Source organism: Pseudomonas maioricensis (genome assembly GCF_022790535.1).
In the GTDB taxonomy this organism is placed as follows: Bacteria; Pseudomonadota; Gammaproteobacteria; order Pseudomonadales; family Pseudomonadaceae; genus Aquipseudomonas; species Aquipseudomonas maioricensis.
On the sequence record NZ_LOHG01000004.1, the window covers coordinates 393,890 to 449,920 of the forward strand.

A 56,031-nucleotide genomic window follows, 5' to 3' on the forward strand; every position below is an offset into this window, starting at 1 on the left:
AGAAAATGCATTTCAATCCAGTAATGAGCGCCGTGTGTCCACGACACACCTCTCTCGCGAAACAAACACTGGATTTGTAGGAGCAAACTTGTTCGCGAGGCGGCATCAAGGACGCCACGCTTCGCCAATAATCAGCGCCTACAGGACACGCAAACCCCTCAGGATTTTGGAGCAGCGTTATACAACGGCATCACCTTGGGAATCGCCGCCTGCAACGATGCAATACGACTCTCCGAAGCCGGGTGAGTGCTCATGAACTCCGGCTGCGAGCCACCGGAATTCTGAGTCATTTTCTGCCACAGGGTAATGGCGGCATTCGGGTTGTAACCGGCTCGTGCCGCCAACTCCAGACCGAGTAGATCTGCCTCGTTTTCGTTACTGCGACTGTTAGGCAAGGTCAGACTGTAATTAACCACGGTATCAGCCAGCGCCATGCTGTCCTGCCCTAATCCGAGGATGGCGCCCGCCCCTTGCTTGGCCATGGCAACGCCGTACGCTTTGGACATCGACTCACGTCCGTGCTCACGCAAGGCATGGGCAATTTCATGACCCATCACCGCAGCGATCTCATCATCTGTCAGCTTCAACTTATCGATCAGGCCAGTGTAGAAAATGATCTTGCCGCCCGGGCCACAGTTGGCGTTCAGCTCATCACTCTTGATCAGGTTCACTTCCCACTGCCACTGCGCAGAATCCGGACGCAGCTTGGGTGCCTGACCGATCAGGCGGTCGGCAATCGCATGCACACGTTTGGCATTGGCGCTGGTTGTATCCAGCACGCCCTTGGTCGACGCCTCGCCTACGGTTTCCTTATAGGACTGGGCATACATCTGATTGACCTCATCGGTCGAGAGCATGCTGAACATGTACTGCTTGCGCTCGACACCGACCGAATCGCCGCTGGTGGTATTCACGGCCTGACAGCCGCCGAGCAGGATGGCTGCGGTCAAGGCACATAGAGCAAACTTCTGACGCATGATAAATCTCCCTCTGAACATGGCGCTCATCCTAGGCGGTGAACGACTTATGCGCCAGATGCTGGCTGATAGGCGCTTTGTCCGCTTAAAGCGGTGATGGTTCCCCGAATGGACGCATATCTATAAACGACACTTCAGCACGATTAGCGCCCCTTGTCCGGCGTAGCGTTCATGATTCTGAAAGTAAACGCCGATAGCCTTAGATAGCGCAACGCCACGTCTGGAGCTCTCATGAAGTTCAAATCGATTCAGTTTTCCATCGCAGCGCTGGCGGGCGCCATCGTGCTGTCTGTTGTTGCCGCCCTGGTCCTCTACTCGCTCTTCGCCAGCGAGCGTACGCAAACACTGGTCGACGAAAGAACCCAGTCATTATTTGAACAAGTCATGGAGCAGCGCCTTAGCGCACTGGTTCAGACTCAGGCCAGCGAGATCAAGCGCGAGCTCGAAGTACCTTTGCTGATCACCGCAGGCCTGGCCCGCGTCAATGCGCTGCTGGCGCTGACAGACAGCAAGGGCGAGCCGCAGTTGAAAGCCACCCGTGAACAACTGCTCAACCTGCTTCGCCACAACGTGGAGCAGAACCCCAAAGTGCTCGGTGCTTATATAGGCTGGGAGCCCAACGCACTGAATAATGATGACGCGGCCTACACAGGCTCATCCGACACCGGCAGCGATCCGGCGACCGGCCGCTTCATGCCCTGGTGGTATCGCAATACCGATGGAACGCTGACCCTGGAAAAGCTGGCCAGTCTTGAGGACACCAAATTGCTCTCCACTGGCGTACGTGCCAGCGAGTACTACATCTGCTCCCGCGAAAACAAAAAGCCTTGTGTGATTGACCCGGCCCCCTACAAGGTCGGCGACAAAATGGTGATGCTGTCTTCGTTTATTGAACCGATCATGGTCAACGGCGCATTTCAGGGCATCGTCGGCGCGGACCTGTCAGTCAATTTCATTCAGGACATGCTCATTTCCGCCGACAAGAAACTGTACGACGGTGCAGGCGAGATGGCCTTGATATCCAGCGGCGGGACCCTAGTGGCCTACACCCGGGACGCGACAAAGCTGGGTGAAAAAGCGACGACTATTCTCGATGCCAACGAAGTCGACAACTTGAAGAAAATCGCCGCTGGCGAGGTGCTTTACGACATAGACCGCGATCACGGTCACATCGAGGTTTACATGCCGTTCGGCATCGGTGCCACCGATGCGCGCTGGACCCTGATGATCCAGGTACCGCTCAGTGCAGTCATGGGGGACGTGGACAAACTTCGTGGCGAACTGGATACCCAGCGCAAAGAGGACATCTTCGGTATGACAGTGGTCGGGCTGCTCATTGCAGCGCTGGGCCTGGTGGTCATCTGGCTGGTCGCACGTGGCATCGCCAAACCACTCAAACAGATGGTGCTGATGCTCGACGATATTGCCCAGGGCGAAGGCGACCTCACCCGTCGCCTGAAGAGCGACCGGGTCGATGAAGTTGGCCAGATCGCCATACGCTTCAACACTTTCTTGAGCAAGCTGCAGGCCATGATCACTCAGGTCGTCGCCTCGGTGCAGAAGGTCAGCGACTCTTCGGAACATACCGCCGACATTGCTATCCGCACCAATCAGGGCGTGCACAAGCAAATGTCTGAAATCGAACTGGTTGCCACGGCCGTCCACCAGATGACAGCCACCGCGCAGGACGTGGCACGCAATGCCACCCAGGCAGCGCAAGCGGCGAGCCATGCCGACGGGGCTGCCAATCAAGGGATGCAGATCGTACAGAACACCTCTAACTCCATCAGCGCCCTCGCATCGGAGATCGGCCGGGCGGTGACCGTCGTTCAGGCGCTCGCTGCCGACAGCGAAAACATCAATGCGATCCTGACGACTATTCGGGGTATTGCCGAGCAAACCAACCTGCTGGCGCTGAACGCAGCGATCGAAGCGGCGCGTGCTGGTGAACAGGGCCGAGGCTTTGCCGTGGTCGCCGACGAAGTGCGCAATCTGGCACAGAAGACTCAGCAGGCCACTCAGGAAATCCAGAACATGATCCAGCAACTGCAAAATGGCACTCGCCAGGTGGTGCAGGTGATGGAAGACAGCCAGGGCAAGACTGAGGAAAGTGTCGGCCATGCCGCCGAGGCCGCACAGGCACTTGAGACCATTACCAAAGCGGTTTCGGTCATCAACGACATGAACACCCAGATCGCCAGCGCCGCCGAGGAACAGAGTTCGGTCGCCGAGGACATTAACCGTAACGTCACCAACATCGGCGAAGTGGCCAACGAAGTCGCGAGCGGTGCCGACGAATCCAGCCAGGCCAGCGCAGAGCTGACCAAACTGGCCGAGCAGCAGCGGCGGTTGATCAATCAGTTCAAGGTGTAAAGGGAGCGCATTGTCGCGCGGAAAATGGCTTTAATCTTCCAGATTGAACCCAATCCTGTAGGAGCTCACCGAGGTTACGAGGCCAGCGATAGCGGTGTATCAGACAAATCGCTATCGCTGGCCTCGTAACCTCGGTGAGCTCCTACAAGTCCTGTGTATGTTCCGGCAGCACTTATCACAACGGCGTCAGGCACTCAGGCGCATTGAGCTTCGGATCGTTGACCAGATTTGCCAGTGGGCGCTCGCGCAGAGAGGTTTGCGGGGCGGCGAGCAACGCTTGCAAGGTCGGCAATGGGGTATCGGCTGCGAGCCAGTCCTTCTGCCCTTGAGCGTCGAGAATCAAGGGACGGCGCTGACTGGCAGCCAGTTGAGTGACCACCGCAACACTCAGGTACGTGTGCCCCTGCACCGGATACGCTTCCCAGATCGCCGCAAAAAACAGCGCAGAGCCCTCTCCCGGTGTCAGCCAGAAAGGCCGTTTGCGGGTAGTACCGCGCCATTCATAAAAACCGTTGGCAGGCAGCAGACAGCGGCGCAGGCGAAACGCCTCGCGAAACATCGGTTGCTCGGCCAGGGTCTCGGCACGGGCGTGAGCGGGGGTACGAGACAGATCAGTCAGCCACGGCGGGGTGAGCCCCCAACGCGCACGTGCCAGTTCAAGATCGCCCTCAGTCCCGGCAACGGCACGTAACATGAGTACCGAATCCGCTGGCGAGATATTCCATTGCGCTTGTTGGTCAGCCGGAAAACCCGGCAAGGCCGCAAAAGCGGGCGTCCAACGAAACAGCGCATAACGTCCACACATGGGGCTATAAAACTCGTTTGGACGCGCTGAACCGTGGAGACAAGGCCATTAAGCCGCTCAACACACCAGCACGTCAGGGAAATTGTCCGGCTCATCACCGGGCTCGCCTCCAGAGAAAGGCAGCGCCGCATTGTACTCAGTGATCAACTGTCGCGCCTGCTCCACCTGATCGTTGTCCACCAGCAGCCCCAGCAGGCCGAGGGCTGGCAACTCGCCAAGGGCGCCCAGCAAGTGCTGGCCGGTGAGGTGCGCTTCAATACCTTCGCTGGCGAGCATGCCCTGTAGCAGCTCGCCTTCCATCAGGTTTTCCGGCTCGTAGACTTTCTGCATTATTCGTTCTCGCTGCGAACGTCCAGACGCCAGTCTTCACCATCGGTTTGCAAGTCGAAGACAATGGGCCGACAACAGACCGGGCAATCCTCTATGTACTGCTGGTCACCGCCCGACAAGTCCAGTACCGCCTCGACCGGCTCACCGCAGTAAGGGCAGTCGTAACTCTGAATTTCCTGCATCGCGGTCTCCGGGATCAGTTGTGCGTATAATCGCGGTCTTTCAAGGCTCTGCTAGAGTCTGGACGTGTTTTCCAGTCTTGGCCTCCCCTATTACTTTGTCACCCCCTACAAGAGAGCATGATGGGCGAATTTGATGCCATCCGACCTTACAACGACGCTGAAGTCTCAGCGGTGCTTGAGCGTTTGCTCAGCGACAAAGAGTTTCTCTCGATCCTGACCCGCTTCCGCTTCCCGAAACTGGCAGGCGCTTTAGGCTGGGCACTGCAACCGATCATTGCCCGCAAGCTACGCCGTCAGTTCGTGGGTATCAATTCGGTCGCCACCTTGCAGGACAAGGTCGAATACTACGTCGACCACACCATTGAGCGCGCTACCGACGGTGTGACCTACACGGGTGTCGAGCAGTTCAAATCCGGCAGCGCCTATCTGTTTCTGGCCAACCACCGCGATATCGTAATGGACCCGGCGTTCGTCAATTACGCCGTGTACCACGCAGGCCTGCCGACACCGCGTATCGCGATTGGCGATAACCTCCTGCAAAAACCTTTTGTCAGCGATCTGATGCGCCTGAACAAGAGCTTCATCGTGCACCGTTCCATCGCAGGGCGCCGGGAAAAAATGGCGGCGTACCAGTTGCTGTCTGCCTACATCAACCACTCGATTCGCAACGACTGCCAATCGATCTGGATTGCCCAGGCAGAAGGTCGCGCCAAGGACGGTGATGACCGTACCGAGTCGGCAATCCTCAAGATGTTCCATATGAGCCGCAAGGACGAACCGTTCGCCGAGGTGATCCAGTCACTGAACCTGACGCCGGTGTCCATCAGCTATGAATACGACCCTTGCGATCATGCCAAGGCGCGCGAGCTGTACATTCGTGCCACCACCGGCACTTACAGCAAGGTGCCGGGCGAGGATGACGTCAGCATCGCCTTGGGCATTACCGGCTACAAGGGCCGCGTCCATGTGAACTTTGCGCCCCCCATCACCGAGCTTTTCGAAGACACCAAAGCGCTGGCTATTGAAATGGACCGGCAGATTCTCGGTGGCTACCGCTTGTTCCCCGTCCATTACCTGGCTTACGCACAGTGGGCCGATGCAGATTCGTCGCTCAATGTGCCGTTGGCCAAGGATGTGTTTGCCGCGCCCGAACTGGCCAAGGCTCAGGAAGAATGGCAACGCCGTCTCGACGAGTGCCCGGCAGAGCATCAGCCTTACCTGATCCAGCAGTATGCGACGCCTGTACGCAATCAATACCGGGTAAAGGCTGGCATCCCGCTCTGATCCTGCTGACGGTAAAAAAGGCGCTGATATCTAGCGCCTTTTTTATGCCTGAAAATTGTCAGACAATTTTCTTCGTCGTCACGGTTCCGTAACCTGACCCAGGCACTCTATGGCTCCCTCGAGGCAGAACCTCGACCCAATGGAGCTCGTCATGCTGCACGCCAAAAACCAGGACCGCCTTTATCTGATCGCTCCGAGCGACGAGCAGGAAGCGTTGATCGACGCCTGGTCGTTCAACGTTCAGGACCGCAGCTGGCTGGTGTATTGCGCGCTTGGCGGCCATCAGCATCCCGACCTGCCGGACATGGATCTGCAGACGGGCTTCAGTTTTCTGGACTTTTATCAGCAGGCGGCTTGAGACGCATACAGCATTCGCAACAAAAGCAGGCCTCAGAATTGAAACACATTCCCTGTGGGAGCTGAGCTTGCTCGCGATGAGGCTTGACGCGGTTCACTTTAGATCGCGTCCAGCCGCATCGCGAGCAAGCTCAGCTCCCACAAGAGACTGTGTTCGCAGCGCAACAGAGACCTGCCCACAAAAAAGCCCGGCATCTCGCTAGAGAGCCGGGCTTTTTTACAACAGCGCGGGTGTTACTGAGCCAGTGTGTTGCCGATGGTCTGGTCCTGGAACAGACGCGTCAGAGCGTCGCTCAACACATCGCTGACCAGGCGGGTGTTGGTTTCCTGGTTCGGGGCCATGCCGAAGCGCTGGTCCAGCGAAGCAGCATAGCGACCTGCGTAGTTGCGACCGTTGTTCTGCACCTCGGCACGGAACGTGGCGCTGATGGTTGCCTCGGTCACGTACAGGCCTTCTTTCGGCGACTGATATTTCAGGTCAGCCAGGGTCACCGTCAGCTGTGGACCGCCGCCGCCCTGTGAAGGCGTGAAACCCAGCAGACGCACTGCGGCTTCGGCCTGTGCCTGCAACTTCGGCACAACGTCTGCGCCAGCAACGCTGACTGCGCTGGTTTCCGGGTACATACCACCGCGAGTCCCCAGCGTCGGGCTTGGGCGACCATCGACCACGCGCACGACCACTGGCTGACCACGGCCTACCGGCGCCAGCTGAGCGTTCAGCTTGGGTTGCGGGCTAAGTTGTTGCGGGCTGTGGGCACAACCGACCAGAGTCAGACTCGTTACAGCAAGCAAACCAAACAAAATGCGACGCAGCATGCTCATCTCTCCAATGGGCCAGGCACTAAATGTGCCGCAGTATAGCGGCCTCCCGGCGCCGCCAACCAGTGAAAATCGGACCGCGTCGGTCATGCAATGGTTCAGCAACACGCACGTCACGACGGTGTCATGTGTGCCGTGCAGACTTGCGCCTAAACCAACCGGGAGCCACACCATGGACTTTATCTGGTCACTCTTCAGTTCTCGCCCCAAGTACCGTCACTACGCACGCATTGATCAGATCGGAATCTGCCGCGCTTTCAAGCAATGCAGCCAGCCTCCTGTGGGTCAGGGCTGGGTGGAAGTCGCTGAGCAGAATCTGTCCTGGCTGAACCAGCCACTGCCACTCACCGCCCGCCTCGTGCGCCGCTCCGGGCAACCTGCAGCCCGCCAGCTGCGCATGGCCTGACCGAAAAGCGAATAAAAGTCACTTAAGCCGATCAATTCCTGTCGTTTCATCGCTATAATCTCCCCCCGATTATAAGGACGTCTCCTGATCGGGCCTCGCAGCATGGCTAATCTCCGGATTAGCGCCTCCGTAATGCCCACAGAGAGCCGCCCACACAGGTCATATGCACGCAGATTGCGTGTTGGTCAGTGCCCTATGGCTCGAATATTTCGAACCTTTCGCTCGCCAACACCTCAGGATGCATGCAGTTGATCTGCCGGTGCTGTGATCGTGCAGCCCTTTTTGAGGTTGAGGTTCGCGTCTCCAAAAGAGCGCGAAAAAAACGGGTTTCACTACTTCACAAGAGTGTGGCGAGCAAATGAACAGGTACGCGTTTGTAAATGCACCATTAGCATCAGACCCAGCCCTTTTGAACAGGATCGATTGCTGCTGCGCAGCCTCCATGACTGGAGTCTGAAGCCTGTCCGCTACGGATTTGGTTGCATAACCGGATGCCTTGACGATAGTCGAATGGCTGACCGGGCTGAAAAATGCGTTCATGCTGCCCTGATGAACTCGTGATTAAAGTCCGTTTGGTGGCCTCCGTTGATGATGCGAAGAATTGCGAAGAATCGGACATGCAGATCCTGGCCAGGGTTATCGGGGCACAACTTTGAACAAAGCCCCGCTACCAGGCATCTGACCTCAGGATCGTATGCCGTCAATTTGGTGCTGCAGATTTTGGAGACGCGTTAATGGCGCATAACGAAGCAGTCGATGTGGTATTGGTTGGAGCGGGCATCATGAGTGCCACTCTTGCCGTACTGCTCAAGGAGCTCGACCCCGGCCTCAAGCTGGAAGTCGTTGAGCTGATGGACTCTGGCGCTGCGGAGAGTTCCAACCCATGGAACAACGCCGGTACCGGCCATGCCGGGCTGTGCGAGCTCAATTACACCCCACCGGCAAAAGATGGCGCCATCGACATCAAAAAGGCCGTGCAGATCAATACCCAGTTCGAAGTCTCCAAACAGTTCTGGGCTTATCTGACGCAAAAAGACACCTTTGGCTCCTCGAAGAATTTCATTAGCCCGGTGCCGCACCTGAGCTTCGTCCAGGGCGAGAAAGGCATTGCCTTCCTCAAGACCCGTTTCGAAGCCATGCACAAACACCATGCTTTCTCGTCCATGGAATACACCGAAGACAAGGCCACCCTTGCCGAGTGGATGCCGCTGATGATGCCCGGCCGCCCGGCCGACGAGCAGATCGCCGCTACTCGCGTGATGAATGGTACCGACGTCAACTTCGGCAACCTGACCAATCAACTGCTCAAGCACCTGAGCAGCAGCCCTGACGCGCAGGTCAAGTACTGCAAGCGCGTCACCGGTCTGAGCCGTAAAGGCGCAGGCTGGAGCGTCAGCATCAAAGACGTGAACAGCGGCACCACCCGTGAAATCGATGCGAAATTCGTATTCCTGGGCGCGGGTGGCGCGGCGTTGCCGCTGCTGCAGATGTCGGGCATCGAGGAAAGCAAAGGCTTCGGCGGTTTCCCGGTCAGCGGTCAGTGGCTGCGTTGCGACAATCCCGAAGTGGTCAAGCACCATCAGGCCAAGGTCTACAGCCAGGCAGCGGTCGGCTCGCCGCCGATGTCAGTGCCCCACCTAGACACCCGCGTGGTCGACGGCAAGAAATCCCTGCTGTTCGGACCTTATGCAGGCTTCACCACCAAGTTCCTCAAGCACGGCTCGTTCCTTGACCTGCCGCTTTCGGTACGCATGGCCAATATCAAACCGATGCTGGCCGTGGCTCGCGACAACATGGACCTGACCAAATACCTGGTCAGCGAAGTCATGCAGTCCATGGAGCAGCGCCTTGAGTCACTGCGCCGTTTTTATCCACAGGCGAAAGCAGAAGACTGGCGCCTGGAAATCGCTGGCCAGCGGGTGCAGATCATCAAAAAGGACGCCAATAAAGGCGGTGTCCTGCAGTTCGGCACCGAGCTGGTCTCGGCTAAAGACGGGTCTCTTGCAGCGTTGCTGGGTGCATCGCCAGGTGCTTCGGTAACCGTTTCGATCATGCTGGACCTGATCGAGCGCTGCTTCCCGGAAAAAGCTCGCGGCGAGTGGGCAAGCAAGCTCAACGAAATCTTCCCGGCTCGCGAAAAAGCACTGGAAACAGACGTGGAGCTCTACGAGCGTGTCAGCGCCCAGAACAACGAGCGTCTGGAACTGGTAGAGAAACACAGCGAAGCGCACAGCATCGCCTGATTCTGCTGGTCAAAAAAAACGCCCCTCGGGGCGTTTTTTTTTTATGACTGCAACGCCTCAACCCCGAGCTTTCTCGATCAGCTCAATGTACTCATCGGCGTTACGCTGGTCCTTGATCGTCGCAATGAAGTCATTGCCGTGCTCGTCCTTACCGTCCAGGTCGTAACCGGCTTCGAGGAAGAACACCAGAAACCGTTCGAAATCATTGACCCGCAGACCACGGTAAGCCTTGATCAGCTTGTGCAACGATGGCGACGTAGCATCAACCGGTTCGAAGATCAGGAACGATTTAACCTGCTCATCGCCGATCTCATCACCAATCAACTGCTTCTTATCTTTACGCATTGCGTGCTCCAACTGAATCGCTGACGTTTTGTCCGGCGGGCAGTTTACCCCCGGCCCGACAAAAGGCTCAACGAGTACGAACGGCCCCAGTGTGCAAATCCGCCCATACATGGCCGTTGGCATAGCTCAGGAACTGGCAGTACAGCTTCTCGTTGCGCAGCAGGTCCATCAGTGTTCGGTATTGCGCGACCGGGTAATACAGATTCAGCACTCGGGTCTTGTCATCAAAAACCGGCTTTTTAAGGCTTTTGCTCTCACTGTCGAAATGAATCAGCACCTCATTGATCGTGGCGCCCTTATTCATCGGCTTGCCTTTGAGGCGAAGCAGTACCGGTGCCGTGACAGGAATGGGAGTCTGATTGGATTGACGCTGATTACCCACCACCACGGAATACTCGGTGATCTGCAGCAATTGTTGCTGCTCGGGTTCGCCTTCACGCAGATTAAGGTCGTCTGGCGGCAGGTATTGGGCGTGCATGGGTTCAGCTGAAACAGGCGCTGCAACTGGCAGGCAGCACAGCAGCGCGAGTGTTGCGCTACGGATCAAAAGCTTCATTTCGACTTCCCGCAAGGACAGGGCTGGCACTTTAGCACGCGGAAAGACTCGGTCCCTGTAGGAGCTGCCGCAGGCTGCGAACCGCGGTGCATCTGAAAAATCGCCTCGCAGCCTTCGGCAGCTCCTACAGAGAATGGTGTCGGACCTTGATTACATCCCTTTAACCGCATAAATCCCGGCAGCATTACGCCAGTAGCCTTTGTAATCCATGCCATAACCGAAGATATAGCGGTCAACGCACGGCAGGCCTACGAAGTCGGCTTTCAGGTCAGGGCGTGCTTTGCGGTCGTGGTCTTTATCGATCAACACCGCGGTGTGCACAGCGCGGGCACCGGCATGTTTGCAGAAGTCGATGATCGCGCCCAACGTGTGACCTTCGTCAAGAATGTCATCGATGATCAGCACATCACGGTCGATAAACGAGACTTCCGGCTTGGCCTTCCAGAACAGATCACCGCCGCTGGTTTCATTGCGATAGCGAGTGGCGTGCAGGTAAGACGCCTCCAGCGGGAAGTTCAGGTGAGTCAGCAGCTTGCCCGAGAAGATCAGACCGCCGTTCATCACGCAGAACACCACCGGATTACGCTCGGCCAGTTCGGCATTGATGTGTGCGCCAACGCGGGCGATGGCCGCTTCGACTTCAGCTTCTGTGTACAGGCAGTCAGCCTCGCGCATGATTTGACGGATATGCTCGAGATCAGCGGACATGACGCTCTCCAGGGGGCAGTGTAAGAAAAGCGGGCAAAGGTACGCATCCGCTTCAGTCAGAGCAAGCAATTCTGGACTAACGTGTCAGGAATTGTCTGAAAACACCGTAAGGCACGTAGGACAGTAACAGCTGAATAGATTAACCTAGGCCGTTTTTTTGCCCCCCGCCGGAGCTTTTTCCTATGCCTATTCGTGAGATCCGCCATCCGCTGATCCGCCACAAGCTCGGCCTGATGCGCCGCGCTGACATCAGCACCAAGAATTTCCGTGAGCTCGCTCAGGAAGTCGGTGCCCTGCTCACCTACGAAGCCACCGCCGATCTGCCGCTGGAAACCTATGAGATCCAGGGCTGGGCCGGTACTGTGCCGGTCGAAAAAATCGCCGGAAAGAAGATCACTGTAGTGCCGATTCTGCGTGCTGGCATCGGCATGCTCGACGGCGTACTCAGCCTGATCCCGGGCGCCAAAGTCAGCGCCGTGGGTGTAGCGCGCAACGAGGAAACCCTTGAGGCGCACACGTATCTGGAGAAACTGGTTCCGGAAATCGACGAACGTCTGGCCATGATCATTGACCCGATGCTCGCCACCGGCGGCTCGATGGTTGCCACAATCAATCTGCTGAAAAAAGCAGGCTGCAAGGAAATCCGCGCCATGGTCCTGGTCGCTGCGCCAGAGGGCATTGCCGTGGTCGAGGCCGCGCACCCTGACGTGATCATCTACACCGCGTCCATTGATGAGCGCCTGAACGAACATGGCTACATCATTCCGGGCCTGGGCGATGCCGGTGACAAAATTTTTGGCACCAAGCAAAAGGATTAATGATGAGGCAGGACGAGTTCAACGATCCACTGTGGCGCACCGTGCTGTCCGGTGCGCAGATGCTCTTCGTGGCGTTCGGCGCGCTGGTGCTCATGCCGCTGATCACCGGGCTGGATCCTAACGTCGCACTGTTTACCGCGGGCCTGGGTACATTGCTGTTTCAAATCGTCACCGGACGTCAGGTGCCCGTCTTTCTGGCATCGAGCTTTGCGTTCATCACGCCGATCATTCTTGCCAAGGGCCAGTTTGGCCTTGCGGCGACCATGGGCGGCGTCATGGCAGCGGGTTTCGTCTACACCTTTCTCGGCCTTGCCGTGAAGATCAAAGGTACTGGCTTCATCGATAAGCTGCTGCCACCTGTTGTGATCGGCCCGGTGATTATCTCCATCGGCCTGGCCATGGCGCCGATTGCGGCCAACATGGCGATGGGCAAAAGTGGCGACGGCGCGGAGTTGATCCCGTACAGCACTGCGATGCTGATCTCGATGCCTGCGCTGCTGACCACCTTGGTCGTAGCGGTGTTCGGCAAAGGCATTTTCCGCCTGGTGCCGATCATCTCCGGCGTGCTGGTGGGCTTCGCTCTGTCGTTCTACTTTGGCGTGGTCGACACCGCAAAAATCGCGGCCGCTCCGTGGCTGGCACTGCCAGCGTTCACGGCACCGGAGTTCAACTGGCAGGCGATTCTGTTTATCGTGCCGGTAGCCTTGGCGCCCGCTATTGAACACATCGGAGGTGTGATTGCGGTCGGCAGCGTGACCGGGCGTGATTACCTGAAGAAACCTGGTCTGCATCGCACGTTGTTTGGTGACGGCATAGCGACCACCGCAGCAGGCCTGTTCGGCGGTCCACCCAACACGACCTACGCCGAAGTGACTGGCGCCGTGATGCTGACCAAGAACTACAATCCGAAGATCATGACCTGGGCGGCAGTTTTCGCGATCACTCTGGCGTTCATCGGCAAGTTCGGCGCACTGCTGCAAAGCATTCCGGTGCCAGTGATGGGCGGGATTCTCTGCCTGTTGTTCGGCTCGATTGCAGCGGTCGGCATGAACACCCTGATTCGCCACAAGGTCGACCTGGCCGAAGCCCGCAATCTGGTGATCGTGTCAGTCACACTGGTGTTTGGTATCGGCGGCGTCTTGATCGGCACCGGCAACGGCCCCGACGATTTCGGCCTCAAAGGCATCGCCCTGTGCGCTGTAACCGCTATCGCATTGAACCTGCTGCTGCCGGGTAATGACGGCTGGAAGAACAAGCATCTGGATGATCAACTGCCGTAGGGCAACTGCGCTGCAGATGCAGAATCTGTTGGAGATTCTCTGTTTTTTCCGCAAGCTGATTGACTCCGTGGGAGCCGAGCTTGCTCGCGATAAGGCTGGACGCGGTTAACTTAAAACCGCGTTGCTCTTATCGCGAGCAAGCTCGGCTCCCACAGGGGAAAACGTTTCAAGTCAGGAAATCAATCGACTCACAACATCACCGGCGCCCGCTCGCACAGCGTGTTCAGTTGCGCAGCCCAGTTCGGGTCGTCATTCAGGCACGGTATAAGCACCAGCTCCTCTCCCCCAGCAGCCTTGAACTGTTCAGCGCCGCGATCACCGATTTCCTCCAGCGTCTCGATGCAATCGGCGACGAACGCCGGGCACATCACCAGCAGCTTCTTCACGCCCTGTGCGGCCAACTCCTCAAGGCGCGCTTCGGTGTAGGGTTCGATCCATTTCGCACGCCCCAGCCGCGACTGGAACGACACTGACCATTTACCATCGGCAATGCCCATCTGTTTGGCAAACACCGCTGCCGAGCGCAGACACTGTGCGCGATAGCAGGTGGCGAGTACTTCCGGCGAAGCGTTCTTGCAGCAGTCAGCATCCTTGAAGCAATGATTGCCGGTCGGATCAAGCTTGGTCAGGTGCCGCTCGGGCAAACCATGGAAGCTCAGCAGCAGGTGATCATGAGGCTGTTCAAGGTGCGGCTTCACACTTGCAACCAAAGCATCGATGTATTCGGGCTGATCATAAAAAGCCTGTAATACCGAAAACGTCACGTTCAGTGACCTGGCCTTTACAACCCGTTTGGCCTCTTCGATCACCGTCGTCACCGTGCTGTCGGCGAACTGCGGATACAGCGGCGCCAGGGTGATCTTGCTGATGCCTTGCGCAGCCAGTCGAGTGAGCACGGTTTCAATGGAAGGCTCGCCGTAACGCATCGCCAACTCGACGGGCCCGTGGCTCCACTCTTTGCTCATGGCTTGCTGCAGACGCTTGCTCAACACCACCAGAGGCGACCCTTCATCCCACCAGATGGAAGCGTAGGCATGCGCGGATTGCTCAGGGCGCTTGATCAGGATCAAAGACACCAACAGTCGGCGAACCGGCCACGGCAAATCAATGACGTAGGGGTCCATCAGGAACTGGTTGAGATAACGGCGAACATCAGCCACAGACGTGGAGGCTGGTGAACCCAGGTTGACCAGCAACAGCGCGTGATCGGTCATGCAACATCCTATTTCAGTGACGGCCGAGGAAATCGTCCAGGGCAGCGTGCAGTTCGGTAAACCGGAATGTGAAACCCGCCTCTTCCAGGCGAGCAGGTCGAGCACGCTGACCGCCCAACAGCAAAACAGACAATTCGCCTAACAGGATTTTCAAAGCCAGTGCAGGCAACGGCATGAATGCAGGGCGATGCAGAACACCTGCTAGCGTCTTGGCAAACTCATGATTGCGGACCGGGTGGGGTGCGCAGAGATTATACGGACCTTGTGCATCACTCTTGTGCAACAGAAAATCAATCGCAGCGATTTGGTCTTTGATGTGTATCCACGGCATCCACTGCCTGCCGTTACCGATAGGCCCGCCCATACCGAATTTGAACGGCGGTAGCAGACGCTGCAACATTCCGCCGTCCCCGGAGAGCACCAGGCCGGTTCGAATGATCACCACCCGGACACCCTGAGCTTCGGCTCGCTGCGCAGTTTCTTCCCAGGCACCACACAGGTGACTGGCGAAATCCTCTTTGACAGGCTGCGACGTTTCATCCAGTTCACGCTCGCCCCCATCACCGTACCAACCCACCGCCGAACCACTGATCAGTACCTGCGGCTTCTGCGCCCGCGACTCAAACCAGGCCAGCAATTGCTCAGTCAAACCAATGCGACTGTCCCACAACTGAGTTCTGCGCTTACGCGTCCAGGGCCGGTCAGCGATCGGCGCACCGGCAAGGTTGATGACCGCATCGAGCGGCTGTTCATTCAGCTCGCTGAGCTGGGCAACCCCTCGAACAGCACTGCCACACAGCTTCGGAACGTCATGAGGTCTGCGACTCCAGACCGTGACCTGATGACCCTGTTGCGTCCAGAGCTGGCAAAGCTGCCGCCCTATCAAACCAGTACCGCCGGTCAGCAATATGTGCATGGCAGGTTTCCTTGCGTGGCGTTCGCGAGTATTCGGTAGTCTATTTTTTATGGCCGCATCTGTTCACGTCAGCAGATTGCTCTTGAACAATAGGTCAAACATCACGAGGGAGCAGACAGCCCATCCTTTCGGATAGTTGCCCAATGCCCTCAAGTGTCGGATTTTAAGCTCGAGCCGTACGAGACACATTGCGCTGGATCCGGACAGTAGATCACAGCTAGTTATACCGAAAAACAATATTGTACAGGTTTTAACTACGGCGTAGTCTGTGCAGACAAGGTAACGAGGCCCCTATGACTGTACCTATCGCAATCATCGGTACCGGTATCGCCGGACTCTCAGCTGCCCAAGCGCTCCATGCCGCCGGGCATCCCGTACATCTTTTCGACAAAAGCCGCGGCAGTGGCGGAAGGATGTCCAGCAAACGCAGTGATGCTGGTTCGCTTGATCTGGGCGCCCAGTATTTCACTGCCCGCGACCGCCGTTTCATGGCCGCCGTCCAGCAGTGGCAGACTCAGGGCTGTGCCGCCCCGTGGACACCGTCTCTTTATAACTCGCACGCGGGCCAACTCAGCCCGTCCCCCGACGAGCAAGTGCGCTGGGTGGGCAAACCGGGTATGAGCGCAATCACCCGCGCCATGCTTGGCGACCTTGAGGTGTCGTTTTCTTGCAGGATTACCGAGGTATTCCGGGGTGAGCAGCACTGGAATCTGCAGGATGCCGACGGCCAGAGTCATGGTCCGTTCAGCCACGTCATCATTGCTACGCCAGCTCCGCAGGCAACCGCGCTCCTGGCCAGCGCGCCTAAACTTGCTGGCGTAGCGGCCAGTGTGAAGATGGAGCCCACCTGGGCGGTCGCGCTGGGATTCCGCAGCGCCCTGCAGACACCTCTGGAAGGCTGCTTCGTACAAGACAGCCCCATCGACTGGCTTGCCCGTAATCGCAGCAAACCTGGGCGCGACAACACCCTGGACACTTGGGTGCTGCATGCCACCAGCACTTGGAGCCGCCAGCACCTGGACATGCCCAAAGAAGCAGTCATTGAGCATCTGCACGGTGCGTTCGCCGAGTTGATCGGCTGCGCAGTCCCAGCGCCGACGTTCAGCCTCGCGCATCGCTGGCTGTACGCTCGCCCGGGTAGCGCACATGAATGGGGCGCGTTGTCTGATCCGGATCTGGGTATTTATGTATGCGGTGACTGGTGCCTGTCGGGCCGTGTTGAAGGTGCATGGCTCAGCGGTCAGGAAGCCGCGCGCCGGTTACTGGAACACCTGAATTGAATCGCCTGAATCCGCGCAAACTGCTGCTGTCGAAATGGACGGCAGCACAGCCGCTCAACCGGGAAAAGCATTTTCTGGTCACCGAGTTGTTCCGCGACGACGAAGGCACGGTGCTGGAAATCGAACTGCAAGCGGTGCTGACCCAGCGCAGTGAACGCCTGCCCTGGCAGACCTTGCAGGACTCGGATGCCTGGAGAATGGGCTGGAAGTAACGCGCAGGCAGCTGCGTCATGGGAGCCGGGAAGACCGCATCACTGACAGCAGGAATACGCCGACTGTAACCCCCCTCACCGACAGGACTGGAACAGGGAGCTCTTCTCGCGAGCAAGCTCTGCTCCCACATGACCCGCGCTATCCACCCCCCCCCAGCCCGATACAAAACCTGTACAAACCATTTGACTTGTACACCGCTGAACCTATGATGAACCAACGTTGTACAGAAAATTAACTCTGTACAAGTCAGTTCAGAGGTTCGCATGCTCTCACCGGCAGTCCATAAACCGAAACTCGGCATCAGTGCCTGCCTCATGGGCGATGAGGTGCGGTTCAATGGGGGTCATAAAGAATCCCATTTATGCACCCGCGAGCTGACCGAGTACTTCGAATTTGTCACCGCCTGTCCTGAAGTGGCGATCGGCATGGGCATCCCTCGTGAACCGATTCGTCTGGTCGGCGACGCGCAAAGTCCTCAAGCCGTCGGCACCGTTAACAAAGATCTCAATGTTACTCAGTCGCTGGCCGACTACGGCGTCAAGATGGCGCAAGAGTTGGGCGATATCTGCGGCTACATCTTTATGCAGAAGTCGCCGTCCTGTGGCCTGGAGCGCGTCAAGGTCTACACGGAAAATGGCGCCCCCGTTGAGGGGGGAGGACGCGGGATTTATGCCCAGGCGTTTTGCGAGCGCCACCCAAACCTTCCGGTAGAAGAAGACGGCCGCCTGAATGACGCGGTGCTGCGCGAAAACTTCATTACCCGGGTGTTTGCCTACGCCGCCTGGCAGGAACTGCTCAAGGCTGGCATTACCCGCCGCAGCCTGACCGAATTTCACTCGCGCTATAAATATCAGCTCATGGCCAACGACCCCGTGCAATACAAAGCGCTGGGCAGCCTGCTGGGCAACATGGGCCGCAGTGACCCGAACGACATCGCGCCGCGCTATTTCAGTGACCTGATGAGCGCCCTGAAAAAGCCCGCCACTCGCCGTACTCACACCAATGTCCTGCAGCACATCAGTGGCTACCTGAGGCAAACCCTCAGTAGCGCTGACAAGCAGGAAATTCAGCAACTCATTGCGCAGTACCACCAAGGCATCGTGCCGTTGATCGTGCCGCTGACGCTGCTCAAACACCACTTCCGCCAGCACCCGGATCCGTATGTAGCCCTGCAGGTTTACATGCAGCCTCATCCGGAAAATCTCAGCCTGCGAAATGCGATCTAACCCATGACCGACACTCTGATCAAGATCCCCGCACCCGAGCAAAACAGCGAAGAAACCGCTGCGGAAGGCAACTGGCTGCCCATCCGCGAGGTGGCTCGCCAGACCGGCGTCAACGCCGTCACACTGCGGGCCTGGGAGCGACGCTATGGGCTCATCGTGCCGCACCGCACAGCCAAAGGTCATCGGTTGTATTCCCACGAGCACGTCCTGCGAGTGTTGAATATCCTGACCTGGCTTAATCGTGGTGTATCGGTCAGCCAGGTCAAAAACCTTATCGACAGCCGTCAGCCCGACACCGGCATCGCCGGTAACGACTGGGACGACCTGCGCCAGAACCTGATCAAATCCATTGCTGAACTGGCCGAGCGCCGTGTCGACGACCTCTTCAACCAAGCCATGTCGCTCTACCCGCCACGCACGGTCTGCGAGCAACTCCTGCTACCACTGCTGGCTGAGCTGGAGTTCCGCTGGCAGGGGCAATTTGGCGGGCAGATGGAGCGTGTGTTCTTTTACTCATGGCTGCGCAGCAAACTGGGCGCCCGTATCTACCACAACAACCGTCAACTCAGCGGTACGCCGGTCCTGCTGGTGAACCACTCCGACCTGCCGCTGGAACCGCAGTTGTGGCTGAGCGCCTGGCTGATCAGCAATGCTGATTGCCCGGTGGAAGTTTTCGACTGGCCACTACCCAACGGCGAACTGGCACTGGCGGCCGAACACCTCAAGCCGCGGGCAGTGCTGCTCTACTCGAGCAAAGCGTTGCATCACGGGCAACTCCCGAAACTGCTGAGCAACGTCCAGTGCCCGACCGTGCTGGCTGGCGCCTGTGTGCGTATTCATTGCGACGACCTCGCCATGACCATCAACAAGATACAAGGGCTGCATCTGGCTGAAGACCCGCTCGGCGCACTCGCCGCCTTGCAGCTACTGGACCTTCTCTAAGGAATAAACATGCAACTGCTATGGCTGCGCAGCGACTTGCGCGTTCACGACAATACCGCCCTCAGCGCTGCCATGGAGCAGGGTCCTGTTGTGGCTTTGTATCTGATCAGCCCCGGTCAATGGCTCAGCCATGACGATGCGCCGTGCAAAGTGGATTTCTGGCTGCGCAACCTGGTGGAACTGCAAAAAGCGCTGGGTGCACTGAACGTACCGTTGCTGATTCGCGTGGCCGACAGTTGGGATCAAGCACCGCAAGTACTGCTGGAGCTGTGTCGCGAACACGATATCCAGACCGTACATGCCAACGAAGAATATGGCATCAACGAGACCCGCCGGGATGAAGCCGTTGCCGATGCCCTTCAAGACGCCGACATTCAGTGGCGCAGCTATCTGGATCAGTTGTTCTTCAAACCCGGCAGCGTACTGACCAAAACGGGTACCTATTTCCAGGTCTTCAGCCAGTTCCGCAAAGTCTGCTACGCCCGCATGCATCAGGCCATGCCGCCGCTGGTTCGCCTCCCTGAACCGCAGACTCCGCTGGACATAAAGAGTGATCACATCCCCGAACAGGTAAAGGGTTTCCCAACGCCCACCCAGGCACTTCAAGCCTTGTGGCCTGCGGGTGAAGACGAAGCCAGTCGGCGTCTGGCCGAGTTCAGCGATGAGCAGATCGACTATTACCGCTCCGAACGTGACTTCCCGGCCAAACCTGGCACCAGCCAGCTCTCGGCCTACCTGGCCGCAGGCGTGATATCGCCGCGCCAATGTTTGCACGCGGCCCTGAGCAGCAATCAGGGTGAATTCGAAACAGGCAGCGTCGGCGCCGTCACCTGGATCAACGAGCTGCTGTGGCGCGAATTCTACAAACACATTCTGGTTGGCTTCCCACGCGTCTCACGCCACCGTGCTTTCCGCCCGGAAACCGAAGCGCTGAAATGGCGGGACGCGCCAGAAGAGTTGGCCGCGTGGCAAGAAGCACGCACCGGTCTGCCGATCATCGACGCCGCCATGCGCCAATTGCTCGACACCGGCTGGATGCACAACCGCCTGCGCATGGTCGTAGCAATGTTCCTGACCAAAAACCTGCTGATTGACTGGCGTGAAGGCGAACGCTTCTTCATGAAACACCTGATCGATGGTGATCTGGCCGCCAACAACGGTGGGTGGCAGTGGAGCTCTTCTACAGGCACGGACTCATCGCCCTACTTCCGGATTTTCAATCCGCTGTCGCAGTCGGAAAAATTCGACCCTGAAGGACGCTTCCTGAAGCAGTGGTTGCCGGAACTGGCCGAGCTCAACAAGAAAGAAGTCCACAACCCCGCCGCTGCCGGTGGCTTGTTCGGCGTTGCCAACTATCCAAAACCTATTGTCGACCTGAGCAGCAGTCGCGCCCGTGCCTTGGCCGCGTTCAAGGCCCTGCCTCATCGCCAGCCCGCAGCCGGAGTCGCTGATGACTGATTTCCTGCAGCGCTTTGCTCATGAGTTTGCCGCTCTGGACAAGAACAGTCTTGACCGGCTCGGCGAGCTGTACAGCGAGGACGTGCAGTTCACCGATCCGCTGCATCAGATTCATGGGCTGCCGCAAATGCGCCGCTACTTCGCCGATCTGTACGCCAACGTGACCGATCTGCGTTTCGACTTCCATGGTTTTGACCAGGTCAGTGAAGGCAACGGTTATTTACGCTGGACCATGAGCTACTCACATCCGCGCCTTGTCAGCGGTAAAACCATTCAGGTTGAGGGCTGCTCGCATCTGCTCTGGCGCGACAAGGTTTATCAACATCGCGATTATTTCGACGCGGGCGCTTTGTTGTATGAGCACTTGCCGATCATGGGCCAGCTCATCGGCTGGCTGAAAAGGAGACTGGGATGAGTAATCCGAACGTGCGACGTATCTGGTTGACCGGGGCCAGCAGTGGTATTGGTCTCGCGCTCGCTGAAGAGCTGCTCATCGCCGGTCACCATGTGGCACTCACGGCCCGGACGCTGCCCCCCCTTGAAGAGCTGGAGCGGCGCTTTCCCGGCCAGGTATTGCTCGCGCCGGGAGATTTGAACGACGGAGAGCAAATTACCGCCATCGGCGATCGCATCGCTCAGGAATGGGGCGCTCTGGACAGCGCGATCATCAATGCCGGGACCTGCGAATACATCGACACCAATCACTTCGATGCTGCGCTGCTTGAACGAGTGGTCCGCACCAATCTGCTGGCCAGCTCTTATTGCGTGCAAGAGGCGTTGTTGCTGCTACGCAAAGGCAACAAGCCGCATCTGGTCGGCGTTTGCAGTTCGGTGACGTATCTGCCGCTGACCCGCAGCGAGGCCTACGGCGCGTCCAAGGCGGGTATGCGCTACCTTTTCGAATCCCTGCGGATTGATCTGGCCCACGAACACATTGACGTTACCGTCGTCAGCCCTGGCTTCGTTGATACCCCGCTGACCGCCAAGAACGACTTCGCCATGCCCATGCGCTGGCCGGTCAAGAAAGCCGCGAAATATATTGCCGAACGCTTGCAGCGGAATCGTCGGCCCATGGAAATCGCCTTCCCCGGATTGTTCATCATGACCCTGCGGTTACTGGCGCTGCTACCCACCCGTGTGCAACTCGCGTTAGGAAAACGCATGGCCCGCTCAGCGGCCCAGACCAAGGATGCCCAATGAAAATCGCCATTATCGGCAGTGGTATCGCGGGCCTGACCAGCGCCTATTTGCTGAACCGCTCTCACGACATCACGGTGTTCGAGGCAACCGACTGGATTGGCGGGCATACCCATACCGTTGATGTACAGGTGAGCGGTCGCGATTACGCCATCGATACCGGTTTCATCGTGTTCAACGACTGGACCTATCCAAACTTCATTCGCCTGCTGGGTCAGCTCGGGGTCGCGTTCAAGCCTACCGAAATGAGCTTCTCCGTCAGCGACCCGAAAACCCGGACCGAATATAACGGTAATAACCTCAACAGCCTGTTCGCCCAGCGAAGCAACCTGCTGTCTCCAGGTTTCTGGGGCATGCTGCGCGACATTCTGCGTTTTAACCGTGAGGCACTGAGCGATCTGGAAAACCAGCGCATTGCTCAGGACACGACCTTGGGTGACTACTTGCACAGTCGGGATTACGGCACACGCTTCATTGAACACTACATCGTGCCCATGGGCGCGGCGATCTGGTCCATGTCCCTGGCAGACATGCTCGCATTTCCACTCCAGTTCTTTGTGCGCTTCTTCAAGAATCATGGTTTGTTGTCAGTCAGCAACCGGCCGCAGTGGTGCGTCATCGAAGGTGGTTCCAGCCGTTACATCGAGCCGTTGACCGCTTCGTTTGCCGAGCGGATTCGCCTGTCGTGCCCGGTCAATCGCGTTGAGCGGGATGCAGAGGGCGTGACCGTTCATAGCGCCGCAGGCATCGAGCGCTTCGACAAAGTCGTGTTCGCCTGTCACAGCGATCAGGCCCTGAAAATGCTCGCGCAACCGAGCGCAACCGAACGGGAAATCCTTGGTGCCCTGCCCTACGCCGAAAACGACGTGGTGCTGCATACCGACACGAGTCTGTTGCCCAAGCGACCGCAGGCCTGGGCCAGCTGGAACTACCGGCTCGGCGGTGGCGAGCAACAACTGGCCGCCGTGACTTACGACATGAACATCCTGCAGGGCATCGACAGCGAAACGACGTTCTGCGTCAGCCTCAATCAGACCCAGGCCATCGATCCGAACAAAATCCTCGCTCGTTACCGCTACGCCCATCCGCAATACAGCCTGGCAGGCGTAGAGGCGCAGGCGCGCTGGTCCGAACTCGACGGTGTCAACCACACCTGGTTCTGCGGCGCGTACTGGGCAAATGGTTTCCATGAAGACGGCGTGGTCAGCGGCCTGCGCGTCGCCTCGGCACTGGGTGAATCATTGTGAACAGCGCCCTGTATAGCGGCTGGATCGCCCACCGGCGTTTTGCGCCGCGAGCCCACGATTTCCGCTATCGAATCGGCCTGCTGTATCTGGACCTGGACGAGCAAAGCGCTGTGTTGAATGTGTCGCCGGTCGCGGGCAACAGTCGCTGGGCACCGTTTTCGTTTCGCGAAACGGACTACCTGCGTGAGCAGACCCGACAAGGCATCCCGCTGATAGACGCTGTGCGCGAGCGAGTCAAGCAAGCCATCGGTCACGCCCCTGAGGGCAGGATATGCCTGCTGACCCAGGCGCGCAGTTGGGGCCTGGCGTTCAATCCGGTCAGCTTTTTTTATTGCTTCGAAGAAGACGGCACTCTGGCGGCAATTCTCTGTGAAGTGAGCAATACCCCGTGGCGCGAGCGTTACCACTATGTATTGCCGGCCGATGGCGAGGGACATCAGCACTTCGCGGTGGCCAAAGCCTTTCACGTTTCACCGTTTCTGCCCCGCGATCTTGAGTACCGCATGAGTTTCAGTCCACCGGGTGAGCGTCTCGGCGTACACATGGCGGACTGGCAAGGCGAGCTGAAAATGTTCGACGCCACGCTCAACCTTGAACGTCAGGACCTGAACCGGGGCAACCTGCATCGTTATCTGCTGGCCTTTCCATGGATGACCGCCAAGACCTGTCTGGCGATTTACTGGCAAGCCCTGCGTCTGCTTTTGAAACGTATTCCGATTTTTCCTCATCAGGCCGCTGACGGCGACTACCGCACTGCCGCCACGCAATTGAAGGGTCAACGCCATGAAAAGCAGTAGCAGCAGTTTTTCGGCCAATCTGGGCACCAACAGTTTGACGGCCAATATCCTGCGACGAGGTGTACTGCGTCAGCTTGCGCGGCTGCGTACCGGCCAACTGGTAGTCACTGAAGGTGGAGAACGCCATGTGTTCGGCGCTGCCGGGTCACTGGTCCAGGGAGAAATCCAGGTTCTTGATTCCGCGGTCTGGGGCATGGTCGCCAGCAATGGCTCCATCGGCGCAGGCGAAGCGTACATCCACGGCTACTGGACTTCGCCCGACCTGACTGCGGTCATCAGGGTGTTCGTCAGTAATCTGGATGTACTGGATGCCATGGAGGGCGGCATGGCGCGCCTGAGTCGTCCGTTCATTCAAGGGCTGCATTGGTTGAATCGCAATACCCGTGAAGGTTCGCAAAAAAACATCGCCGCTCACTACGATCTGGGCAATGAGCTGTTCGAACAGTTCCTGGATCCAACCATGATGTATTCCGCCGCGCAGTTCCTGACACCGGAAGACACGCTGGAACAGGCGCAACTGAACAAACTGGAGCGTATCTGCCAGAAGCTGGGCCTCAAAGCCGATGATCATTTGCTGGAAATCGGCACCGGCTGGGGCAGCATGGCGATTTACGCCGCGCAGCACTATGGCTGCAAAGTCACCACCACGACCCTCTCCAAAGAACAGTTTGCCTACACAGAGAAGCGCATCGCGACGCTAGGCCTGCAGGACAGAATCACCCTGCTGCTCAAGGATTATCGGGACCTCACCGGGCAGTTCGACAAGCTGGTGTCCATCGAAATGATCGAGGCAGTCGGTCACCGTTTTTTGCCCACCTACTTCAAGCAGTGTGCGCATTTGCTCAAGGACAATGGCCTGATGCTGCTGCAAGCCATCACCATCCGCGAGCAACGCTATGAACAAGCCAAACGCAGCGTCGACTTCATCCAGCGCTACATCTTCCCCGGCGGAGCATTGCCCTCCGTGCACAAGATGCTGGAAATCGTGGGCCGCGATACCGACATGAATCTACTGCACATGGAAGATTTCGGCCTGCATTACGCCCGCACCCTGCGCCTCTGGCACGACAACTTCAAGCACGCACACGGCAACCTCGCGGAATTGGGGTACGACGATTACTTCCTGCGACTCTGGGAGTTTTACCTGTGTTACTGCGAGGGCGGCTTCCTGGAACGCACCATTGGTACAGCGCAGTTGCTGCTGGCGAAACCTTGCGCAATGCCACAACCATTGCTGGGCCGTTTCGATGCTTAAACAGATAGCCAACGCCGCGCTGTTCCAGCTGGGCTGGTTTGCCTGTGTGATGGGCGGCAACAGCTATTGGTTACTGATACCGGTCGGCGTGCTGCTTATTCATTTGCTGTGGATAAGCTCGTGGGCTGCCGAAGGTAAGTTACTGCTGTGGATAACTGCACTGGGTACGGTGCTGGACAGTGCGCTGATGCTGTTGGGCGTCTTCGACTTCGGCGGTAATGGACTATTGATTCCACTGTGGCTGATTCTGCTCTGGGCAATATTGGGCACCACGCTCAGGCATTGCCTGGCCTGGACGGCAAAACCCTGGTGGCGCGCCAGCCTGCTCGGGGCAATAGGTGGGCCGATGTCATATTACGCAGGCTCTCAACTGGCTGGCGTGCAGTTACCGCTGGGCTTATGGCCCAGTATGGTTTTGCTCGCGGTGCTATGGGCGGCAGTGTTTCCACTCCTGCAATGGCGGGCTGGGCGCTTGCTCGCCGGTCAGTCAGACAACATGCATGCCTCGCACTGACATACACTGCGCGCCTATGACCCCTACCCTGATCCCGACCCGCCCGATCCCTACCGAAACCGCTATCACGTGTTCGACCTGCGCAGCCTGCTGCTGCCAGCTTGAAGTCATGCTGATTACCGACACCGGCGTGCCTGAACGCTTTATAGACACCGATGATTGGGGCGGCGAAGTCATGTTACGCCTGGACGACGGCTGGTGCGCCGCACTGGATCGCAACACGATGAGGTGCACTATCTATGAGGTACGTCCGCTGATCTGCCGTGAGTTCGAAACCGGGTCAGAGGAGTGCATGAATGAAAGGCTGGGGATTGAAAGGGCTTATCTATAGCTGACAAGTAGCCTGTAGGAGCTGCCGCAGGCTGCGATAAGGTCGGAGAGGTCTTCAGCCATACCGCGTTATCGTTCATCGCGAGCAAGCTCGGCTCCCACATCAAGTGTAAGAGCCGAGCTTGCTCGCGATGGCATTACAGCGGCATCGTGTAATGCAGCGCGTAGCTTTCGATACCGTCGTTTGGCTCTTTGATACCGGCGTTCGAGTAGTGAGTCGCGCGGATGCCCACTTCATGACCGCCATTGAAGCGCAGGCCGAAACCGATGCGGTCTTCAAACTGGAAGGCCGAACCCAGCTTGCGGTCTTCAACCTGAGTGTTGGAGAACACGGAGACACCGACACCCGCTTCGATGTAAGGCTTCACCGAATCACCGGCGAATTCGTAAACGAAAACCGGAGAGAACGAAAGACTGTTGTTGCTGGAACGCTTGTCGCCATCCCAATAAGTGTATGCACCATCAAAGTAGCCAGTCAGGCGACCCACGTCGCTCTGCAGCCAACTCTGATCCCAATCAAACTTCATGCCCAAGCGGTAAGTCTGGGTCGATTCACTGGTCTGGCCGACCGAGAATTCAACGCCAGCGGCTTGAGTCAGAGAGGTTTGCCCCATCAAGGCGGCCGCAAGCGCAGCCAGACACAACAGACGCTTCATTAGAAACTTCCTATTTTCGAATGCAATTATTAGATGTTGTTACAGATAACCGGCTTGCTATAGAAATCTGACCTGGAACGTTAGTTCCAACGCCGAGCGAAGCTTTTCACGATTTTTTTACAAACCGAAGAATCGCACACTGTCAGATTTTTTCCATAGTGTAGGTAGGATGTTTCGAAAATTATACGGATCTGCGCTGGTCCAGAACTGGGTTTCCTGAGCGTAGCCGTCGTGCAGCAGGCCCTGCTGAGCCAGCAGCCGCTGGAGCTGCCGCGCCACGGCGTGGCCGGTGTCAATCAAAACGACCGATTCGGGAATCATTTCCCGCAGCAGCGGCTTGAGGAAGGGATAGTGGGTGCAGCCAAGGATAATCGTGTCACACCCCTCGGCCAGAAGCGGTTCGACATAACCCCGCAGCAGGGCACGAATGGTCGGGCTGAACAAATCACCGGCTTCTATTAGCTCTACAAGCCCTGGACACGGTTGCGTCACCACCCGCACATCGCCCGCGAAACGGTCGAGCAACGCGGCGAACTTGGCACTTTGCAGAGTGCCCGTGGTTGCCAGTACTCCGACAACGCCACTGCGTGTCGCTGAGGCAGCTGGCTTGACTGCCGGTTCCATACCGACAATTGGCCAATCCGGATAATGCTCACGCAGTTGAGCCGCGGCTGCCGCAGTTGCCGTATTGCAGGCCAGCACCAAAGCCTTGGCACCCTGCTCGCGAAAGAATTGGGCAATGATCATGCAGCGCTCGCGGATGTATTGCGCAGACTTCTCGCCATAAGGGATATGTCCACAGTCCGCGACGTAGAGCAGCGACTCATTGGGTAACAGGCTGCGAATCTCACTCAGCACCGACAAGCCACCCACGCCGGAATCAAATACGCCGACCGGCGCATCGCTGGGTTTAGTCATGTTGCCGGGTACCGCAAACGCTGCATCCAGGATCACGCTTGACCTTCAGCTCGCGAAAACGCGTAGTCAACGCGTCAATCAACAACAAACGCCCAACCAGCGGCTCGCCAAAACCGGCCAGAACCTTGAGGGCTTCGAGGGCTTGCAGGCTACCGACAAGACCGACCAAAGGACCGATCACGCCCGCTTCGCTGCACGTCAGTTCAGCTTCGCTGCCGTGACCGTATAGACAGTGGTAGCAAGGGCTTTCAGGTCGACGCGGATCGAACACCGACAGCTGACCTTCGAGGCGAATCGCCGCACCGCTGACCAATGGCTTGCCTGCTGCGACACAGGCCGCATTGACTGCACCACGGGTGGTGAAATTGTCCGAGCAATCGAGCACCAGATCGACATCCGCAACTGCCGCACTCAAGGAGTCAGCGTCCAGCGCGGAGCGATGAGGGACCAATGTGAGGTCGGGATTGATCGCCGTCAGACGAATAATTGCCGAGTCCACCTTGCTCTGCCCGACAGTCTGGCTGTCGTGAATGATCTGGCGTTGCAGGTTGGTCAGGTCGACCGTGTCGAAATCCGCCAGGTGTAGCTCACCGACACCAGCCGCCGCCAGGTACAGCGCAACCGGTGAGCCAAGACCGCCGAGCCCGACTATAAGCACCCGGCTTTGCTTGAGCTTGAGCTGGCCGTCGATATCGACGTGCTGCAACAGAATCTGCCGGCTATAGCGCAACAGTTCCTGATCAGTCAGCACGGCAGACGCCCGAAGGTAATGCGCTCGTGGTCGCCCAGATCACGACGGGTCTGGATTTTCTCGAAACCATGGCTGCTCAACAAGTCGCGTACCGCCGCGCCCTGGTCGTAACCGTGTTCAAGCAACAACCAGCCTTCACCGTTCAGATAGGTCGGGGCCTGCGCGATGATCATGCGTATATCGTCCAGCCCGTCCGACCCTGCAACCAGCGCGCTGCTCGGCTCAAAACGCACATCGCCCGCCACCAGGTGCGGGTCCTCGGCGGCAATGTACGGCGGGTTGCTGATGATCAGATCAAAACGCTGCCCCTCAAGTGAACTGAACCAATGGCTGCTCAGCACCTTGGCGTTATCCAGATGCAGACGCTGGCGGTTACGCTCGGCGAGGGCAACTGCTTCAAGCACCCGATCCACCGCCGTCACCTGCCAGACCGGACGCTCGCTGGCCAGAGCCAGAGCAATTGCACCGGTACCGGTGCCCAGATCGAGTACGCGTGTCGGTGCAAACGCGGGCACCAGTTCCAGCGCGGCCTCAACCAGCATTTCGGTTTCAGGACGCGGTATCAGGGTATGTGGCGCAACATCCAGATCCAGCTTCCAGAAGCCCTGCTGGCCCAGAATGTAAGCGACGGGTTCCCCCGTGCGACGGCGTTGCAGGTGGGAGGCAAACGTCAGAGCGGCTTCGCTGCTGACAATTCGCTCCGGCCAGGTGTGCAGGAAACTGCGCGGTTTACCCAGCGCAGCAGCCAGAAGCAGTTCAGCATCAAGACGGGCAGTTGGTGAATCAGGAAGCTCGGCGCTTCTTAACAGGCTGGCGATGATGGTCATTTACTCACCCAGTGCCGCTAGTTGATCTGCCTGATATTCGGCAAGCAGCGGCTCTATCACTGCATCGACACCACCGGCCAAAACTTCATCCAGCGAATACAAGGTCAGATTCACGCGGTGATCCGTTACTCGCCCCTGAGGGAAGTTATAGGTTCGAATGCGCTCGGATCGATCACCCGAGCCCACCAACAGTTTACGCTCACTGGCGATGGCATTGGCAGCGGCGCTGGTTTGCTGGTCATTAAGCTTCGCGGACAGCCAGGACATTGCACGGGCGCGGTTCTTGTGTTGCGAACGCTCTTCCTGGCACTCAACGACGATACCCGACGGAAGGTGGGTAATTCGAATCGCCGAATCGGTCTTGTTGACGTGCTGACCACCCGCGCCCGATGAACGATAGGTGTCAACGCGCAAGTCCGCAGGATTAATTTCGATTGCCTGTTGCTCGTCCGGCTCAGGCAACACCGCGACGGTACAGGCCGAGGTGTGGATGCGACCCTGGGATTCGGTTTCCGGAACCCGCTGCACGCGATGCGCGCCGGACTCAAACTTCAGCTTGCCGTAAACGTTCTCGCCCTCGACCCGGGCAATCACCTCTTTATAGCCGCCATGCTCGCCTTCGTTTTCGGACAGAATCTCTATCCGCCAGCCGCGACGCTCGGCATAACGCGAATACATGCGGAACAGATCGCCAGAGAAGATCGCCGCCTCATCGCCACCGGTCCCGGCACGAATTTCAAGGAACACGTTACGCCCGTCGTTGGGATCCTTGGGCAGCAGCATGCGTTGCAACTGGCTCTCCAGATCAGCGAGCAACTGCTTGGTCTCGCGAACTTCCTCGACAGCCATTTCACGCATGTCCGGATCGCTGTCCTTGAGCAGCGCCTGGGCACCGTCCAGATCAGCCAACGCCTTTAGCAGCTGTTTATAGGCGGCAACGATCGGCTCCACCTCGGCGTACTCACGGGAGTACGCACGGAATTTGGTCTGATCCGAAATAATCTCGGCATCGCCGAGCAACGCGGTCAGTTCCTCGAAGCGATCGCTGAGGACATCGAGTTTGTTGAGCAGTGAGGCTTTCATTGCGGGGGTTTATCCGTCGAGCCCTCACCGAGGGCAAAAAGTTCCTGGGCCATGGCCAGCGCGTCGAGGCGGCCTTCGGCAGAGAGTTTTTTCAATTGCACGCTGGGTGCATGCAGCAACTTGTTGGTCAACCCGCGAGCCAACTGCACCAGCACGTCTTCGGCATTGCTGCCGTTGGCCAGCATACGCTGAGCCTTGAGTAATTCCTCGTCACGCAGCCTTTCGCTTTGCTGCCGGTAAGCCCGCAACACATCGACCGCGGCCAGTTCACGCAGGCGGAACATGAAGTCATTAGTGCCTGCTGCCACCAACTCTTCGGCAGCCTGCGCAGCGCCCTGACGACTCTTGAGGTTCTCGGCGACGACTTCATGCAGATCGTCGACTGTGTACAGATAAACGTCGTCCAGCTCACCGACCTCGGGCTCGATGTCCCGTGGTACGGCGATATCAACCATGAAAATCGGCTTATGCTTGCGCAGCTTCAGCGCACTTTCAACAGCACCCTTGCCGAGAATCGGCAATTGGCTGGCCGTGGAACTGATCACGATATCGCTGTTGACCAGTTCGGCCGGTATGTCCGAGAGCAATACCGCGTGAGCGCCAAACTCGGCAGCCAGAATACTTGCGCGCTCAAGGGTCCGGTTGGCAACCACGATGCGCTTGACGCCCAGATCATGCAGATGGCGGGCGACCAGCGTGATGGTTTCGCCTGCACCGATCAGCAAGGCCTGACTGCGTTGCAGATCACTGAAGATCTGTTTCGCCAGGCTGACCGCGGCAAACGCCACGGAAACCGGGTTTTCACCGATAGCCGTGTCAGTACGCACCTGCTTGGCCGCACTGAACGTGGCCTGAAACAGTCGCCCCAGCAGCGGGCCAATAGTCCCGGCTTCCCGGGCCACGGCATAGGCGGATTTCATCTGACCGAGAATCTGCGGTTCGCCGAGCACGAGCGAGTCGAGCCCGGAGGCCACCCGCATCATGTGACGAACTGCCGCATCGTCGGCGTGCACATAAGCACTGGCGCGCAGCTCTTCGAGGCTCAAATGATGATAATCGGCTAGCCAGGCAAGAATCGTTTCAGAACCAATCTGGTCCTGCTCAATGTACAACTCGCTACGGTTACACGTAGAAAGGATCGCAGCTTCGCGGCTGTTGGTGAGGCGGCAAAGCTGCTGCAAGGCCTCAACCAGCTGCTCTGGCGTAAATGCCACGCGCTCGCGGACGTCTACCGAGGCAGTCTTATGGTTGATACCAAGTGCAAGGAAGGCCATTCAAGGTCGCTGATGGTGACGTGAAGCCGACAATTGTCCTACTTCAATAGACTCAGAACAACCACCGTTGACTATTGTCCTAATAGACTCGCGCTGCAGATGCCCCCATTTGGGGCCTGCAGCACAAATAAATACGCGTTCCGGCAGTTTTCCAACCGGCTGTGGGTTTGCTCCCAGCCTTGTGTCATGATGCTCAAAACCGCAGGTAAGTCGTCCCTTCTTATATATGAATAGATCCTCCGCGCTGTTTCTCGCCCTTGTCTTTCTCAGCGGTTGCCAGTCCATGGCGCCGGTCCAGCCGCAGGCTACGCCTGTGCCGAAAGACACCGCCCCCGCACCTGAAGCCAAGCCTCAGGTTTACGGCTCGTTCACCCAGGAAACCCTCGTCAGCCTGTTGAGTGCCGAACTGGCTGGCCAGCGCAATCGCTTTGATATTGCCCTAGACAACTACGTGACCCAGGCAATCAATACTCAGGATCCAGGTGTTTCCGAACGCGCCTTCCGGATTGCCGAGTATCTGGGCGCTGACCAGGCGGCACTGGATACTTCGCTGATCTGGGCCAGAAACGACCGGTATAATCTTGAAGCACAGCGCGCGGCAGCGATTCAGCTGGCCCGGGCCGGGCGTTATGACGACTCCATGATTTACATGGAAAAGGTCCTGCAGGGTCAGGGCGACACGCATTTCGACTTCCTTGCGCTGTCTGCCTCTGAAACGAACCCGGAAACCCGCAGCGCATTGCTCACCAGCTTTGACCGCCTGCTGGTCAAGTATCCGAACAATGGTCAGCTGATTTTTGGCAAAGCACTGTTGCTGCAACAGAACGGCGAGGCTGAGGCCTCGTTGAAGTTGCTGGAAGACAACCCTCCCAAAGACGGCGAAATCGCTCCCATATTGCTGCGTGCCCGACTGCTGCAAGGCATGAACCGGGGCAAGGAAGCGCTGCCGATCCTTGAAAAAAGCATCAAGAAGTATCCGGATGACAAGCGCCTGCGCCTGACCTACGCGCGCATGCTGGTCGAGCAGAACCGAATGGAAGACGCCAAAGTGCAGTTTTCCAGCCTTGTGCAGCAATATCCCGATGACGACGAGCTGCGCTTTTCCCTGGCACTGGTCTGCCTCGAAGCCAAAGCATGGGACGAAGCAGAAGGCTACCTCGAAGAGCTGATTGCTCGGGGTGCCCATGAGGATTCCGCGCACCTGAACCTGGGTCGCATCCATGAAGAGCGCAATGATCAGGCGAGTGCACTGACCGAGTACGCTCAGGTCGGTCCGGGTCCGGACTTCCTCTCCGCGCAACTGCGTCAGGCCGATATTCTGATGAGCAACGGCAGTGCCGCCGAAGCCTCCAAACGCCTGGCCGAAGCTCGCGAGGCGCAACCTGACTACGCGATCCAGCTGTACCTGATCGAAGCCGAAACCCTCTCCAGCAACAATCAGGTCGATCGCGCCTGGCAGTTGCTGACTCAAGCACTCAAGCAATACCCGGACGACCTGAACCTGCTGTACACCCGCTCGATGATGGCGGAGAAACGCGGCGATCTGGCACAGATGGAAAAAGACCTGCGCGCGATTCTGAAACGCGAACCGGAAAACGCGATGGCGCTCAACGCGCTGGGCTATACCCTTTCCGACCGCACCACACGCTACGCCGAAGCCAAGGAATTGATCGAAAAAGCCCACAGCCTCAATCCGGAAGATCCTGCAGTACTCGACAGCCTTGGCTGGGTAAACTATCGCCTGGGCAATCTGGACGAAGCCGAACGCTTGCTGCGCCTGGCACTTGAACGCTTCCCCGACCACGAAGTAGCCGCTCACCTGGGCGAAGTGCTCTGGGCGAAAGGTGAACAACGCGAAGCCCGCAAAATCTGGGGCAAAGCCCTCAAAGAACAACCTGACAGCCCTATTCTGCGCAGCACCCTGTTGCGCCTGACCGGATCCGAGACTCTTTAATTTTATGTTTTTGCGCCACCTAGTCGTATTCAGCCTCATCGCCCTGCTCGCCGGTTGCGCCGGACTCACTTCCCGGGAAGCCGTTGAAGGCAAGGGCGACCCCGCGCAGTGGCGCCAGCACAAAGAACAACTGACCACCCTCGATGGCTGGCAGATCAACGGCAAAGTCGGCATTCGCGCGCCCAAAGATTCAGGCAGCGGCACGTTGTTCTGGCTGCAACGCCAGGATTACTACGACATTCGCCTGTCTGGCCCCTTGGGACGCGGCGCGGCACGCTTGACGGGGCGACCTGGCAGCGTAGCGCTGGAAGTCGCCAATCAGGGACGCTATGAAGCGCCGACTCCGGAAACCCTGCTCGAAGAGCAACTGGGCTGGAAATTGCCGGTGTCGCATCTGGTCTGGTGGGTTCGCGGCCTGCCCGCTCCCGACAGCAAAAGCCGCCTGACCCTTGATGGCGACAGCCGACTGGCAAGCCTCGAACAAGATGGCTGGCAAGTCGAATACCTCAGCTATGTCGAGCAAAACGGTTACTGGCTGCCGGAGCGCGTCAAACTGCACGGACAGGACCTTGACGTCACGCTGGTGATCAAGGACTGGCAGCCACGCAAACTGGGTCAATAAACATGAGCGAAGCACGTCTGACTCTGCCCGCTCCGGCCAAACTGAACCTGATGCTGCACATTCTCGGCCGCCGCCCTGATGGCTATCACGAACTGCAAACCCTGTTTCAGTTTGTCGATTACGGCGACGAGCTCAGTTTCGCGGTTCGCCAGGACGGCGAAATCTGCCTGCAGACCGATGTTCCCGGCGTTCCGCATGACAGCAATCTGATCGTCAAGGCCGCTCGCGCACTGCAAAAACAATCCGGCTGCCCCCTCGGCATGGATATCTGGCTGGAAAAACGCCTGCCCATGGGCGGCGGAATCGGCGGCGGCAGCTCCGATGCGGCAACCACTTTGCTGGGCCTGAACCATTTATGGAATCTGGGCTGGGATGAAGATCGCCTTGCGGCGCTGGGCCTCACCCTTGGTGCCGACGTCCCGGTTTTCGTCCGTGGACACGCCGCATTTGCTGAGGGTGTAGGGGAAAAACTCACCCCTGTAGACCCGGAAGAACCGTGGTATCTGGTACTCGTGCCGCAAGTATCTGTAAGTACAGCAGAAATTTTTTCAGATCCACTGTTGACACGTAACACTCCTCCCATTAAAGTGCGCCCCGTTCCCAAGGGAAACAGTCGAAATGACTGCTTACCGGTTGTAGCAAGGCGTTATCCAGAGGTACGTAACGCATTGAATTTGCTAGGTAAATTTACCGAAGCAAAATTAACCGGAACTGGAAGTTGTGTGTTTGGGGCCTTCCCAAACAAAGCTGAAGCTGATAAAGTCTCGGCCCTTCTTACAGAGACCCTTACAGGGTTTGTAGCAAAAGGAAGCAACGTTTCGATGTTGCACCGCAAGCTGCAAAGTCTGCTCTAAAAAGGAACCGAGTACTCGGTACTCGTTGCAACAGATACAGGGGCGTCGCCAAGCGGTAAGGCAGCAGGTTTTGATCCTGCCATGCGTTGGTTCGAATCCAGCCGCCCCTGCCATTTTCCTATACTCATCCAGGTTACCCTCAGCCTTCAGGTACTGCGCGTGTCCAAGATGATGGTCTTTACGGGGAACGCTAACCCCGATCTGGCTCGACGTGTCGTACGTCAGCTGCATATCCCACTAGGTGATGTTTCTGTCGGAAAATTTTCCGACGGCGAGATTTCTACTGAGATCAATGAAAACGTCCGCGGTAAAGACGTCTTTATCATTCAGCCGACTTGCGCACCGACCAACGATAACCTGATGGAACTCGTCGTGATGGCTGATGCCTTCCGTCGTTCCTCAGCGTCCCGAATCACTGCTGTGATTCCTTACTTTGGTTATGCCCGTCAGGATCGCCGTCCGCGTTCCGCACGTGTGGCTATCAGCGCAAAAGTTGTTGCTGACATGCTTACCGTAGTCGGGATCGATCGTGTTCTCACGGTTGATCTGCATGCTGACCAAATCCAGGGTTTCTTCGATATTCCGGTAGATAACATCTACGGCTCCCCCGTTCTGGTGGATGACATCGAAGATCAACGCTTTGAAAACCTGATGATCGTTTCCCCGGACATTGGTGGCGTCGTGCGTGCACGTGCTGTTGCCAAGTCTCTGGGTGTTGATCTCGGGATCATCGACAAGCGCCGTGAGAAAGCCAATCACTCTGAAGTGATGCATATCATCGGTGATGTCGAAGGGCGTACCTGTATTCTGGTCGATGACATGGTCGATACCGCCGGCACTCTTTGCCATGCGGCCAAGGCCTTGAAAGAGCATGGCGCTGCCAAGGTCTTTGCCTACTGCACTCACCCTGTGCTGTCGGGTCGGGCGATCGAAAATATTGAAAATTCCGTGCTGGACGAACTGGTGGTGACTAACACCATCCCGTTGTCCGCTGCTGCACAAGCCTGTAGCCGTATCCGTCAACTGGATATCGCTCCGGTAGTTGCCGAGGCGGTCCGCCGCATCAGCAACGAAGAATCGATCAGCGCGATGTTCCGCTAAGGGTTTTCCCTGAGCTGACACCCTGTTGACGAAAAGCGCCCCGCCCTGACATTCGGTCAGGGCGGGGCTTTTTTGCCCATATCGTCCTGACGTCGGTCGCAAACGTCAGGTCGAGTGTGGCTAATTTGGAGATACAAAATGAACGATTTTACTTTGAATGCTGAACTGCGTTCCGACCTGGGGAAAGGTGCGAGCCGCCGCCTGCGTCGTCTCGCAAGCCTGGTTCCAGCTGTAGTTTACGGTGGCGACAAAGCCCCTGAATCCATCAGCCTGCTGGCCAAAGAAGTTGCAAAACTGCTGGAAAACGAAGCTTCGTACAGCCACATCATTGCGCTGACCGTTGATGGCAAAAAGCAAAACGTGATCATCAAAGCTCTGCAACGTCACCCGGCCAAAGGCCACGTGATGCACGCTGACTTCGTACGCGTTGTAGCTGGCCAGAAACTGACCGCAATCGTACCTGTACACTTCATCGGCGAAGAAGCTCCAGTGAAGAAAGGCGGCGAAGTTTCGCACGTTACTTCCGAGCTGGAAGTAAGCTGCCTGCCGAAAGATCTGCCTGAGTTCATCGAAGTAGACGTGTCTGCTCTGGAAATCGGTTCGATCGTTCACCTGTCCGACGTCAAAGCGCCTAAAGGCGTTGAGTTCGTTGCTCTGGCGCACGGTACTGACCTGGCTATCGCCAACGTCCACGCACCACGCGTTGCACCGACCGAAGACGAAGCAGAAGGTACTGCTGAGTAATTCATTACTCGGTAATACCGGAGTTGCTCGGGAGACCGCTGTAAAAGTCAGGCAAAACGGGCAGAATCGCGGAGTTTACATCATGGTAAATGAGCAGTTTTCTTCCAGTTTTGCCGCTGCCTGCAGCGGTTTCAACCACAACTCCAGAAAAGGGCCCCTGTCGTGACTGCCATACAACTGATCGTTGGCCTGGGAAATCCAGGCGCTGAATACGAACAGACCCGGCACAACGCAGGGGCTCTTTTTGTTGAGCGTATCGCTGACGCGCAACGAGTCAATCTCATCGCCGAGCGCAAATTTTTTGGCCTGACCGCACGCTTCACTCATCAAGGTCAGGATGTTCGTCTGCTGATTCCCACCACCTACATGAACCGCAGCGGCCAGTCCGTCGCGGCGCTCGCTGGTTTCTACCGGATACCGGTTGATGCCATCCTGGTGGCGCATGACGAACTCGATCTGCCACCGGGCGTTGCCAAGTTCAAACAGGGCGGCGGGCACGGCGGGCACAACGGGCTGCGGGACATCATCGCGCAACTCGGCAATCAGAATACTTTTCACCGCTTGCGGCTTGGCATCGGCCACCCGGGCGACGCCAACAAGGTCTCCGGTTTTGTTCTGGGTCGAGCGCCGCGCGCCGAACAGGAAAAGCTGGACGCCAGCATCGACTTTGCCCTCGGCGTGCTGCCGGATATCTTCGCCGGTGAATGGAACCGGGCGATGAAAAACCTGCACAGCCAGAAGGCCTGACATCACTCGAGGGGAAATACCATGGGCTTCAATTGCGGCATCGTCGGCCTGCCCAACGTCGGCAAATCCACCCTGTTCAACGCCTTGACCAAGTCCGGTATTGCAGCGGAGAACTTCCCCTTCTGCACCATCGAACCGAACAGCGGCATCGTGGCCATGCCCGACCCGCGCCTTGCGGCACTGGCGGCCATCGTCAATCCGAAGCGCATCCTGCCGACCACCATGGAATTCGTCGACATCGCGGGCCTGGTAGCGGGCGCGTCCAAAGGTGAAGGCCTGGGCAACAAGTTCCTCGCCAACATCCGTGAAACCGACGCCATCGCTCACGTGGTGCGCTGCTTCGAAGACGACAACGTGATTCACGTTTCCAACAGCGTTGACCCGAAGCGCGACATCGAGATCATCGATCTGGAACTGATCTTCGCTGACCTCGACAGCTGTGAAAAACAGCTGCAGAAAGTCACTCGCAACGCCAAGGGCGGCGACAAGGATGCAGTGGTTCAGAAGGGCCTGCTGGAGCAGTTGATCGCTCACTTCACCGAAGGCAAGCCAGCCCGCAGCCTGATGAAGAACATGAACGCTGACGAAAAAGCAGTGATTCGTGGCTTCCACCTGCTGACCACCAAGCCGGTCATGTACATCGCCAACGTGGCTGAAGACGGTTTCGAGAACAACCCGCTGCTGGACGTAGTTCGCGCCATCGCCGAAGAAGAAGGCGCAATGCTGGTGCCGGTGTGCAACAAGATCGAAGCGGAAATCGCCGAGCTTGATGACGGCGAAGAAAAAGACATGTTCCTCGAAGCTCTGGGCTTTGAAGAACCAGGCCTGAACCGCGTGATCCGTGCGGGCTACGAAATGCTGCACCTGCAAACCTACTTCACTGCAGGCGTTGAAGAAGTACGCGCCTGGACCGTCCGCGTTGGTGCTACCGCACCACAGGCCGCTGGCGTGATCCACACCGACTTCGAAAAAGGCTTCATCCGCGCCGAGTGCATCGCTTACAACGACTTCATCCAGTACAAGGGTGAAGCCGGTGCCAAGGAAGCCGGCAAATGGCGCCTGGAAGGCAAGGACTACATCGTCAAAGACGGCGACGTGCTGCACTTCCGCTTTAACGTGTAATCGGAGTGTTCAGTTTCAAGTGTTTCTGAAGCAGTGAGAAACTGACCAACCCTCATTAAAACCGCGCCTTTGCGCGGTTTTTTTGTTTCTTCATCACCCATAAACGCCCTCTCCCCAGTGCCAGCGACCAGGCGTGGACTTTTCTCGATACCAAGGTCGAAGGGTACAAAAAAGACCGGTCAGGTGTTACAAAAGCTTCTCTTGAACACCATCTGAGGGATCCAGCATGTTCGTTCGTAGTACCGCTCTGGCGGCCGCCGTCGCCGCCACCCTGCTCTGTTCATCGACATTCGCCGTCGAAGTGCCTGCACAGCAACTCCTCAAGAACGCCGAAGCCGAACAGAAGGCTTATCTGGCGACCGTTGAACAACTCGTGGATATCGATACCGGCACCGGTCAGGCGCCGGGACTCAAGACCGTCAGCGAAATGCTGGTAAATCGCCTCAAAGCATTGGGGGCAACGGTGCAGATCACGCCAGCTTCGCCATCTACCGGCGATAACATCGTCGGCACGATCAAGGGCAATGGCAGCAAATCATTCTTGCTGATGATTCACTACGACACGGTGTTTGGTCCGGGTACGGCGGCCAAGCGGCCATTCAAAGTAGAGGGCGAACGGGCCTTCGGGCCGGGTGTGGCAGACGCCAAAGGCGGCGTAGCCATGGTGCTGCATTCACTCAAGCTTTTGCAGGATCAAAAATTCAAGGACTACGGCAGCATCACCGTGCTATTCAACCCGGACGAAGAAACGGGCTCGGCGGGTTCGAAAAAGGTCATCGCCGAACTGGCCAGCAAACACGACTACGTGTTCTCTTATGAGCCGCCTGACTCGGATGCGGTGACGGTAGCCACCAACGGCATCAACGGCGTGTTCGTGGACGTCAAAGGCAAGTCATCCCACGCAGGCTCCGCCCCTGAAGCGGGACGCAATGCGGTAATAGAGCTGTCCCATCAACTGATCCAACTCAAGGATCTGGGTGATAAGGCCAAGGGCACCACCGTGAACTGGACGGTGATCAACGCTGGCACCAAGCGCAACATCATCCCGGACAGCGCCGTGGCCGAAGGCGACATGCGCTATTCAGACCTCAGTGAGTCCGATCGTGTGCTGACCGATGGTCAACGCATCGTGCAGGGCAAGCTGATCGATGGGACTCAGGTGACTTTCCGCATGGATAAAGGCCGCCCACCACTCGTGAGGAACCCGGCCACCGAAGACCTGGCTAAAACGGCGCAGACGCTGTACGGCAAGATTGGCCGCAAAGTCGAGCCGATCGCCATGCGCTTCGGTACCGATGCCGGTTATGCCTATGTGCCCGACAGCCAGAAACCTGCAGTGCTGGAAACCATGGGCGTGGTCGGCGCCGGGCTGCACTCCGAAGACGAATACATAGACCTGTCGAGCATCGCGCCGAGGCTTTACCTGACGACGGCGATGATCATGCAGTTATCTGAAAAATAGGCGTGAGCACACATAAAAGCCTCGGTTAACCAAGGACCTTTAAGAGGTCGCGCAGCAAACATCGGGGCTTGTAGGAGCGAGCTTGCTCGCGATAGCGGTGGAATGTTGAGAAATTTATCGCCTGACCAGACGCTATCGCGAGCAAGCTCACTCCTACAAAAATCATTTGAATCCTAATAGCTATTCTATTTTTTTTGCGATGGCCATCACTTCCCGTTAAACGCCGTCATGTCCTGCTGCAACAGCCCCAGCAATCGGCTCGAACCTACGCTGAGTTGCCTGCCTAGCCGGCTGATGATGTGTACCTGGGACTCACTGAACACCTGGGACTCCAGTGGTAACGCGATCAGCTTGCCACTCGCCAGTTCATCCACCACCACAAAGGTTGGCAACAGCGTTACACCACCGCTCATGGCAAAGCGCTTGAGCATGGCGAAGGTGTTGCAGGTCAGAGTTGGCATCAGGGAAACACCCGACTGCTGTTCGGCCTGAGTCAAGATCTGGCGGATGCCGTAAGAAACCCCAAGCAATCCCAACCGATAACTGTCCAGACCTTTCAGGGGGATCGGCCCGTCATGTTGCGCCAGCGGATGATCGGGGCTGACCATCACACAGACCGGCTGTTTCTGGTGGGCGTGGGAGCGAATCTTCGGGTCAGCGGGCGGGTTGAACACCAGGCCGATGTGAGCTTCGTCTTCCACCACCTGACGGATCACTTCGTTGGTGCCGCACACGTTCACTTGCAGTTCGACCTTGGGGTACAGCGTCGAGAACTTTGTCAGCGGCTCGGTCAGGCCATCGATAAACCCTTCACCAATCGCCAGCACCACAGAACCGCTCTGCAAACCGCGCAACGCCTGCAGCGACTCCAGCAAAACCTCCTGCTGGGACAGCCGCTGGCGGTAATAAGCCAAGACGCGATCACCCGCCTCGGTCGGTTTCACCCCACGGCGATGGCGCTCCAGCAACGGTGCGCCCAACTCATGCTCAAGCTGGGCAATCTGGCGGCTGACCGCAGAAGGCGCTACATCAAGAAAATCCGCTGCGCCGCGCACGCTGCCCAATCGCACGGCCTCGAAGAAATAAAGAATGCGTCGATCCTGAACCAGACTCATGGGCCACCTGCGTTGCTTTCAACGCAACAAAAATGAATTTGGTGATTATTGCTGTGTGTGCAGAGCGGTGTCCATACTCGGTTCATCTGCCGATAACCACTGACGGTGCGACGTAGCCTGTCAAACAGCTGAGCGAGCATTCTGAATGACTTTAAAAGTAGGCGTGATTGGACTGGGCAACATGGGCGGCGGCATGGCTGCGACCCTGGCCAGCAAAGGCTTCGACGTAAGCGGTTTTGACCTGTCGCAAGCTGCACTGGAAATCGCCGCAAGCAAAGGCGTTAAACCGGTAACTGACCGCACCGCACTGATCAAACAGGTCGACGTGCTGATCCTGTCGTTGCCAAAAGCAGAACACGTTGAATCGGTTTGCCTTGGCGCTGAAGGCGTACTGCAGCACGGCAACGCTGGTCTGATCGTGGTCGACACCACCACCTCTACACCGGAAGCCAGCCGCAAGGTGGCCGCCGCCCTGCTGCAAAAGAACATTGGCTTCATCGACGCACCGGTTTCCGGCGGCCCTAAAGGTGCAGCCACCGGCACTATGTCCATGGTCATCGGCGCAGAAGACGCAGACCTGGAAAAAGTGCTGCCGGTCCTCGAAGGCATGAGCGGCACGCGGGTTCACGTCGGCAAATGCGGCGCAGGCAACGTGGCAAAGATCGCCAACAACATGCTCGCCGCCTGCCACCTGATCAGCACCGCAGAAGCCGTAAGCATGGCCGCCAAAGCGGGCGTCGATCCGGAAAAACTGATGCTCGGCCTTAATGCCGGTTCCGGCCGTAGCGGCGCCACTCAAGTGATGTTCCCGACTTGGGTACTGAACAAAACCTACAACTCCGGCTTCACCATGGGCTTGATGCGCAAGGACGTCGGCCTGGCCAGCGACCTGGCTGCCAGCCTCGATCTGGACCTGCCACTGGCGCGCATCGTCGCCCAACTGTGGGCCGCCAGCAGCGATACGCTGCCGGATGGGGAAGACTTCAACTGCATCGTCCAGCGGACCGATGCCCAGTTGTTCGGCAAAGGGGAATAACCGATGAGCACGCAAAAACTGCTGGAACTGATGCGCCCGTACTGGGGCGACCGCAACACTGTGGCCAGCTACGTCGGCGGCGAGTTCGTCGAAGGCCACGGCGAGCCGGTTGAGGTGCGCAACGCCCACGACGATAGCCTGATGCTGAGCTTCCCCGATGCCGACGCATCGCTGGTTGCAACTATTGATGCCGCGGCAAAAACTGCCCAGGCGCAATGGGCAGCTCTGACCGCTCAGGCCCGTGGCCGCTTGATGTATCAGGTCGGCGCATTGATTCGTCAGGAAGCCGCCAATCTGGCGCAGATCGAATCCATCACGGCCAACAAGCCAATTCGCGATGCCAACGTTGAAGTGGCGAAAGTCGCCGAGATGTTCGAGTACTACGCCGGTTGGGCTGACAAGCTGCACGGCGAAGTGATTCCGGTGCCGACCTCGCACCTTAACTACGTGACCTACGAACCACTGGGCACGGTGCTGCAGATCACCCCGTGGAACGCACCGATTTTCACCTGCGGCTGGCAGATCGCACCGGCGATCACGGCTGGTAACGCGGTGATTCTCAAGCCGTCCGAACTGACTGCTTTATCTTCGCTGGTGGTCGCGGTGCTGATCGAGCGCGCCGGTGTGCCAAAAGGTCTGGTCAACGTCGTGGCCGGTTTCGGTCATACCATCGGTCAAGCGCTGATCGCCAAGGCAGATATCCGCAAAGTGGTCTTCGTGGGTTCGCCCGCCACCGGTCGTCACATCGCGACTGCCGCCGCACAACGTTGCATTCCGTGCGTACTGGAACTGGGCGGCAAGTCGGCGAACATCGTCTTTGAAGACGCTGACCTGGAAGTCGCCCTGCGCGGCGCCCAGGCGGCGATTTTCTCCGGTGCAGGCCAAAGCTGCGTATCCGGTTCGCGCTTGCTAGTGCAGGAATCGATTTTCGAGCGCTTCACCACTGCGCTGGCGGCAGCGGGAAAACAATTCAAGGTCGGCGACCCAAGCGACCCTGAAACCCAGATCGGTCCGATCAACAATGCCAAGCAATATGCACACGTAAAGAGCATGGTCGAAAGCGCGCTCCAGGATGGTGCGAAGCTGGTGGGTGTTGATGCTGATCCGCTGCCGAACGTGCCGGGCTATTACGTCAACCCAACGGTGCTGGCTGGCGACAACGCGCTGAACTGCGCGCAGGACGAAATCTTCGGTCCGGTGGTCGTGGCGATTCCGTTTAAAGATGAAGCAGAAGCGATCAGCATCGCCAATGACAGCCGCTTCGGTCTGGCGGGTGCGGTATGGACTCGCGATGTCGGCCGCGCCCACCGCGTCGCCAAACAAGTACGCGCCGGAACTTTCTGGGTCAACGGTTACAAGACCATCCACGTAAGCTCGCCCTTTGGCGGCTACGGCGACAGCGGCTACGGTCGTTCGTCGGGCCTCGACGCACTGCGTGAATACAGTGAAGTCAAAAGCGTCTGGGTCGAAACGGCTGCCGTACCTGCGGTCAGCTTCGGTTACGGCGCGAGCCTGGAGTGAACCTGATGAAGCTATCCCAAACGTTGATCGAAGACGCCACGGTATGGCGTCGCGACTTCCACTCGGCTCCGGAATTGGGCTTTGAAGAACTGCGTACCTCCGAGCGCGTCGCTCAGTTGCTCGAAAGCTTTGGTATCGAAGTGCATCGCGGCCTGGGCGGTACGGGCGTGGTGGGTACCTTGCGCACCGGTGAAGGCCCAAGCATCGGCATTCGTGCCGACATGGATGCGTTGCCGATTCAGGAGTTGGGGACACACTCCCATGCGTCCACGCATAAAGGCTGCATGCATGCCTGTGGTCATGACGGTCATACGGCGATTTTGCTGGCCACAGCCCGGCATCTGAGCGAGACGCGCAACTTCAAAGGCACGGTGCATTTCGTCTTCCAGCCTGCTGAGGAAAATCTCGGTGGCGCGGGCAAAATGATCGATGACGGGCTGTTCGAGCGCTTCCCGATGGACGCCATTTACGGCCTGCACAACTGGCCTGGCGCACCTGCCGGTCAGGTGATCATCAATCCGGGGCCTATGATGGCTTCGCTGGACACCTTCGAAATCACCCTGACCGGCAAAGGCAGCCACGCCGCCATGCCGGATAAAGGTGCCGACCCGATTGTTGCCGCTGCGCAGCTGGTTCTGGGCCTGCAGACCATAGTCTCCCGTCGGCTTTCGCCACTGGACTCGGCGGTGGTCAGCATCACGCAGTTCAACGCCGGTGAAGCGATCAACGTGATCCCGGAAACGGCAGTCCTGCGCGGTACCGTGCGCTGCCTGCAAACCCCGGTGCGTGACAAGGTCGAGAAGTTGATTGGCGAGTTCGTCGAGCAACTGCCAGTCGCCTTCGGCGTGACGGGCAAGCTGGCTTACAACGTGGGCTATCCGGTTACCGAGAACAACGTCGAGGCAGCGGCCACGATTCGTCGTGCAGCCATCACTGCAGTGGGTGAGGAAAACGTTCAGTGGGGTTGTAACCCGTCCATGGCGTCCGAAGATTTCGCCTACATGCTTCAGGCGCGCCCCGGCGCTTACATCTGGCTGGGCGTGGACGGCGAAAAACCATCAGCGGCGCTGCACAACCCGTATTACGACTTCAACGATCAGGTGATCGGCGCAGGCGTGGCGGTGTGGACCAAGCTGGTGGAGCAGGAGTTGGCTGCGGGCTGAGAAGCCGGCGATTGACCAGATTGTCTGAATTGAAATGAGATCCCCCTGTGGGAGCAGAGCTTGCTCGCGATGCATGAGATGCGGCCAGAAGTCATACCGCGTTATCGTTTATCGCGAGCCAGCTCTGCTCCCACAGGGATCGCATTCCAAGCTGGATCAACACTCCACCCACTTCACCGCCAACCCGCCGCGTGACGTTTCCTTGTACTTCTCAAGCATGTCCGCGCCGGTGTCGCGCATGGTGCGGATGGCGTGGTCCAGGGAGATGAAATGCTCGCCGTCGCCACGCATGGCCATTTGTGCGGCGTTGATCGCTTTAACCGCGGCAATCGCATTGCGCTCGATACAGGGTATTTGCACTAGGCCGCCAACCGGGTCGCAGGTCAGGCCCAGATTATGCTCCAGACCAATCTCCGCAGCGTTTTCAACCTGTTCAGGCGTAGCGCCGAGAATCTCCGCAAGACCCGCAGCTGCCATCGCACAAGCAGAACCCACTTCGCCCTGACACCCCACTTCCGCACCGGAAATCGACGCGTTTTTCTTGCACAGAATGCCCACCGCCGCCGCGCTCAAAAAGAACCTTACGACGTCATCTTCAGTGGCATCGGGATTGAATTTCATGAAGTAGTGCAGCACCGCCGGGATGATCCCCGCCGCGCCATTGGTGGGCGCAGTGACCATACGACCGCCTGCTGCGTTTTCTTCGTTGACCGCCAAGGCAAACAGGTTGACCCACTCCATGGCGCTGAGCGTCGAGCTGATCACGTTGGGTTTACCCAGTTCCTGGAGGCTACGATGCAGCTTGAACGCACGACGCCGAACATTCAGGCCACCGGGCAAGATCCCCTCCTCGCGCAGGCCTTTATTTACACAGTCCTGCATGGCACCCCAGATGTGCAGAATCCGCGAGCGGATTTCCGCTTCGGTACGCCAGACTTTCTCGTTCTCCATCATCAGCGCAGAAATGCTCAGGCCATGCTTTTTGCACAGGCGCAGCAGCTGGGCACCGCTGGAGAAATCGTAAGGCAGTTCGGTAGTATCGCTGTCCAGAACGCCGCTGGCGGCCTGTTCGGCATCAACGACAAAACCACCGCCGACCGAATAATAAGTCTGCTCATACACTTCACCAGTGGCACCATAGGCGCAGAGCGTCATGCCGTTGGGGTGATAAGGCAGGCTTTCTTCCAGCAAACGCATGTCTCGTTGCCAGTCAAAGGTAATGCGTTGCTCACCGCCGAGCAGCAGAACTTGTTGCTCCAGCACGGCATCTACACGAGGTGCTACCAGCGCCGGGTCAACCTGGTCAGGCCATTCGCCCATCAGGCCGATAACCGTCGCACGGTCACTGCCGTGACCAATCCCGGTCGCCGACAAAGAGCCATACAAACGTACCTCGACACGCTCGACCTTGTTCAGCAGGCCCAGCTCGCGCAGTTGCACACTGAAGATTGCAGCAGCACGCATTGGCCCTACTGTGTGCGAACTGGAGGGGCCGATGCCGATTTTGAACATGTCGAAGACGCTGATAGCCATACGGTTAGCTCGATTCGTGAGAGGCTTGTAGGCCTCGAAAGACACTTTTTTATGTGCTGGTATTTTTAGGCTCCAGCCAAACGATCCACAAACGAAACTTCCTAAGCCATGGTTAAGCAGAACTGATAGATGAGCAAAATCCTCAACGCGCAAATGCACGCATGGCTCCAGGTCTTCGCCTGTGCTGCCCGGCACCTGTCGTTTACCCGCTGTGCGGACGAACTGCATGTAACGCCCGGCGCCATCAGCCAGCAAATGCGCCAGCTCGAAGAGCGGCTGGGCTTTGCACTGTTCCATCGGGTGGGTCGTGGTCTAGAGCTGACCGCTGAAGGACAGCGGCTGGCTATCGTCGCCAACGAGGTTCACAGCCGTATTGATGATGAGCTGAGGCTCCTGCATTCGGGGCGAATCGGCGGCGTATTCAAGCTGCGCTGTATTCCTTCGTTCCTGAGCAAATGGCTGATGCCGCGCTTGCCGCAACTGGAACAGGCGTTTCCCGACATTCAACTGCGGATCATTGCCGAGGACAGCAGCGGCTCATTACGCGATGACGATTTTGACCTGGCCATCGACCTCAACGACGGCAGCTATCCGGGGCTGATGACGACGTCGTTACTGGAGGAAGAGTTGTTCCCGGTCTGCTCGCCCGCGCTGCAAGCCGGCAAGCCACCGTTGGATACACCAAGCCAGTTGGTGCACTACCCGTTGCTGCACGACATCACTGCGTGGCGCGGCAGCTATGAGTACGCTGAATGGGAGTTTTACCTCAATGCTATCGGTGCCTCGGGCATCGACGTGCGCCGAGGCCACACGTTCAATCGCAACCACCTGACCATTGAAGCAGCGATCATGGGCATGGGCGTGGCGATTGCGCGCAAGGCGCTTATCACTAACGAACTGGAAGAAGGCTCGCTGATCATCCCGTTCGGCCACCCGATTGCAGCGCGCAAGAAGTATGTATTGGTCTACCGCGAAGGCGCCCTGCAAACCCCGGCACGCCGGGCGGTGCATGACTGGCTGGTGGAGCAGGCGTTGGGGATGTGATCTATTTATGGTGCCCCTGTAGGAGCTGCCGAAGGCTGCGAAAGCAATTTGCCTGAAACACCGCCTTCGCAGCCTTCGGCAGCTCCTACAAGGTACATACAAAAATGCCGGGCAGATTTGATCTGCCCGGCGTTTTTATTGCCAACTGCTCAATGCCTAGTGAAAGAACTCAGCAATCAACACAGCACCAATGAACGTCCCAAAGTTAGCCAGGAACGAGACCAGCACGATGCGCCAGCCCAGCAGGCGGAACGCTGGCAGGTCTTTGGCCACCGACAAACCGGCGAAAGCCAGCATCGGTGTGATCACTGCAAGCATGTTGATCGAGCCAACCATCTGCGCAATCTCAGCCGCCCAAGGGCATGCTGGAGAAGTCATGAACATCGCGACAATCGATACGGTACAAACCGCCGGGATCTTGCGGCGCAAGGCCACACAGATCAGCTCACCGATGAATACCGCCAGGATCATCACCGCGATACCACCAAAGGCGGCAGGCGACAGCGTCTTGTAACCCACATAGTTGGCGATCAATGCCAACGCACCCGCCGCCAGCCACGCGCTGATCCGTCCGCCCCAACCCAGCTCCTTGACCTCAAGGGATACCTGGTCGTGCTTGGGACCATTGTTCATCACTGAAGCTTTGGTGGTTCGGCCGATGATCGGCTCCAGAACCCGGTAGCCCCAGACCGCCAGCGGCAAGGAAATGAACAGCGTGAAGTAGGTGCCGATAGTGGTGGTGATCAGGTTCGACGCAGCGGCGAGCGCCATGACTTCCTTGGCCACTTCCGGCGTCTGCTGAGCCGCGATTGCGCCCGCCGCAGCGGCCATCATGCTGCCAGAACCGATGCCCGACCCCATCGCCAGCGAGTTGGGATGGAAAATCCCGAGGCTGGTAATGAAGCCTGCAACGACGGCAATGAACAACGCACCGAACAATGTCCCGGTCAGGTATTCGGCGAGTACGCCGCGACCTTCGGGGGAGTCCATGCCGTAGCGCTCACCGATGATCGCCAGGCTTGGCTCACGACCTACCGAGAACGTCGCGCCAATGGCTTCGCGCTTGATACCGAGCATCAGCGCCACCGGCAAACCGAGGATCACGGTGCCGACAAAGTGGCCGAATTCCTGGAACAACAACGCCCAACCCGAGGCAAATACCAACGGCAATGAACCGCCAACGACCATGCCCAGCTTGGCGATAAACACCAACAGAGCCGGCTGCAGGATTGAAGCGGAACGTACCTGATCACCAAGGCTCAGGCCGATCGGACCTGGCAGACGGCGGCTGAAGATGCCGATGCCCGCGCCGATCAACAGCGCCCAGACCATAGGCAGCAGGACTACTTTGCCAGGGCCGAGGGGAATACTGATCGCGCCGATTGCCTCGGCCACCACCAGAATGACCGCTGCCCAGATGTACAGTTTTACGGTCGATGAAACGGCACGATTTTCGCCCAGTGTCGCAGCGTGAGAATGTTGCATGGTTGTCCCCTCACCTGTTGGCCAATCGTCATGCGGCTGGCCAATAGTTGTTGTTTTTTCAGGAGGTGCCGACGGCACCCAGGGCAGATTCAAATCCATGTCAGGCATGGAAACTCGCGTGCTGCGAGCGATAAAAACTTGATGCTCTCGCCTGCTTTATGACGCCCCTTGTGAGGGTTGCTCCGTCAGCAGATCCGGCCTTCGCGCCCCCGGCTGGTGGCGTCGGGGTGCAGTTCGAGTATGGGTAGGGAGAGGACACGCACCAATATTACAGAATGAATTTATTGTTGCCTAAAACAGAACACCAGATGGGTCGCTAGCTCTGTGAAAAAACTGATGCTTACCCTCGAATTGATGTGCGACGCAAGCACTGTGGGAGCCGGGCTTGCCCGCGATAAGGCTGGACGCGGTTCACTTTAGATCGCGTTCAGCGTTATCGCGGGCAAGCCCGGCTCCCACAAGGGAAAGCATTCCAATGCAAGGAAGCGGTTAACTGAATTGAATAGGTAATTTACAGGACAACCCCCGAATTGCTCGGGGGCAGGTCTCACTCAATCCTCAATCCAGCTGAAAACGCGACGTGTTGTCGCTCAACGCACGGCTGCCTTTACTCAACGTGTCGGCCGCCTGATTGACAGCCCGCGCACCGTCAAGCAAGCGCCCGGCAGCCTGATCAACTTGCTGGATATTGCCGCTGACTTCATCAGCAGTACTGGCCTGCTCTTCAACCGCAGTCGAAATCTGCGCCAGGGTGTCGGTAACGCCCTGCACAGCACTGGCGATTTCAACCAGCCGCTGACCCAGATCAGTCACCGACTGCGCATCGTTGACCGCCTGACCGCACGCCGACTCCATCAAGCCTACAGCCTGGCTCACGGTAGAACGCAGGCTGTCGACGGTACTGGCAATTTCCGCTGTGGAGACCTGAGTACGCTGCGACAGGCTGCGAACCTCATCGGCAACCACCGCAAAACCACGGCCCTGCTCACCTGCGCGCGCCGCCTCGATGGCCGCGTTGAGGGCCAGCAAGTTAGTCTGTTCGGCGATACCACGAATCGCATCGACTACCGACTGAATCTGTTGCCCCTGCTCGCTGACCCGGCCCAGCGCCGCAGCGGTATCCGTTAGGCGCTGATTGAGCTGCTGAATACTCGTGGTCGTGCGCTGGCTGTCGCGGCTGCTTTCCTCAGCAATCTGGCGCGTATGCCGGGCGCTATCGGAGGCCTGCTCACAACTTTTTGCCACGCCCTGCGAGGTCGCCGCCAGCTCGGTCGCTGCTGCGGCAATCTGACTGATCTGATACTGCTGCTCTTCAACTTCGGTCAGCGTGCCGCTCGATTGCGTATTGAGGGTCAACACCGCGCTGCCTAGTTGCTTGGTTTCATGGTTGACGCCCAGCAAACTCGTGCGCAACTGCACCACGGCAACGTTCAATGCAGTGCTGATCGCGGCCAATTCATCACGGCCCTGCACTTCCACCTGCACTAACAGATTGCCGTCACGCAGGGACTCCGCCAACGTAGTGATGCCGCTGGCACTGCGACGGATCGACGCCTGCAGACACGCAAACAGATAAAGCGCAGCCAGCAGCAACACACCAAAGCAGATGCCCATGGGGATGAATTGCATGTTGGACTTGCTGTGGTAGTAAGCCAGGCGACTGTCCAGTGACTGCAACGACTGGTTGCGCAGGCTCGCCAGATCGTTGAGCAAAGTATCGACGCTGCGCTCGAACGCAGGCGCGTCAAGCTTGATGGTGCCGTCAAACACCCCGTCATCCAGCACCTTCAATTCGGTCTGTAGACGCTGCATGACAGCGTCGTAATTGTCCGCCCATGGTTTCATTTCCGCTGGCAGCTTAGCCTTCAGAAAATCCCCGGCTTTGACCAGTTGAGTCTGAGCATCGGCGATGCGCCCGCGCAGCTCGCGCATCTGCAAGCGGCTTTGCAGGCTGAATTGCCCAGTGACCACCGAGGTCTGACCGATACTGGCCATACGACCGATACGCTCGATCAATTCCGGAACCTGCTGGGTCGACATCTGCATCAACAGATACGTCTCCAGCCACGGGTCGAGAATCAGGCCGCTGTCCGTGGCGATCTGCTCGCGCAAGGCTTGCACATTGCCCAGGGCATTGGTGAATCGGTCGTAGCCGTCCGGCCACCAGCCCACGGTGCGCAGCGATGCGATGTCCATGCCGGTCACCGAGGCTTTCAGCGTTTCATAGCGTTTGAGCGCGTCGGCGCTGGCGTCCTCGCTTTTGAGCGTTGCGCCCAGCGACTCAAGCGCCTGCGTTATCCGCGGACCTGCGGCATCCATCGCGCTCATTGCGGCCTTGGCGGCAGGCGTCGGCTCTTTGAGGATATCGGAGGCTTTCCAGCGTGCAGCATTGTCGCGCTGATGAGAAAGCTCGGCATCCACCAGATCCAGCGCCAGCAATTGAGTCACGCCCGAGCGTTCGCCCGCGATCGTCGCGAGCTTACTGCGATAGTCCTGGCCGATCATCCAGAGGCTACCCACCAGCGGCAGCATGAACAGAAGAAACAGCATCTGAAACTTACGCGCGAAACCAAAACGGCTAAGCATGCGCATACCAGGCGACAAAAGACTGTACATGACCGACCTACTCCCCCAGAACATCGAACAGAAATGGCAGAAACCACCCCGGATGTCTTTGAAAAAACCGCTACCGGCAAAATGCCATGTTATTGATTGAATTACGATAGCCACCCAGCGCTTCCTGAATGGCGCCAGTGCAGAAATCGTCAGCTGTACGATCCTCTAGCAATATTCAGACCGTGTAGGCGATTGCTGTTTTTATCAGTAGGAAGCTTCCCGCTCGGTGGATAGATACTGCAAAAGTACGTCACCAATGGTTACGCTTTGTCATTTCCCGGAGGAGAGATCCCGAATGGACGACAAACACCCTCAGGTCCTTCAGGCGCAAGATGCTCTTTAAAGACCTTGATGCGGAACGGAATGCCTGGACCTCGAACAGGACGTCGCCTCCCGCAAAAGTCAGCGAAAACATTAAGGTCTGGCTGAACGTGCACAGAGAAGGGCATGAAGAATGGCTGGACGATGGCTTGCTCCAGGATCTTTTTTGCTAACGGTAAACCGGCTTCGTCCTTGCATGACGGGGATGAAACCCTAACCGCTTGATCACACGCATAAATTTTTCAGAACAAGGGTTGACACATATCCCTTATCCGCGAATAATGCGCGCCACTTGGCTACATAGCTCAGTTGGTTAGAGCATAGCATTCATAATGCTGGGGTCCGGGGTTCAAGTCCCTGTGTAGCCACCAAGTACCTGCTTCGTGACATCATCGATGCTCATGAAGCAACAAGAAGCCCGCCTAGTGCGGGCTTTCTTGTTTCTGGGGTTTGCCCCTCACACATCCCAGAACGCCGATACATAACGTATCCAAATGCCCCTCCCTACCGGTCCATTTTCCTCTAAAACTATTGTGCGGCGCCCCGGCTGATGACGCTTTTAAGGGCACGCGGGCATATGCATCGCGTAGCTATTTTCAGTTGAACATGCCTCAGTCTCACCGACGAACAGCAGTTGTCAAAAAACACAACCAGAGTAGCATCGACCCATTGACAGGGAAGCCCATGGATATACTCAAGCCATCTCGTTTTGACGACGCAGCGATCTTATATCCGAACGACAAGGCAGCCCTTGAACGGTGCCTGCGCCTTTTGAGAATGGCCCGCCCTAAAGAGTTCGCGGACCTACAAAAGCTGTTCGGTACGCATGGTGTCGACTTGTTCAAGCCGAGAGCCGCGATGAATTGGGTCGTGATTGACGTAGGCGGCAACAACCTCAGGGTGATAGGCGGCATCCACTACACCCGGCAAAAATTCTACGTCAAACACATCTATACGCACGCTGATTACGACGTTGCCAACGTCTGGTACGCAAGAAACAAAGGGGTAAAACGATGAGCGCAGCGCGAGCCAACTTTCAAACCGTAGCAGCAACGCTTGGCGAGTTATACGCGGTACTGGAGCGCCTGCGCGGCGAGTTTGTGCACGGCATCAAGACTCCTGCCGACTATGAGCGTGCGACCTATCTGCTTGATGAGCTCACCGATGGGCGCGCCCTGAGCAACGTAGAGGAGAAAATCCTCGTCGAGCTTGAGGACGAAATTCTGGCCTATCAGCGTGACTCTGATCAGTTTCGCGAATCCAATGCCAAATTCGAAGCAACTTGCACCCCCATACAACTGATCAAGGATCTGATGGAAACGCTCGCGCTCAGCGGTTCGGATCTTCCTGAGATAGGTGATAAAACGGCGGTTTCCAAGGTACTCAGTGGCGATCGTCCCATCAGTCACAAGATGGCTTACGCGCTGGCAGAAAGGTTTGCAATGGAGCCGGGCGCTTTCATATCTGCTGTTCCGGCAAAGGTAGCTCAAACCAGAAACGCTCCTTCAGCCAAGAAGACGTCTGGTTATTACCCTGCTCACAATAACGCTGAGAGTGCACGCTCAGTGAAGGACGCCGGTACCGGTGCATACAACGCGACAGTGTCGAAAAGCCGCCGAAAAGGCGGCCTTCAAGAAACATAGCTAGGTGCTTCAGAAATCCCAGCGCGTCGACACCATTACGTTACGCGGATCGCCATAGTACGAAGATCGGTAGAAGCCGATGTTGGTGAAGTACTTCTTATCAAACGCATTATTCAGGTTCACCGAAGCGGACAGGTTTTTGCTGATCTGATAGCGCGCCATCAGATCAACCAGCCAGTACGGATCCTGGGAAAACTCTTGATTGACCCCCTTGCCGTTATCGACATCCTGCCAGCCTGTGCCTTGCCAGCGAGCGCCACCTCCGAGCGTGAGTTTGTCGAGGCTGCCGGTAAGCTTGTAACTGGTGTAGAAGTTGAGCTGATCTTCAGGCTCCCAGGTTGAAAGCTTCTTGCCGTCTTCACCGCGGATCACCTTGTGGGTGTAGCCCGCCTGCAACTGCCAGCCGGGTGCCAGCTCACCAGATATCTCGGCTTCATAACCTTTGGTCTTGGCCTTGACGCCCACATAGGCCCAGTCCACCAGCGAGCCCACCGGAATATTGTTGTTGAACTCGGTATCTTCTTCCGCTCGGTTCGTCTCGTGAATCTCGAAGTAGGCGAGGCTTGCGTTCAGGCGCCCGTCGTAGAACTCGCCCTTTAGCCCCAACTCATAGTTCTTGCCTTCATCGGGCTCAACCATTTTGTTGGTTCGGTCAGGGCGTAGCTGTTGCGGCATGAAGATTTCGGTATAGCTGGCGTACGCCGAGAAGTTGTCGTTTAGGTCATACACCACGCCAACATAAGGGATGACCTTGCCGGTCTCCTTCGAGTCGTTGGTTCCAGTCAATCGGTAGTCAGTCAACCGCGAGCCGAGCAACAGGGACAGGTCTTCTGTGAGGCTAAGCCGTGTTGAAAAGTACACTGCAGCCTGGCGTGTTATGTCGTCTTTCTTGGTCACCGGCCCCCAATCCGGTTCGAGACTGTCACCGTCCCAGGCATAGAGATCAAAGTTGTTGCTGTCTCGATACTTCGCGCTGTAGTAATCATCTCCCTTCCAATGCGTACGCGAAATCGAAGACCCCAAGACCAGTTGATGTTCACGTCCGCCCAGATCGAAGGGGCCCGAGAGATAAAAGTCGCCGTTGTTGCTGATGGTCCGGCCGGAGTACTTGGCGGCATAGACTGCCGCCCTGTCGGTGCTGTTGCGCAGAGGAGCCGAATAGCCCAAGGGAGCGTCGTAACCGTTCAATTGGTTGCTGTAGTTGGCCTTGGCAACCCAGCCGTTATCCAGGTTATGTTCCAGCGTCGCAAACAGGCTGCGGCTGTATTGCTGCCACCCACTCCACTTCGGCCCATTGTTATAGGAGCGATCAAAGCTGATGTTGTTGCCCTGCCCGTCGAACAGGGAGCGACTGCCTGACCAGCTTGAGCCTTTGGGATCATTGTTTTGATAATCGGCGCCGACCGTCAGAAGCGTGTCAGGCGAGAGATCGAACTCAAGAATGCCGTAATAGACATTGGTCTTGCGCTCGTAGTGGTCCATGAACGAATGCTTGTCCTGATAGACCGTCACCGCGCGCCCACGCACATTACCGCTCTCGGTCAGTGGGCCACTGACATCAAGCTCCGAGCGGTAGTTGTCCCAGGACCCCGCCCCCAGGTCCACATGCCCCTTGAAATCAGCCGTCGGCTTTTTGCGAACCAGATTGATCGTACCGCCCGGCCCACCCGCGCCGGTCATTAACCCTGTGGTGCCCTTCAACACTTCGACGCGGTCGTAGATTGCCATGTCGCTCAGGGTTTGCCCGGCCGCATAACCGTCATTGCGCGTAGTGGGAACGCCATCGTACTGGAAGTTCTGGATAGCAAAGCCGCGGGCGAAATAGTTGGTCCGCTCAGTGTCGTAGGTCGATACGGTAATACCTGGCGTATGACGCATGACATCGTCGATGGAGTTCAGCGCGAAGTCGTCCATGGTCTGACGAGTCACCACCGAGATCGATTGCGGCGTTTCCCGTGGCGTCAGCACCATGCGCGTCGCTGTGGCAATCGTCCCGGGCGTGTATGAACCTGAACCTTCTGTGACCGTACCCAACTGGTTGGCGCTGACCTGAGTTGCCTGCAGCTCCATCATGCCGATTTGGACTACCGGCCTGGGAACCACGCGATAGCCGCCCGACGCTTGCTCGGCCTGTAAACCCAACGGACTCAACAGCCGTTCAAGGCCTTCTTCAACGGCAAAACTACCCTTTAACCCATTGCTCTGGACGCCTGCCGCCAGCGCAGAATCAATACCGATCATCACGCCCGCCTGTTGCCCGAAAGCGCCCAGCACGCGGTCGAGACTATCGGCAGAGATGTTATAGGTCTGGCGTTGAGCGCGCTCTTGGGCGGCTGCCGTGGTCGCCGCCAAGGCGCCATGGCTAGC

General features: G+C 57.7%; 54 protein-coding genes, 2 tRNA genes and 1 pseudogene (1 of these 57 running past the window's edge). 36 read left to right on the forward strand and 21 right to left on the reverse strand.

Annotated features, from left to right (window positions below):
* Positions 1 to 158: 158 nt before the first annotated feature.
* Positions 159 to 977, reverse strand: a complete 819-nt coding sequence (locus AUC61_RS09145) for a M48 family metallopeptidase (protein ID WP_243245612.1) — start codon at positions 975 to 977, stop codon at positions 159 to 161.
* A gap of 1,314 nt (positions 978 to 2,291) precedes the next feature.
* Between AUC61_RS09145 and AUC61_RS26595 the strand changes: the two are divergent.
* A pseudogene (locus tag AUC61_RS26595) lies at positions 2,292 to 2,495 on the forward strand (HAMP domain-containing protein); the annotation flags it as partial.
* A 111-nt stretch (positions 2,496 to 2,606) separates the two neighbouring features.
* A complete protein-coding gene (locus AUC61_RS26600) occupies positions 2,607 to 3,350 on the forward strand; it encodes a methyl-accepting chemotaxis protein (RefSeq protein WP_422765171.1) in 744 nt (247 codons plus the stop codon).
* Between the two features lie 175 nt (positions 3,351 to 3,525).
* Here AUC61_RS26600 and AUC61_RS09155 read toward each other — a convergent pair whose 3' ends face one another.
* From AUC61_RS09155 to AUC61_RS09165, 3 genes are read right to left on the reverse strand one after another with little or no spacing between them, the layout of a single operon-like run.
* Positions 3,526 to 4,155 carry an SOS response-associated peptidase gene (locus AUC61_RS09155; protein WP_243245614.1) on the reverse strand — a complete coding sequence of 210 codons (630 nt, stop codon included), beginning with the start codon at positions 4,153 to 4,155 and terminating at the stop codon, positions 3,526 to 3,528.
* A gap of 57 nt (positions 4,156 to 4,212) precedes the next feature.
* Positions 4,213 to 4,485 (reverse strand): putative signal transducing protein, encoded by a 273-nt coding sequence (locus AUC61_RS09160; protein ID WP_122666303.1) that lies wholly within the window; start codon positions 4,483 to 4,485, stop codon positions 4,213 to 4,215.
* Positions 4,485 to 4,667, reverse strand: coding sequence for a CPXCG motif-containing cysteine-rich protein (locus tag AUC61_RS09165; RefSeq protein WP_243245615.1), 183 nt, complete (start codon positions 4,665 to 4,667; stop codon positions 4,485 to 4,487). The genes AUC61_RS09160 and AUC61_RS09165 overlap by 1 nt, the downstream gene beginning before the upstream one ends.
* A gap of 120 nt (positions 4,668 to 4,787) precedes the next feature.
* On the opposite strand from AUC61_RS09165, the gene AUC61_RS09170 reads away from it, so the two are divergent.
* Positions 4,788 to 5,951 carry a 1-acyl-sn-glycerol-3-phosphate acyltransferase gene (locus tag AUC61_RS09170; RefSeq protein WP_243245616.1) on the forward strand — a complete coding sequence of 388 codons (1,164 nt, stop codon included), beginning with the start codon at positions 4,788 to 4,790 and terminating at the stop codon, positions 5,949 to 5,951.
* Between the two features lie 151 nt (positions 5,952 to 6,102).
* On the forward strand, positions 6,103 to 6,309 hold the full coding sequence (locus tag AUC61_RS09175) for a hypothetical protein (protein ID WP_243245617.1): 207 nt from the start codon (positions 6,103 to 6,105) through the stop codon (positions 6,307 to 6,309).
* 233 nt (positions 6,310 to 6,542) lie between these two features.
* On the opposite strand, the gene AUC61_RS09180 is transcribed toward AUC61_RS09175, so the two are convergent.
* Positions 6,543 to 7,124 (reverse strand): YajG family lipoprotein, encoded by a 582-nt coding sequence (locus tag AUC61_RS09180; RefSeq protein ID WP_243245618.1) that lies wholly within the window; start codon positions 7,122 to 7,124, stop codon positions 6,543 to 6,545.
* Between the two features lie 175 nt (positions 7,125 to 7,299).
* On the opposite strand from AUC61_RS09180, the gene AUC61_RS09185 reads away from it, so the two are divergent.
* Positions 7,300 to 7,533, forward strand: coding sequence for a hypothetical protein (locus AUC61_RS09185; protein WP_243245619.1), 234 nt, complete (start codon positions 7,300 to 7,302; stop codon positions 7,531 to 7,533).
* Positions 7,534 to 8,267: 734 nt separating this feature from the next.
* Positions 8,268 to 9,776, forward strand: a complete 1,509-nt coding sequence (gene mqo, locus AUC61_RS09190; protein ID WP_243245620.1) for a malate dehydrogenase (quinone) — start codon at positions 8,268 to 8,270, stop codon at positions 9,774 to 9,776.
* A 57-nt stretch (positions 9,777 to 9,833) separates the two neighbouring features.
* On the opposite strand, the gene AUC61_RS09195 is transcribed toward mqo, so the two are convergent.
* The 3 genes from AUC61_RS09195 to AUC61_RS09205 form a co-directional block, all read right to left on the reverse strand.
* Positions 9,834 to 10,121: a PA4642 family protein gene (locus tag AUC61_RS09195; RefSeq protein ID WP_243245621.1), complete on the reverse strand. Its 288-nt coding sequence runs from the start codon at positions 10,119 to 10,121 to the stop codon at positions 9,834 to 9,836.
* A gap of 67 nt (positions 10,122 to 10,188) precedes the next feature.
* The gene (locus AUC61_RS09200) at positions 10,189 to 10,677 is read right to left on the reverse strand and encodes a hypothetical protein (RefSeq protein ID WP_243245622.1); all 489 of its coding nucleotides are present in this window, start codon (positions 10,675 to 10,677) and stop codon (positions 10,189 to 10,191) included.
* A 150-nt stretch (positions 10,678 to 10,827) separates the two neighbouring features.
* Complete coding sequence (locus AUC61_RS09205) at positions 10,828 to 11,385, reverse strand: hypoxanthine-guanine phosphoribosyltransferase (protein WP_087272989.1); 558 nt, start codon at positions 11,383 to 11,385, stop codon at positions 10,828 to 10,830.
* Between the two features lie 182 nt (positions 11,386 to 11,567).
* Here AUC61_RS09205 and upp point away from each other — a divergent pair, with 182 nt between their 5' ends.
* Positions 11,568 to 12,203, forward strand: a complete 636-nt coding sequence (upp, locus tag AUC61_RS09210) for a uracil phosphoribosyltransferase (RefSeq protein WP_243245623.1) — start codon at positions 11,568 to 11,570, stop codon at positions 12,201 to 12,203.
* A gap of 2 nt (positions 12,204 to 12,205) precedes the next feature.
* On the forward strand, positions 12,206 to 13,483 hold the full coding sequence (locus AUC61_RS09215; RefSeq protein ID WP_122666281.1) for a uracil-xanthine permease family protein: 1,278 nt from the start codon (positions 12,206 to 12,208) through the stop codon (positions 13,481 to 13,483).
* A gap of 188 nt (positions 13,484 to 13,671) precedes the next feature.
* Here the strand turns inward: AUC61_RS09215 and hemH are convergent, their stop codons facing one another.
* Positions 13,672 to 14,697, reverse strand: a complete 1,026-nt coding sequence (gene hemH / locus AUC61_RS09220; RefSeq protein WP_243245624.1) for a ferrochelatase — start codon at positions 14,695 to 14,697, stop codon at positions 13,672 to 13,674.
* 13 nt (positions 14,698 to 14,710) lie between these two features.
* Positions 14,711 to 15,613 carry a TIGR01777 family oxidoreductase gene (locus AUC61_RS09225; RefSeq protein ID WP_243245625.1) on the reverse strand — a complete coding sequence of 301 codons (903 nt, stop codon included), beginning with the start codon at positions 15,611 to 15,613 and terminating at the stop codon, positions 14,711 to 14,713.
* A 293-nt stretch (positions 15,614 to 15,906) separates the two neighbouring features.
* Between AUC61_RS09225 and AUC61_RS09230 the strand changes: the two genes are divergently transcribed.
* The 12 genes from AUC61_RS09230 (at position 15,907) to AUC61_RS09285 (ending at position 26,073) form a co-directional block, all read left to right on the forward strand.
* Complete coding sequence (locus tag AUC61_RS09230) at positions 15,907 to 16,893, forward strand: NAD(P)/FAD-dependent oxidoreductase (protein ID WP_243245626.1); 987 nt, start codon at positions 15,907 to 15,909, stop codon at positions 16,891 to 16,893.
* Positions 16,890 to 17,105, forward strand: a complete 216-nt coding sequence (locus AUC61_RS09235) for a TIGR02450 family Trp-rich protein (RefSeq protein ID WP_243245627.1) — start codon at positions 16,890 to 16,892, stop codon at positions 17,103 to 17,105. Before AUC61_RS09230 ends, AUC61_RS09235 begins: the two co-directional genes overlap by 4 nt.
* Before the next feature lie 264 nt (positions 17,106 to 17,369).
* Complete coding sequence (locus tag AUC61_RS09240; RefSeq protein ID WP_243245628.1) at positions 17,370 to 18,332, forward strand: YbgA family protein; 963 nt, start codon at positions 17,370 to 17,372, stop codon at positions 18,330 to 18,332.
* A 3-nt stretch (positions 18,333 to 18,335) separates the two neighbouring features.
* On the forward strand, positions 18,336 to 19,274 hold the full coding sequence (locus AUC61_RS09245; protein ID WP_243245629.1) for a MerR family transcriptional regulator: 939 nt from the start codon (positions 18,336 to 18,338) through the stop codon (positions 19,272 to 19,274).
* Positions 19,275 to 19,283: 9 nt separating this feature from the next.
* Positions 19,284 to 20,732 (forward strand): deoxyribodipyrimidine photo-lyase, encoded by a 1,449-nt coding sequence (gene phrB / locus AUC61_RS09250; RefSeq protein ID WP_243245630.1) that lies wholly within the window; start codon positions 19,284 to 19,286, stop codon positions 20,730 to 20,732.
* On the forward strand, positions 20,725 to 21,147 hold the full coding sequence (locus AUC61_RS09255; RefSeq protein ID WP_243245631.1) for a nuclear transport factor 2 family protein: 423 nt from the start codon (positions 20,725 to 20,727) through the stop codon (positions 21,145 to 21,147). The genes phrB and AUC61_RS09255 overlap by 8 nt, the downstream gene beginning before the upstream one ends.
* Positions 21,144 to 21,932, forward strand: a complete 789-nt coding sequence (locus AUC61_RS09260; RefSeq protein WP_243245632.1) for an SDR family NAD(P)-dependent oxidoreductase — start codon at positions 21,144 to 21,146, stop codon at positions 21,930 to 21,932. The genes AUC61_RS09255 and AUC61_RS09260 overlap by 4 nt, the downstream gene beginning before the upstream one ends.
* The gene (locus tag AUC61_RS09265; RefSeq protein WP_243245633.1) at positions 21,929 to 23,176 is read left to right on the forward strand and encodes an NAD(P)/FAD-dependent oxidoreductase; all 1,248 of its coding nucleotides are present in this window, start codon (positions 21,929 to 21,931) and stop codon (positions 23,174 to 23,176) included. Before AUC61_RS09260 ends, AUC61_RS09265 begins: the two co-directional genes overlap by 4 nt.
* The gene (locus tag AUC61_RS09270; RefSeq protein ID WP_243245634.1) at positions 23,173 to 23,973 is read left to right on the forward strand and encodes a DUF1365 domain-containing protein; all 801 of its coding nucleotides are present in this window, start codon (positions 23,173 to 23,175) and stop codon (positions 23,971 to 23,973) included. The genes AUC61_RS09265 and AUC61_RS09270 overlap by 4 nt, the downstream gene beginning before the upstream one ends.
* Complete coding sequence (locus AUC61_RS09275) at positions 23,960 to 25,228, forward strand: SAM-dependent methyltransferase (protein WP_243245635.1); 1,269 nt, start codon at positions 23,960 to 23,962, stop codon at positions 25,226 to 25,228. The genes AUC61_RS09270 and AUC61_RS09275 overlap by 14 nt, the downstream gene beginning before the upstream one ends.
* On the forward strand, positions 25,221 to 25,742 hold the full coding sequence (locus AUC61_RS09280; RefSeq protein WP_243245636.1) for a DUF2878 domain-containing protein: 522 nt from the start codon (positions 25,221 to 25,223) through the stop codon (positions 25,740 to 25,742). The genes AUC61_RS09275 and AUC61_RS09280 overlap by 8 nt, the downstream gene beginning before the upstream one ends.
* 16 nt (positions 25,743 to 25,758) lie before the next feature.
* Entirely contained in the window at positions 25,759 to 26,073 is a 315-nt protein-coding gene (locus AUC61_RS09285; protein ID WP_243245637.1) for a YkgJ family cysteine cluster protein, read from the forward strand.
* 136 nt (positions 26,074 to 26,209) lie between these two features.
* Here the strand turns inward: AUC61_RS09285 and AUC61_RS09290 are convergent, their stop codons facing one another.
* From AUC61_RS09290 to hemA, 6 genes are all read right to left on the reverse strand, one after another.
* Positions 26,210 to 26,728, reverse strand: a complete 519-nt coding sequence (locus tag AUC61_RS09290; protein ID WP_243245638.1) for an acyloxyacyl hydrolase — start codon at positions 26,726 to 26,728, stop codon at positions 26,210 to 26,212.
* Positions 26,729 to 26,845: 117 nt separating this feature from the next.
* Positions 26,846 to 27,646, reverse strand: a complete 801-nt coding sequence (gene murI, locus AUC61_RS09295) for a glutamate racemase (RefSeq protein WP_243245639.1) — start codon at positions 27,644 to 27,646, stop codon at positions 26,846 to 26,848.
* Complete coding sequence (locus tag AUC61_RS09300; RefSeq protein ID WP_243245640.1) at positions 27,639 to 28,397, reverse strand: molybdopterin-synthase adenylyltransferase MoeB; 759 nt, start codon at positions 28,395 to 28,397, stop codon at positions 27,639 to 27,641. Before AUC61_RS09300 ends, murI begins: the two co-directional genes overlap by 8 nt.
* On the reverse strand, positions 28,391 to 29,224 hold the full coding sequence (prmC, locus tag AUC61_RS09305; RefSeq protein ID WP_243245641.1) for a peptide chain release factor N(5)-glutamine methyltransferase: 834 nt from the start codon (positions 29,222 to 29,224) through the stop codon (positions 28,391 to 28,393). The genes AUC61_RS09300 and prmC overlap by 7 nt, the downstream gene beginning before the upstream one ends.
* Positions 29,225 to 30,307 (reverse strand): peptide chain release factor 1, encoded by a 1,083-nt coding sequence (prfA, locus tag AUC61_RS09310; protein ID WP_122664699.1) that lies wholly within the window; start codon positions 30,305 to 30,307, stop codon positions 29,225 to 29,227.
* On the reverse strand, positions 30,304 to 31,581 hold the full coding sequence (gene hemA, locus AUC61_RS09315; protein ID WP_122664698.1) for a glutamyl-tRNA reductase: 1,278 nt from the start codon (positions 31,579 to 31,581) through the stop codon (positions 30,304 to 30,306). Before hemA ends, prfA begins: the two co-directional genes overlap by 4 nt.
* Positions 31,582 to 31,807: 226 nt before the next feature.
* Between hemA and AUC61_RS09320 the strand changes: the two genes are divergently transcribed.
* The 9 genes from AUC61_RS09320 (at position 31,808) to AUC61_RS09360 (ending at position 40,187) form a co-directional block, all read left to right on the forward strand.
* Positions 31,808 to 33,535 carry a tetratricopeptide repeat protein gene (locus AUC61_RS09320; RefSeq protein WP_243245642.1) on the forward strand — a complete coding sequence of 576 codons (1,728 nt, stop codon included), beginning with the start codon at positions 31,808 to 31,810 and terminating at the stop codon, positions 33,533 to 33,535.
* A 4-nt stretch (positions 33,536 to 33,539) separates the two neighbouring features.
* Positions 33,540 to 34,157: a lipoprotein insertase outer membrane protein LolB gene (lolB, locus tag AUC61_RS09325; RefSeq protein ID WP_243245643.1), complete on the forward strand. Its 618-nt coding sequence runs from the start codon at positions 33,540 to 33,542 to the stop codon at positions 34,155 to 34,157.
* 2 nt (positions 34,158 to 34,159) lie between these two features.
* Positions 34,160 to 35,011: a 4-(cytidine 5'-diphospho)-2-C-methyl-D-erythritol kinase gene (ispE, locus tag AUC61_RS09330; protein ID WP_243245644.1), complete on the forward strand. Its 852-nt coding sequence runs from the start codon at positions 34,160 to 34,162 to the stop codon at positions 35,009 to 35,011.
* A 38-nt stretch (positions 35,012 to 35,049) separates the two neighbouring features.
* Positions 35,050 to 35,124: transfer RNA gene (locus AUC61_RS09335), tRNA-Gln, on the forward strand.
* A 46-nt stretch (positions 35,125 to 35,170) separates the two neighbouring features.
* The gene (locus AUC61_RS09340; RefSeq protein ID WP_002552145.1) at positions 35,171 to 36,112 is read left to right on the forward strand and encodes a ribose-phosphate pyrophosphokinase; all 942 of its coding nucleotides are present in this window, start codon (positions 35,171 to 35,173) and stop codon (positions 36,110 to 36,112) included.
* A 138-nt stretch (positions 36,113 to 36,250) separates the two neighbouring features.
* Complete coding sequence (locus AUC61_RS09345) at positions 36,251 to 36,856, forward strand: 50S ribosomal protein L25/general stress protein Ctc (RefSeq protein ID WP_122664694.1); 606 nt, start codon at positions 36,251 to 36,253, stop codon at positions 36,854 to 36,856.
* Positions 36,857 to 37,018: 162 nt separating this feature from the next.
* Complete coding sequence (gene pth, locus AUC61_RS09350; RefSeq protein ID WP_243245645.1) at positions 37,019 to 37,603, forward strand: aminoacyl-tRNA hydrolase; 585 nt, start codon at positions 37,019 to 37,021, stop codon at positions 37,601 to 37,603.
* Between the two features lie 21 nt (positions 37,604 to 37,624).
* Positions 37,625 to 38,725, forward strand: a complete 1,101-nt coding sequence (gene ychF / locus AUC61_RS09355; RefSeq protein WP_099270509.1) for a redox-regulated ATPase YchF — start codon at positions 37,625 to 37,627, stop codon at positions 38,723 to 38,725.
* A gap of 226 nt (positions 38,726 to 38,951) precedes the next feature.
* Positions 38,952 to 40,187, forward strand: a complete 1,236-nt coding sequence (locus tag AUC61_RS09360; RefSeq protein ID WP_243245646.1) for a M20/M25/M40 family metallo-hydrolase — start codon at positions 38,952 to 38,954, stop codon at positions 40,185 to 40,187.
* 206 nt (positions 40,188 to 40,393) lie between these two features.
* On the opposite strand, the gene AUC61_RS09365 is transcribed toward AUC61_RS09360, so the two are convergent.
* Positions 40,394 to 41,302 (reverse strand): LysR family transcriptional regulator, encoded by a 909-nt coding sequence (locus AUC61_RS09365; protein WP_243245647.1) that lies wholly within the window; start codon positions 41,300 to 41,302, stop codon positions 40,394 to 40,396.
* Positions 41,303 to 41,447: 145 nt separating this feature from the next.
* Here AUC61_RS09365 and AUC61_RS09370 point away from each other — a divergent pair, with 145 nt between their 5' ends.
* The 3 genes from AUC61_RS09370 to AUC61_RS09380 are packed head-to-tail and all read left to right on the forward strand — an operon-like array spanning position 41,448 to position 45,022.
* The gene (locus AUC61_RS09370; protein ID WP_243245648.1) at positions 41,448 to 42,338 is read left to right on the forward strand and encodes an NAD(P)-dependent oxidoreductase; all 891 of its coding nucleotides are present in this window, start codon (positions 41,448 to 41,450) and stop codon (positions 42,336 to 42,338) included.
* Positions 42,339 to 42,341: 3 nt separating this feature from the next.
* The gene (locus AUC61_RS09375) at positions 42,342 to 43,859 is read left to right on the forward strand and encodes an aldehyde dehydrogenase family protein (RefSeq protein WP_243245649.1); all 1,518 of its coding nucleotides are present in this window, start codon (positions 42,342 to 42,344) and stop codon (positions 43,857 to 43,859) included.
* 5 nt (positions 43,860 to 43,864) lie between these two features.
* The gene (locus AUC61_RS09380; protein ID WP_243245650.1) at positions 43,865 to 45,022 is read left to right on the forward strand and encodes a M20 aminoacylase family protein; all 1,158 of its coding nucleotides are present in this window, start codon (positions 43,865 to 43,867) and stop codon (positions 45,020 to 45,022) included.
* Between the two features lie 156 nt (positions 45,023 to 45,178).
* On the opposite strand, the gene AUC61_RS09385 is transcribed toward AUC61_RS09380, so the two are convergent.
* Entirely contained in the window at positions 45,179 to 46,555 is a 1,377-nt protein-coding gene (locus tag AUC61_RS09385) for an L-serine ammonia-lyase (protein WP_122664688.1), read from the reverse strand.
* A gap of 129 nt (positions 46,556 to 46,684) precedes the next feature.
* On the opposite strand from AUC61_RS09385, the gene AUC61_RS09390 reads away from it, so the two are divergent.
* Entirely contained in the window at positions 46,685 to 47,599 is a 915-nt protein-coding gene (locus tag AUC61_RS09390; RefSeq protein ID WP_027902858.1) for a LysR substrate-binding domain-containing protein, read from the forward strand.
* 156 nt (positions 47,600 to 47,755) lie between these two features.
* Here the strand turns inward: AUC61_RS09390 and AUC61_RS09395 are convergent, their stop codons facing one another.
* Both AUC61_RS09395 and AUC61_RS09400 read right to left on the reverse strand, forming a co-directional pair.
* Positions 47,756 to 49,084 carry a DUF3100 domain-containing protein gene (locus tag AUC61_RS09395; protein ID WP_243245651.1) on the reverse strand — a complete coding sequence of 443 codons (1,329 nt, stop codon included), beginning with the start codon at positions 49,082 to 49,084 and terminating at the stop codon, positions 47,756 to 47,758.
* A 558-nt stretch (positions 49,085 to 49,642) separates the two neighbouring features.
* Positions 49,643 to 51,700, reverse strand: coding sequence for a methyl-accepting chemotaxis protein (locus AUC61_RS09400; protein WP_243245652.1), 2,058 nt, complete (start codon positions 51,698 to 51,700; stop codon positions 49,643 to 49,645).
* Positions 51,701 to 52,315: 615 nt separating this feature from the next.
* Between AUC61_RS09400 and AUC61_RS09405 the strand changes: the two genes are divergently transcribed.
* The 3 genes from AUC61_RS09405 to AUC61_RS09415 all read left to right on the forward strand — a co-directional run bounded on the left by AUC61_RS09405 (position 52,316) and on the right by AUC61_RS09415 (position 53,664).
* A tRNA-Met gene (locus tag AUC61_RS09405) sits at positions 52,316 to 52,392 on the forward strand.
* Between the two features lie 313 nt (positions 52,393 to 52,705).
* Entirely contained in the window at positions 52,706 to 53,038 is a 333-nt protein-coding gene (locus AUC61_RS09410) for a type II toxin-antitoxin system HigB family toxin (protein ID WP_243245653.1), read from the forward strand.
* Positions 53,035 to 53,664 (forward strand): helix-turn-helix domain-containing protein, encoded by a 630-nt coding sequence (locus AUC61_RS09415; protein WP_243245654.1) that lies wholly within the window; start codon positions 53,035 to 53,037, stop codon positions 53,662 to 53,664. Before AUC61_RS09410 ends, AUC61_RS09415 begins: the two co-directional genes overlap by 4 nt.
* A gap of 9 nt (positions 53,665 to 53,673) precedes the next feature.
* On the opposite strand, the gene AUC61_RS09420 is transcribed toward AUC61_RS09415, so the two are convergent.
* Positions 53,674 to 56,031: the 3' portion of a TonB-dependent siderophore receptor gene (locus tag AUC61_RS09420; RefSeq protein WP_243245655.1), read on the reverse strand. It continues 69 nt past the right edge of the window; 2,358 of the gene's 2,427 nt are visible here — the last part of the coding sequence; its start codon lies off the right edge, out of view — the gene reads right to left on this strand; its stop codon occupies positions 53,674 to 53,676.

What these genes read in the sequence shown, in the direction of transcription:
- hemA (WP_122664698.1), bottom strand. Translation starts at nt 31,581, where the DNA reads ATGGCCTTCCTTGCACTTGGTATCAACCATAAGACTGCCTCGGTAGAC.
- AUC61_RS26600 (WP_422765171.1), top strand. Translation starts at nt 2,607, where the DNA reads ATGTCTGAAATCGAACTGGTTGCCACGGCCGTCCACCAGATGACAGCC.
- AUC61_RS09255 (WP_243245631.1), top strand. Translation starts at nt 20,725, where the DNA reads ATGACTGATTTCCTGCAGCGCTTTGCTCATGAGTTTGCCGCTCTGGAC.
- AUC61_RS09400 (WP_243245652.1), bottom strand. Translation starts at nt 51,700, where the DNA reads ATGTACAGTCTTTTGTCGCCTGGTATGCGCATGCTTAGCCGTTTTGGT.
- AUC61_RS09415 (WP_243245654.1), top strand. Translation starts at nt 53,035, where the DNA reads ATGAGCGCAGCGCGAGCCAACTTTCAAACCGTAGCAGCAACGCTTGGC.
- AUC61_RS09215 (WP_122666281.1), top strand. Translation starts at nt 12,206, where the DNA reads ATGAGGCAGGACGAGTTCAACGATCCACTGTGGCGCACCGTGCTGTCC.
- AUC61_RS09200 (WP_243245622.1), bottom strand. Translation starts at nt 10,677, where the DNA reads ATGAAGCTTTTGATCCGTAGCGCAACACTCGCGCTGCTGTGCTGCCTG.
- AUC61_RS09155 (WP_243245614.1), bottom strand. Translation starts at nt 4,155, where the DNA reads ATGTGTGGACGTTATGCGCTGTTTCGTTGGACGCCCGCTTTTGCGGCC.
- AUC61_RS09370 (WP_243245648.1), top strand. Translation starts at nt 41,448, where the DNA reads ATGACTTTAAAAGTAGGCGTGATTGGACTGGGCAACATGGGCGGCGGC.
- hemH (WP_243245624.1), bottom strand. Translation starts at nt 14,697, where the DNA reads ATGACCGATCACGCGCTGTTGCTGGTCAACCTGGGTTCACCAGCCTCC.
- prmC (WP_243245641.1), bottom strand. Translation starts at nt 29,224, where the DNA reads ATGACCATCATCGCCAGCCTGTTAAGAAGCGCCGAGCTTCCTGATTCA.
- AUC61_RS09265 (WP_243245633.1), top strand. Translation starts at nt 21,929, where the DNA reads ATGAAAATCGCCATTATCGGCAGTGGTATCGCGGGCCTGACCAGCGCC.
- ispE (WP_243245644.1), top strand. Translation starts at nt 34,160, where the DNA reads ATGAGCGAAGCACGTCTGACTCTGCCCGCTCCGGCCAAACTGAACCTG.
- mqo (WP_243245620.1), top strand. Translation starts at nt 8,268, where the DNA reads ATGGCGCATAACGAAGCAGTCGATGTGGTATTGGTTGGAGCGGGCATC.
- lolB (WP_243245643.1), top strand. Translation starts at nt 33,540, where the DNA reads ATGTTTTTGCGCCACCTAGTCGTATTCAGCCTCATCGCCCTGCTCGCC.
- AUC61_RS09395 (WP_243245651.1), bottom strand. Translation starts at nt 49,084, where the DNA reads ATGCAACATTCTCACGCTGCGACACTGGGCGAAAATCGTGCCGTTTCA.
- AUC61_RS09160 (WP_122666303.1), bottom strand. Translation starts at nt 4,485, where the DNA reads ATGCAGAAAGTCTACGAGCCGGAAAACCTGATGGAAGGCGAGCTGCTA.
- murI (WP_243245639.1), bottom strand. Translation starts at nt 27,646, where the DNA reads ATGACTAAACCCAGCGATGCGCCGGTCGGCGTATTTGATTCCGGCGTG.
- AUC61_RS09280 (WP_243245636.1), top strand. Translation starts at nt 25,221, where the DNA reads ATGCTTAAACAGATAGCCAACGCCGCGCTGTTCCAGCTGGGCTGGTTT.
- AUC61_RS09380 (WP_243245650.1), top strand. Translation starts at nt 43,865, where the DNA reads ATGAAGCTATCCCAAACGTTGATCGAAGACGCCACGGTATGGCGTCGC.
- AUC61_RS09285 (WP_243245637.1), top strand. Translation starts at nt 25,759, where the DNA reads ATGACCCCTACCCTGATCCCGACCCGCCCGATCCCTACCGAAACCGCT.
- AUC61_RS09320 (WP_243245642.1), top strand. Translation starts at nt 31,808, where the DNA reads ATGAATAGATCCTCCGCGCTGTTTCTCGCCCTTGTCTTTCTCAGCGGT.
- AUC61_RS09260 (WP_243245632.1), top strand. Translation starts at nt 21,144, where the DNA reads ATGAGTAATCCGAACGTGCGACGTATCTGGTTGACCGGGGCCAGCAGT.
- AUC61_RS09290 (WP_243245638.1), bottom strand. Translation starts at nt 26,728, where the DNA reads ATGAAGCGTCTGTTGTGTCTGGCTGCGCTTGCGGCCGCCTTGATGGGG.
- AUC61_RS09205 (WP_087272989.1), bottom strand. Translation starts at nt 11,385, where the DNA reads ATGTCCGCTGATCTCGAGCATATCCGTCAAATCATGCGCGAGGCTGAC.
- AUC61_RS09175 (WP_243245617.1), top strand. Translation starts at nt 6,103, where the DNA reads ATGCTGCACGCCAAAAACCAGGACCGCCTTTATCTGATCGCTCCGAGC.
- AUC61_RS09165 (WP_243245615.1), bottom strand. Translation starts at nt 4,667, where the DNA reads ATGCAGGAAATTCAGAGTTACGACTGCCCTTACTGCGGTGAGCCGGTC.
- AUC61_RS09275 (WP_243245635.1), top strand. Translation starts at nt 23,960, where the DNA reads ATGAAAAGCAGTAGCAGCAGTTTTTCGGCCAATCTGGGCACCAACAGT.
- AUC61_RS09170 (WP_243245616.1), top strand. Translation starts at nt 4,788, where the DNA reads ATGGGCGAATTTGATGCCATCCGACCTTACAACGACGCTGAAGTCTCA.
- AUC61_RS09180 (WP_243245618.1), bottom strand. Translation starts at nt 7,124, where the DNA reads ATGCTGCGTCGCATTTTGTTTGGTTTGCTTGCTGTAACGAGTCTGACT.
- AUC61_RS09375 (WP_243245649.1), top strand. Translation starts at nt 42,342, where the DNA reads ATGAGCACGCAAAAACTGCTGGAACTGATGCGCCCGTACTGGGGCGAC.
- AUC61_RS09410 (WP_243245653.1), top strand. Translation starts at nt 52,706, where the DNA reads ATGGATATACTCAAGCCATCTCGTTTTGACGACGCAGCGATCTTATAT.
- AUC61_RS09185 (WP_243245619.1), top strand. Translation starts at nt 7,300, where the DNA reads ATGGACTTTATCTGGTCACTCTTCAGTTCTCGCCCCAAGTACCGTCAC.
- AUC61_RS09240 (WP_243245628.1), top strand. Translation starts at nt 17,370, where the DNA reads ATGCTCTCACCGGCAGTCCATAAACCGAAACTCGGCATCAGTGCCTGC.
- phrB (WP_243245630.1), top strand. Translation starts at nt 19,284, where the DNA reads ATGCAACTGCTATGGCTGCGCAGCGACTTGCGCGTTCACGACAATACC.
- AUC61_RS09245 (WP_243245629.1), top strand. Translation starts at nt 18,336, where the DNA reads ATGACCGACACTCTGATCAAGATCCCCGCACCCGAGCAAAACAGCGAA.
- AUC61_RS09365 (WP_243245647.1), bottom strand. Translation starts at nt 41,302, where the DNA reads ATGAGTCTGGTTCAGGATCGACGCATTCTTTATTTCTTCGAGGCCGTG.
- upp (WP_243245623.1), top strand. Translation starts at nt 11,568, where the DNA reads ATGCCTATTCGTGAGATCCGCCATCCGCTGATCCGCCACAAGCTCGGC.
- ychF (WP_099270509.1), top strand. Translation starts at nt 37,625, where the DNA reads ATGGGCTTCAATTGCGGCATCGTCGGCCTGCCCAACGTCGGCAAATCC.
- AUC61_RS09230 (WP_243245626.1), top strand. Translation starts at nt 15,907, where the DNA reads ATGACTGTACCTATCGCAATCATCGGTACCGGTATCGCCGGACTCTCA.
- AUC61_RS09225 (WP_243245625.1), bottom strand. Translation starts at nt 15,613, where the DNA reads ATGCACATATTGCTGACCGGCGGTACTGGTTTGATAGGGCGGCAGCTT.
- AUC61_RS09345 (WP_122664694.1), top strand. Translation starts at nt 36,251, where the DNA reads ATGAACGATTTTACTTTGAATGCTGAACTGCGTTCCGACCTGGGGAAA.
- AUC61_RS09360 (WP_243245646.1), top strand. Translation starts at nt 38,952, where the DNA reads ATGTTCGTTCGTAGTACCGCTCTGGCGGCCGCCGTCGCCGCCACCCTG.
- prfA (WP_122664699.1), bottom strand. Translation starts at nt 30,307, where the DNA reads ATGAAAGCCTCACTGCTCAACAAACTCGATGTCCTCAGCGATCGCTTC.
- AUC61_RS09390 (WP_027902858.1), top strand. Translation starts at nt 46,685, where the DNA reads ATGAGCAAAATCCTCAACGCGCAAATGCACGCATGGCTCCAGGTCTTC.
- AUC61_RS09145 (WP_243245612.1), bottom strand. Translation starts at nt 977, where the DNA reads ATGCGTCAGAAGTTTGCTCTATGTGCCTTGACCGCAGCCATCCTGCTC.
- AUC61_RS09195 (WP_243245621.1), bottom strand. Translation starts at nt 10,121, where the DNA reads ATGCGTAAAGATAAGAAGCAGTTGATTGGTGATGAGATCGGCGATGAG.
- AUC61_RS09385 (WP_122664688.1), bottom strand. Translation starts at nt 46,555, where the DNA reads ATGGCTATCAGCGTCTTCGACATGTTCAAAATCGGCATCGGCCCCTCC.